Below are 57,671 nucleotides of genomic sequence, written 5' to 3' on the forward strand. Positions count from 1 at the left end.
ATTGATGAACAAAAAATTTATCGATTGTTTTATGAAGAGTGTAAACGTTTAGTACAAAAATAATAATCAGAGAAGAATTCCATATACAAAACATGAAAGAGTTATGATAAACTCAAAAGAGTAAGTAAAAAGTAACTATTATTTTTTATTCAGAAAAGCATAGTTGCAAAGATGAACAAAAGGAGTGGAACAGATGAGCGAAACAACGAAGTTACCAAATAGAGAAGATTTGCCTGACAAATTGACATGGGACCTAACACCAATCTTTTCAAGCGATCAAGAATTTGATAAAAAGTACGAAGAATTGACTGAAGAATTAAAAAATTCTGAGCATTATAAAGGAACATTAGGCAATGGAGCAACAGCATTTTTGGAGGCGCTTGAATTTGTCTTAACAATGTATCGTAAAGTTGAGCTTATTTATGTCTATTCCCATTTAAAAAATGATCAAGATACGACAAATACGACATATCAAGCATTGTATGCTCGTGCTGGAAGTTTACTTTCAAAAGTGAGTGAAGCAATTGCTTGGTATGAGCCAGAAGTATTGCAACTTTCTGATGAGCAAATTTGGCAATATTTTGAAGAAGAACCAAAATTAGAAGTTTATCGTCATTATGTCAAACAAATGGTTGATAACCGCGCACACATCTTGTCAGCAGATCAAGAAGCATTACTTGCTGGAGCCGGAGAAATCTTTGGTGCTTCAAGTGGTACCTTTGCAGTGTTGAATAATGCTGATTTAGAGTTCCCAACAATCACTGGTGAGAATGGTGAAAAGATCCAATTATCGCATGGTGTATATGGTCAATTATTAGAAAGTACAAATCGCGAAGTACGTGAAGCAGCGTTCAAAGGACTATACAGCGTATATGCACAATTTAGAAACACCTTTGCTTCCACACTTGGAACACATATCAAAGGACACAACTTCAAAGCCAAAGCACGTCGATACGCTTCTGCCAGAGAAGCTGCACTAAGCAATAACCATATTCCTGAAAGTGTTTATGATACTTTAGTTACTGTTGTGAACAAACATTTGCCGTTATTGCATCGATATATGGAACTACGTAAACGACTATTAAATTTAGATACGTTGCATATGTATGATCTGTATACGCCAGTATTAGGTGAAGCACCAATCAAATTTACGTATGAAGAAGCAGTAGAAAAAGCCATTGAATCACTTGCACCAATGGGAGAAGAATATCTAGCTGTCGTAAAAGAAGCATTTTCAAACCGTTGGATTGATGTAGTCGAGAATAAAGGGAAACGCAGTGGCGCTTATTCTTCTGGTAGTTATGATACCAACCCTTACATCCTGATGAACTGGCATGATACGTTGGATCAACTGTTCACCTTGGTCCATGAAATGGGACATAGTGTCCACAGCTATTTCACACGTTCGAATCAACCTTTCGTCTACGGCGACTATTCAATCTTTTTAGCCGAGATTGCGTCAACAACAAATGAAAATATTTTGACCGAACATTTATTAGCGACCGAAGAAGATCCTCGGGTTCGTGCTTATGTCTTGAATCATTATTTAGATGGTTTTAAAGGAACAATTTTCCGTCAAACACAATTTGCAGAGTTTGAACACTTCATGCATCAAGAAGATGCAAAAGGAACACCTTTGACGAGTGAGTACCTAAGTGAAAGCTATGGCGAATTAAATGCTAAGTATTATGGTCCGGCTGTTGAAAAAGATCCAGAAATCAAAGATGAATGGGCGCGTATCCCACATTTCTACTATAATTATTATGTCTATCAATACTCAACAGGATTTTCTGCTGCATCTGCTTTAGCGAAGAAAATCTGGGAGAAAGAACCAGGTGCATTAGATGCTTACCTAACGTATCTAAAAGCAGGAAACAGCGATTATCCAGTAGAAGTAATGAAGAAAGCTGGTGTGGACATGACCCAAGCAGCTTATATTGAAGATGCAATGGCCGTGTTTGAACAACGATTAAATGAATTAGAAGCATTAGTGGAAGAATTATAGAAATCATGTGTTGAGTGATCTATTGATTGGATCTTTCTAGGTCCGTTCTGATCCTGCCAAAAACCGGAAAAGTGTGTGAGTTTCTCACTCAACACTTTTCCGGTTCTTACTGTTAAAAATAACATGAGAATTCAAAAATTAAGGTTTGGATTTTCGGTTTATAGTATATTGACAGGGATAGTAAAGTTGATGCGGTGGCTAGCCTTAAGAAAAGAGGTGATACCTATGTTGATCTGTGGCTTTCTTCTAGAAAGGAATAAGCATGTCTGTGTTTGAGGCATGGATGTTTACATTATCGTTTGCAACATTGGTCTCGATCGTCAGCGACAAAGACAACAAAAAATAACCGCTCTTTAAACTTCGGAAGGTTTAACGGTTATTTTTTGTAACTGAATAAACTAGCCACTAGTCAAACAGTGCTATCTGAAGAGAGAGTTGTTGATGCAACGCTCTCTTTTCAAAGTTATGATACAATAGCGGGTATATAAACGCGAGTTCATTTTCTTCCGTCTTATTGGTAAAAAAATGGTTATAATTGTTTTTATTTGACTTGGAGTTGACTCAAGGGGATATACTAGAAGCAATTAATCTAAGGAGTGGAAGCTATGAAAGCAACAGTATTTTTAGAACCAGGGAAAATGATTATCAAAGAAATGCCTAAGCCAGAATTGAATCAAGAAAACGAAGCAATCATTCGTGTGGTACGTGCAAGTGTATGTGGTTCTGATTTATGGTGGTATCGTGGTATCTCTAAAAAAGAAGCAGGATCTGCTGCGGGACATGAAGCGATTGGTATTGTTGAAGAGGTAGCAGAAGATGTTACAAATGTTCAACCGGGTGATTTTGTTATTGTGCCTTTTACCCATGGTTGTGGGGAATGTGAGGCTTGTTTAGCTGGGTTTGATGGAGATTGTTTATCAGATACTTCAGGTTCAACAGGGTATCAGGCAGAGTATATTCGCTATCGCAATGCGAATTGGGGATTAGTAAAAATCCCTGGTAAACCAGAAGATTATTCTGATGATATGTTAAACTCTTTTGTTACGTTGGCGGATGTTATGGCAACGGGCTATCATGCAGCAGTGAGTGCTGAGGTGAAAGAAGGAGATACAGTTGTTGTGATCGGAGATGGAGCTGTAGGGTTATGCGGAGTCATTGGAGCAAAATTGTTAGGCGCATCAAAAATCATTGCGATGAGTCGACATGAAGACCGTCAACAGCTAGCTTTGACATTTGGAGCAACGGATATCATTGCGGCTCGTGGAGAAGAAGCAATCGCTGAGGTCATGAAATTAACAGGTGCCGGTGCGGATGCAGTGTTAGAATGCGTAGGAACACAACAAGCAGTTGAAACGGCTGTAAAAGTAGGTCGACCAGGTGCGGTTGTTGGACGTGTTGGCGTCCCTCACGTAGATGATTTGGATACGAACGCTTTGTTTTATCGTAATATTGGCTTACGTGGAGGGATTGCGGCTGTGACGACTCACGACCGAGCTTCACTATTAGAAGCAGTCTTATCAAATGAAATCGAACCAGGTAAAGTCTTTACGCAACAATTCGAGTTAGATCAAGTTCAAGCTGCTTATGAGGCAATGGATGAACGAAAAGCAATCAAATCACTGTTGGTCATCTCATAGTTCTTGAGTTTGAATAGATCAGAGGTCAAGAAGCAATGCTACCATCTAATTACTCAATGTAGTATCTTTTATTAACCTTGAAACCGTTCGTCAAACGGTTTCGCTCATGATAAAATAAATTTAATTAGAGAAAAGGAGCGATGGGCCATGTGGTTGTTTTATTTGGATCAAGTATTTTTAAACAATTAATTGAATCGTTTAAAAACAACTTGTAAATGACAGTTCACGGGAACTTTGCTTTTTTTCTATGCTTTTTTAGTATGGACAAAATTCCTGAAGAAGCAGTCTTTCGCAGGCTGCTTCTTTTTTGTGTTTCCGTTAGAAGGATGTTCATTTACACAAAAGGAGTGCAAATAATGGAAGCGTTAGTAATGCAATTAAAAGAGATCGAGATTACGTATGACGGAAAAGAAGTATTAACAATCAATGAGCAAGCGATTTATGAGAATGCGCAGATCGGTATCGTCGGAGATAATGGTAGCGGGAAATCGACGTTACTTAAATTATTAGCTGGAGAAATTCTACCAGAAAAAGGAAGAATAGATCGAAGGGTTGATTTTGAATATTTTGCACAGATCAATACCCTTGATCAGCATCCAGTCGAAGAAATCGATTTTGAGTTACTTAGCCGTTTCCGAGTCCCCAATCAAGTGGCTCACTTTAGTGGTGGTGAAGAAACGAAATATCGTTTGGCACAAGTATTATCTACGTACACACCAGGTTTGTTATTAGATGAACCAACCACCCATTTAGATCAACGAAGCGTGCAAATGTTGATTGAAGAACTTCGGTATTATTATGGAACCATAGTTTTTGTTAGCCATAATCGCTTATTTCTCAATGAATTAGCTGACAAGATATGGGAAGTATCGGAACATACGATAAATGAGTATCAAGGGAACTATGATGACTATCTAAAGCAAAAAGAGCAAGAAGTAATTGCTCAAGAAAGAGCGCATGATGACTATTTGAGAGAACGTAAAAAATTAGAAAATAGCATGATCAAAAAAGAGCAGCAAGCAAAAAAAATGGCGCAATCTTCCAATCAAAAAAGCAGAAGTAATAAAAATAGTCGGAAACCTGATCGTTTGTCAGGAACAAAACAAAAAGAAAGTGGTCAAAAAGGGATAATGAAAGCGGCGAAGTCAATGGAGAAACGTTTAGAAAAATTATCAGAAGTCGCAAGAGTACAAAAAAAGCATCCGATTGATTTCCCGCAGTCAGAAACAACTGTTTTACACAATAAGTTCCCAGTCGTAGGTGAATCAGTGACGATCCATTATAATGAAAAAGTCCTGCTTGGTGAAGTTAACTTTGCCTTCGCTCTAGGAAAAAATATCGCGATTATTGGATCGAATGGCAGTGGAAAATCTAGTTTATTACAACACATCTTACAGTAAAAAAATGGAGTGAAGCTTAGTCCCAAAGTTACTTTTGCTGTCTATGAGCAAATGGATTATCACTATGTTGAGGATATGACCGTCCTACAGTATTTGATGCGTCAGACCGAATATCCAGAAAGTTTGATCCGAAGTATACTTCACCATTTAAGCTTTTCACCGGAGATCATCCAACAATCAATTGGTTCGTTAAGTGGAGGTGAGGCTACACGGCTGTCACTAGCAACGTTGTTTGCTAAGCCTTCCAACGTATTACTTCTAGATGAACCGACTAATTTTATTGATCTGCGGACAATGGATGCGCTAGAGTATTTTTTGAAACAATATCATGGAACTGTTTTGTTTACCTCGCATGACCCTTATTTTGTTCAACAAGTGGCAGATCAAGTCTATGAAATAAAGGATCGAAAACTGATTCGACGAGATTGAATCAGCGTAAAACGAGCTTGCTATTGTTGCTAAGTGAGAGTCAAAGGGAGTGCCAAAAATAGGCAACTGAAATAAGCAGTGAAATCCGGAAATTGTTTTTCCTATTTTGGGATTTCGCTGTTTATTTTTGTAAGATTTATTTTTGGTGACTTCCTTTTTTATTTTAATTTTAATACACGGGTGCGTCGTCGACTCTGTTCGGTCCATCAAAATGGAAAAACACGAGTCAAATTGGGCCAAAGCGTGATAGCGTTTCCAACGGAAAGTCATTATAGTTGAAATGGGGGGACGGGAATGATCAATTACCGCTTGAGTTATCTGTTTGAGGAAACGAACAGACAAAAATTGATAAAACTGACGAACTTGGAGGAAGAGACTCTAAAAATAGAATTAACAAAAATCAATCATTTTTGTGAAAAAAAGCTAGGGCAAAAAATAAATATCTTTGGAGAGGAGGTACTGATTCCAGAGGTGATTCGACGACGATGGTCTGAAGTCCTCTTTGAAGTATCAAAACAGGAACTATATTTTTCTGAAGAGGAAAGACAAGCCATGATCTATCTTCTTGCCTTTTCGATGGTTGATGATCTATCTGTTTATTATTTTCAAGAATTATTCAATGTAAGTAAGAATACAGTTTTAAAAGATGTCAGAAATTTAAGAATGAAACTCCAAGAAGAAGACATTCGCCTGTTTTATTCGAGAAAAAAAGGCTTCTACCTAGATGGCGCTGAACTTGATGTTCGCCGCGTAGCTTATTCAACTGTGGGAGTACTAACAGACACCAAGAACGGCCACTGGTTACTTTTTGAGGGGATCTATGGCATTTCTAGAACGAATTATGTTGTGGTGAGAGACCGCCTGCTTCGTATTTTAGAGGAATTTGATTTAATTATCGTTCCTAGTCGTTTTGAGGAAATGTTGTATTTTATTAGTTTTTTATTGTCACGGATCACAAAAAAAGCAGTTTTTCTAACTGAAAAAGACAAAGAGATGCTGACCTCTTTGAATGTCTATCAAGCAAGCAAAAAATTTTTAACAGATTTTGGTCAAATCAAAAATCAAGTAGAAGAAGAATGCTATTTGACTGTGCTTTTAAAGACTGTCTTACAAGGTGATATTGAGGATCATTCTGTAGAATTTTTATTGGAATGTGCAAGAGAGGTCATCCATGAGATGGAACGTTTATCCGCTGTCCGGTTTGTTGACTACCGGAAATTATTGATGAATTTCTTTTATCATCTTGTTCCCGCTTATTTTCGTATCCGCTATCGATTCACATTGAATAATGTGTTGATCGATGAAATCAAAACCCAATATAGAGAATTATTTGAATTGACTCGTTTAGCGCTTTATCCGCTCAAACAATTAGTTGGCGAGATTCCGGATACAGAAATTGGTTATTTTACGATTTTATTTGGTGGAGAGATCAGAAAGCAAAAGGAACGACACCATTACCAACGATTAAAGGCGATGATCGTCTGTCCTAGTGGCATCAGCTCTGGCTTGATCATGGAATCGGAATTACAAGAGCTATTTCCACAAATCGAATTTTTGCCGGCACGATCAACAGAAGAATATCAGATGCTTCGTTTTTCGGAAGACATTGATATGGTGTTTTCCAGTGTCCCACTAAAAACACCGGTGACCAGTTATGTTGTGAAACCCATCATGACTCCTTTAGAAAAAAATGAATTAGTTAAAAAGGTCCAACAAGCATTTTATGTTTCAGAAAGAGGTGTGCATTCGATCGAAGAAATTTTGGAAGTGATTTTTCCATATATTGATTTAAAAGAAGGAATGACAAAGAGGAAACTGCGACAGATCGTCGAGAGAAAAATAAACAAAGAATTGAATAGAAGGGAAGATCAACGGCCGATGTTATCAGAATTATTAACAAAAGAAACCATATACTTTACGGACAAACAACTGACATGGCAAGAAGCCATCACCGAGGCAGCTCAGCCTTTGTTAACGACTAATAAAATCGAAGAAAAGTATGTGGGGGCGATGATTGAAAAGGTCATTGAACATGGGCCTTTTATCCATATTGGAAAAGGAATTGCTTTGCCTCATGCACGACCAGAAGATGGAGTAAAAGAAATTGGGATGTCATTACTGAAGGTAACTGATCCAGTCTTATTGAGCGATGATGAAAAACATCCAATCCAATTATTTATCTGTTTAGCAGCAGTGGACAACGAGATGCACTTGAAAGCTTTAGCTAGCTTGACGAAAATTTTGTCGAATAAAGAACGTTTAGCGTCATTACTCGAAGCGAAAGATGTAGAAGAAATCATCCATGTGATCAAAGAAGGGGAAGATGAAAAATGAAATTTGCAGCAGTATGTGGTTCAGGATTAGGATCCAGTTTTATGGTGGAGATGAATATCAATTCCGTATTAAGTGATCTAGGGATAAGTGGAGTGGAAGTTGCTCATTACGATCTGGGAAGTGCAGCACCAGAATTAGCAGATGTCTTTTTTATCGGTAGAGATTTAGCAGATAGCGCACAACATTTAGGCGAAATCGTTGTGTTGGAGAGTATCATCGATCTAGATGAATTGAAAGAAAAAGTAGCTGAGACATGTAGAAAAAAAGGATTACTATAAAAAAATTTTTTGGAGGGAGGAAAAATAAATGAATAGTATTTTAGATCTATTGATCGATATTGCGAGTACACCAGTAATCTTAGTGGCATTGATTGCTGTATTGGGTAATATGTTGCAGAAAAAAGATGTGGCAACGACTGTTAAAGGCGGAATCAAGACCTTTGTAGGATTTCTGGTTGTGACAGCTGGTGCAGGAGTCATAGAAAGTTCGTTGGCGCCATTTGGAGAAATGTTTCAAGTCGCATTCAATATGCAAGGAGTTGTTCCTAATAATGAAGCGATCGTAGCGTTAGCTCTAACTACCTATGGAACATATACAGCACTTATTATGTTAGCGGGGATGGCATTCAATATTTTGATTGCGAGAATCACTCGGTACAAATACATTTATTTAACAGGACATGCAACGTTATACATGGCATGTATGATTGCAGTCATTTTAAGTGTAACAGGAATGAGTACGTTTAGTCTGGTTTTATTCGGTGGGTTAGCGCTAGGCATTTGTAATACAATTTTTCCAGCAATCGCACAACCGTTTACACGTCAAATCACAAAAAATGACTCTGTAGCTTTAGGTCATACAGGGAACTTTGGCTACGCATTGAGTGGCTTAATCGGTAAGTATGTTGGAAATAAAGAAGAATCAACAGAAGACATCAATTTTCCTAAAGGGTTATCTTTTTTACGGGACTCAACAGTAAGTATCACGATTACGATGGCAATCGTCTATGTGATCGTAGCGTTGTTTGCCGGAAGTGACTATATTACTACCACATTGAGCGATGGCACGAATTATATTATTTATGCTTTACAACAAGCGGGGTCATTTGCCGCAGGTGTTTTTGTGATCTTAGCCGGTGTACGTTTGATTTTAGCTGAAATCGTTCCTGCATTTAAAGGAATCTCTGAAAAATTAGTACCGAATTCGATTCCAGCGTTGGATTGTCCAATCGTGTTCCCTTATGCACCAAATGCTGTATTGATTGGCTTTTTAACAAGTTTTGTTGGTGGATTAGTTAGTTTAGTGATCATGGTCTTTGCTGGGACAACAGTGATTATTCCTGGCGTAGTTCCTCATTTCTTCTGTGGCGCGACAGCCGGTGTTTATGGAAATGCCACTGGGGGCGTACGTGGTGCGGTCATCGGTTCCTTTATCCATGGGATCATCATTAGCTTCATGCCGATCTTGTTGATGCCAGTAATGGGCGATCTTGGATTCCAAGGTTCAACTTTCTCAGATACAGATTATGGTGTTTCAGGGATCTTTTTAGGAAACTTAGCAAATATGGGCGGACAAATTGCAGTTATTTCTGGTGTGGTCGCTGTACTTGCTGTTTTGATCGGTTTGACACTTTTAAAGAAAAGTAAAAAATCAGATACAGTCGCAGAGTAAGGGGGGATTATTTTGACCATCAAGGAAGAGCAGCTAAAAGAACTGGAATTATTAGCAACTAAAATACGATTAGATACATTGATCAGTATCAAACATATGGGGCAAGGACATTTAGGTGGTTCATTTTCGATCGTTGAGTTGTTAGCCGTCTTATACGGTAAGCAGATGAAGATCGATCCTAAAAATCCCCAATGGGAAGAACGTGATCGGTTGGTCTTATCTAAAGGACACGCAGGAGCTGGGTTATACAGTGCTTTAGCAAATGTTGGTTATTTTGACAAAGAATGGTTACTGACGATCAATGAAGGTGGAACAAGACTGCCTTCTCATCCGGATTGCAAAAAAACACCTGGTGTTGATGCAACTACAGGTTCTTTAGGACAAGGGACTTCAATAGCTGCGGGGATCGCTACAGGTTTTAAGCACGCTAACAAAGACAACTATGTGTACTTGATTGTGGGAGATGGAGAGTTGAATGAAGGCCAATGTTGGGAAGCATTCCAATATATCGCTCATTTTAAATTAAACCATTGCATCGTGATCATCGATGATAATAAGAAGCAATTAGATGGAGAAACAAAGGACATCCTTGACCCGTTCGATTTACAGAAAAAAATGGAAGCATTCGGTTTCTATACTTTAAAAGTAAAGGGTTCCGATATACAAGCGATTGATGCTGCAATCAACGAATGTAAAGAAGTGACTGATCAAGCAGTTTGTCTGGTACTTGATAGCGTTAAGGGGCAAGGGGTTCCGTATTTTGAAACTTTAGCTGCCAATCATTCCGTGAAATTCAATACGGAACAAGTCAACCAAGCAGCAGATCAAGCAATCCGAACATTAGAAGAAAAAATCGAGAGGATGCGATAAGGGATGTTCCATTTAACTAAATTGACAGTAATCGAAAAAGAATTACGAATTTGTGTCGTAGAAACCATCAATGAATTGATGGAAAAAGATGAGAAAGTCATTGCGTTAGATGCTGATCTAGGTTCTGCAAGTGGTTGGACAGCGATTGGAAAGGAACATCCTGACCGCTTTATCAATATGGGAATTGCCGAAGCAAATATGGTTGGCGTTGCAGCAGGATTAAGTTTGACAGGGTACACGCCATTTATCCATACTTTTGGTCCATTTGCGACACGCCGGGTATTTGATCAACTGTTTATTTCAGGTGGCTACGGCGGGAATACCATCAATATTTATGGTTCAGATCCGGGATTTGCTGCAGGGCACAATGGGGGAACTCATACGACTTGGGAGGACGTGGCTTTAATGAAAGCCATCCCTTATTCCGTAGTATGTGATGCGGCAGATGACGTACAAATGGCATGGATCATCAAAGAATTTCATCAAATGTCAGGAATCCATTATGTACGAGGAAATCGTAAAGGCGTCACGCCTGTTTATGAGAAAGGTTCAACATTTGTATTAGGCAAAGGAAATGTTTTGCGTAAAGGGACGGATTATCTGCTGATTGCAGCAGGGCAACTCGTTTCTGAAACATTACAAGTCGCTGAACAATTGATGGAACAAGGAATCAGCTGTGAAGTGATCGATATGTTTACCATCAAACCGATTGATCGAGAGTTGATCCTCAGTGAAGCAATTGGCAAGAAAAAAATCGTAACCATTGAGAATCACTCGATTACTGGCGGCTTGGGTAGTTCAGTCGCTGAAGTTCTTGCAGAAGAAGGGATTGGCGTTCCTCTGAAACGAATCGGTGTCAATGAACGTTTTGGTCAAGTTGGCACACCAGATTTCTTGCAACAAGAATTTGGGTTGGATGTTGCTGGGATAAAAAAGCAAATGATGGAATAAGTCAGCGTGTTGACTACGATCATTTGATAGCGAAAAGGAGTAATGAAGGGGCAACCCTTTTTTACTCCTTTTTTGAGTTGATGATCCATTAGTAATACAATGGATTTGTATAAGGTGAATATTATTGTCTTATGTTATAAATGTGAGGAGATGAAGAATGTTGATCAACGAATAAGGAGATGATCTATGAATGTCTACAGCTTTTCTAATTAGAACGAAACATGTACATATATTCTTTAGGATTTATTATTTAGAGGTAAAGAGGATTTCTGGCTAGAGCATAAAAAAATTTTATTGACCGATTATGGAAACAAAAAGAGAAACTCGATCAATAAACACTAGGTGGAGGAACAGAAATTGTCGAAATCAACAAAAAATATCCTTATCGTAGGAGTAGGTGTTGCTATGTATTTATTTACTGCGTATGTTTATAAGTATGTGAGCGTGTTTGCAGAGCCATTGGATCAATTGTATCAATCGGATTCTGCCATTGTTCAAGGGTTTGCCAATTTGATGATCTTGCTATTATTTACTCCCGCACTAAGAGTCATTAGTCTTCTTATATGCTTGCTTTTGTTAGTTGTTGTCAATAAAAAAAGAAAGACGAATCATTCTGCTGTTTAAAGAAGTTAGTGTGGCAGTGTGTATCATTTATAACTTAATAGAAGTAATTAGAGAATTGTAGGTGTTTCAAATAGCCGACGATTCTCTTTTTTATATAGTTGGCACACAATATATTTTTATGTTTAATAATAAAAATAAAAAACATGAAAAAATTCATAGTAAATTTACTAAATAAAAAAAATGGCATACTGTGTTCAACAAATCGATTTGTATCAAAATAAAAAAAGGGGAACAAGAAAACGAAAGTGATCACAAAATTAATGGTAGGAGCATTTGTAGCAACGGCATTAGGAGTAGTCGGAGGAAGTCAAACAGTCTCGGCAGATTTGGATCAAAACATACCAGGTTCTAATGTCGCGGACGCCTTTAAAAATAAAGTGGTGAGAATTGAAAGTGCAATGGGTTTGGGAAGGCCGTTGGATTTGGGTCAATCTAATCTTGACCAAGTAATCATGTACAATAATATTGGCTCATGGAATCAAAAATGGCATATGTTTTATAATTTTGCTACTGAGAGGTACACTTTCTCAACTGATCCTCATCAGTTCAACGGATTTATCAAATCAGCATCCTTCTCTGTATCAGAAAGATCTTTTGATAGCAAAGGAAATCCAAGAATTGCAACGTCAAGGTCTCAATTCAAATGGGTGATTGTATAAAGTAGGTGTAGGTAATCTTTTAGGTGATGGACTTTTTGTATTACAAAATATTGAAACAGGTAAAATACTGGATATTGAAAATGGCACTCCTTCACAAGGTCAGAAATTAATTGCTACCGAAGGAGAGGGGCGTGGTACGTCAAGTCAAAGATCCGTATTCATGGGGTAGGAAATGTTTAACCATATACAATATATCTGATTTAAAAATAGTAAAAAAGACATAAAACAGTTTACCTTGTTTTGTGTCTTTTAATTTTGTGTGATACACACATCTATTATTTAATTTGAAAGCAAAGATAAATGGCTATTTCCGGAATGAAGTTGTGGATTCGTTGCGTGCAATGGATGGCTTTCAAACAGCTGATAGCTGTCTTCTTTGCCTTGACAGATCGCCATGATTTGGCGAACACTGTTCATGCCTTCAACTAATACTCCAAAATTTTGTTCACGATTATAATTATAAACAACAGCAGATGGATGTTTCTTTATTCCCATTTCACGGGCCATTTTTTGGTCTGAGAAAAATGCTTCTTTGACAAATTCAGATTGGCGATCTTCTTTGAACATGTCTAGATCTCCAATTTCTGAAAAAATCGATTCAGAAAGCTGTTGAGAATATGGAATTTTTTTACAACTGACTGCTTCTTGTAATCGGCTAAGAAATTGTCTTCCTTTTTTCTTTCCTTGAAAATGCGCAGCTTTGCAATCTAATGCGGCTGAATAAGTAATGGAAAATAGTTTGTTGCGCTCTTCAAGATTAGTTTGAGAAATCCCGTTAGTCTGCATGACATCCCCGATTGTCTGCAAGTTAACTAGTGGTAGAAAACGAAATTGTACTTTGTCTTTTGGCTTCTTTCCATATTCCTCATCAATAAACTGAACGAGCTGTTGCTCTAAATGAAAGCAGTTTTTCCCCAATGGATTAACAAAAAAATAGATTTCGATCATACGAATCTCCCCCAAATTAGATTCTATGCAAATCATGAATAATATTCACAACGTATAACTTACCAGAAAATCCCGAAAAAATGAACTCATGAGCCTTGTGAAAATGATAGAGTTCTAATTTTTGGCCTCAAACATTCGTTGGATTTTATTTTTTGAAGGATGATAAGGAATTCCTTGACGTTGAAGGAAGTGCTCAAATGCTACTTTTCCACTGGCAGCATCAGTGACTTCTAATTCTAATTCATAGTCGTGAAGTTGTTCCCCCCAACTTTCGTCAATGGCTAACAAACCTTCATCAATAGGAAATTCAACACGCTTAGTCGTCAGTTCTCCGATTTTAAACAATTGATTGGAATCGATCGATAGCTCATGAAGTTTTTTTAAAACACCGCCCGTTTGTGGTAGTGTCTGTTCCTCGATCATTTTAGTGGCTTCTTGGAGTGTGTAGGTGTCTGTTGTTTCCAATTTTCCTTCTGTAGCTGGCGTTTTTAATGTGTACTCCGCATAAGTATCTAATAAGCGGATACGTAACCCACAACCACGCTGTTTTAATTGGAAATCAGGCGTGTCATAATAAATATTGGTTTGGATATGGAAGGATTCCTTTGTAAGTTGATAGTGCGAAAGCAAACGCGTGTAATCTTCCTTAGCTAGCAATGTTTTAAATTCGATCTCTAACATTTCAGTCATTGGCTTCGCCCCTTTTCTTTTATTTTGCCTAATTTTTTGTTTTTGGTCAACTTCAAAGACAGAAGGTGCAAAAAAACTATGTTTATATGTTAGAATATCTATGAATGTTAACAAAGTAGAGGTATAGATTATGGAACGAGACTGGGAAGAGTTTTTAGCACCTTACGAACAAACAGTATCAGAATTAAAAGTAAAACTAAGAGGAATACGTAAACAATTTAGAGAACAAAATCGCCATGTCCCAATCGAGTTTGTGACGGGGCGGGTCAAACCGGTAGAAAGCATCGTTACCAAGTCTCAATTGCGTCATATCCCAATGGCGCGTTTAGAGGAAGAAATGTCAGACATTGCTGGGCTAAGAATCATGTGCCAATTTGTAGAAGATATCCATCAGGTGGTTGAGATCATCCGTAACCGAAAAGACATGAAAGTATTACAAGAGCGAGATTATATCACCAATAAAAAAGCGAGTGGATATCGCTCGTATCATTTAGTGATCGAATATCCAGTCCAATTGATCAGTGGCGAAAAGAAAATCTTAGCAGAAATTCAAATTCGAACGTTAGCGATGAACTTTTGGGCAACGATCGAACATTCGTTGAATTATAAATATCAAGGTGTATTTCCGGAAGAGATGAGTGAACGATTACAACGTGCAGCTGAAGCCGCGTATCAACTCGACGAAGAAATGTCGAATATCCGTGAAGAAATCCAAGAAGCACAACGGTTATTCTCACATGGCAGAGGCAAATCTGAAGATGCCTATTATCGCTCATTGATCAATCAAGAGAATAAACATAAGGAGGCAAAAGATGAAGGTAGCGATCGTTCATAACAAGGAACCAAAAACATTAGCAGTCACCGAACGATTGAAAAATCTTTTGGCTCAAGCAAATATCAAAATTGACGATCAGCAACCAGAGTTAGTGATTTCAGTTGGTGGGGATGGGACGCTATTAGCAGCGTTCCATCAATTTAGCCATGCTTTGAATGATGTGCGTTTTTTAGGCGTCCATACAGGACATCTAGGCTTTTATACGGACTGGCGGGACTATGAATTAGAAGAACTAGTCGATAGCCTGAAAACTAATCGTGAACAAAGTGTCAGCTACCCGTTGCTGGACGTTCGAATCAGCTATTTAGATGATAAGCCTGATCAACATTTTTTTGCTTTGAACGAGTCGACAATCAAGCGTTCTAACCGAACGATGGTAGCAGATGTGTATATCAAGAACGAACTATTTGAAAGCTTCCGTGGTGATGGTTTGGCATTATCTACGCCTACCGGATCGACTGCTTATAATAAGAGTGTTGGTGGGGCTGTGATCCATCCAAGTATCAATGCATTTCAATTAGCAGAGATTGCTTCATTGAATAACCGCGTTTTTCGTACGCTAGGTGCGCCGATGGTCATTGCTCAAGATGAATGGGTGGAAATTCGTTTAGAGAATACCGCAGATTATTTGGTGACGATTGATCAATTGGACGTTTCAAAAAATAATATACGAGCCATTTATTATCGGATTGCAGAAGAAAGAATCCACTTTGCTTCTTATCGACATATGCATTTTTGGCACCGTGTGAAAGATGCCTTTATTGGTGAGGTTTAGCAATGGAATTTACATGGATCTATGAAAAAGAGCAAGCGCAACAAGTAAAATATTTTTTAAAAGAAAAAGGGATCTCCAAAGGGCTACTAGCGAAAATCAAGTTTCAAGGCGGTACGATCATGGTCAATGATCAGGTTGAGAACGTCTTGTTTTCTTTGGCTCAAAATGATAAGGTAACCATTGTGATTCCAGCAGAAGGCGAGCATGAAACGGTTCTTTTAGACGAAACACCGATCGAGATCGTTTATGAAGATAAACATCTCTTAGTCGTCAATAAACCAGCTGGAGTATCCTCGATACCGGCACAATACCATCCTAACGGTACGATGGCGAATCGAGTGAAAGCTTATTATAAACAACAAGGCTATGAAAATCAGGTGATCCACGTAGTGACTAGACTAGATCGAGATACTTCAGGATTGATGCTTTTTGCAAAGCATGGTTTTGCTCATGCAAAATTGGACGTACAGCTTCGCGAAAAGAAGTTCGTCAAAAAATATCAAGCCTTGGTCAGTGGCGATGTGGCTACGTTGAAAGCGCATGGGCAGATCGATTTACCAATTGCTCGTGATATGACATCATTATTAAAACGCAAAGTTTCTTCTACGGGGAAAAGCGCGCAAACGGAATACTGGTTAGAAAACAGATCAGCAGAGATTGCACTCGTTGATATTCAATTGCATACGGGGCGTACGCATCAGATCAGAGTGCATTTTTCTGCGATCGGGTGTCCTCTTTTAGGCGATGACATGTATGGGGGAAGGATGGATCAAGACATAGCTAGACAGGCGTTGCATTGTTATGACTTACAGTTCTATCATCCGTTCACAGAAAAATTATTAGCATTCAAACAGCCTTTAGCAAAAGATATGGCAACAATAGTGAAACGATTTGAAGATTAAGGTGAGGTGAGATTGGTTTGGACGAAAATCAAGAATTAGAGGAAAGATTTGCCCAGTTAGCTCAAGCTCTAAGAGAAAACAATATTCAGGATTTTAGAAATAACTTCTTGGAGATGCATATCTACGAACAGGGGCAATTCTATCAATCCCTTAAGGAAGCAGATCGTCAACAGATTTATACCTATCTTTCGCCAAAGGAATTGGCGGATATGTTCGATGTCATTGAAGAAGATAACGAATATATGAAGGAATATTTAGCAGAAATGCGTCCTAGTTATGCTGCGGAAATGCTCTCAGAGATGTATACCGATAACGCGGTCGATTTGTTGAATACATTGGATAAGAAACAAGTGGCGAAATATCTTAGCTTGATGACAGCAGAAGATGCGAGTGAGATCAAAGACCTCTTGCATTATGAAGATGAAACGGCTGGGGCGATCATGACGACCGAATTTATTTCGATCGTTGCGAACCAAACCGTTCGTTCGGCGATGTATGTCTTGAAAAATGAAGCAGATGTGGCAGAAACAATCTATTACATTTATGTAGTCAATCAAGACAATCAACTCGTTGGAGTTATCTCGTTGCGTGATTTGATTGTCAATGATGATGATGCGATGATCTCTGATTTGATGAGTGAACGGGTATTATCTGTTCACGTAGGCGATGACCAAGAAGATGTGGCACAAACTTTCCGTGACTACGACTTTCTTGCGTTGCCTGTCACGGATTATGATGATCATTTATTAGGGATCGTGACTGTCGATGATATCATCGACGTTATCGATGATGAAGCAGCGAGTGACTATTCTGGATTGGCGGGGGTCAACGTCGAAGAAATCAATGAGAATCCAGTGAAATCAGCTTCTCGTCGCTTACCTTGGTTGATCACTTTATTATTTTTAGGTATGTCAACTGCCTCTTTGATCAGTCATTATGAAGAATTGGTCAGTGAAGCAAGTATTTTAGCTGTCTTTATTTCTTTGATCACAGGGACGGCTGGAAACGCCGGTACACAATCGTTAGCGGTCGCTGTACGTCGCCTGGCGATTTCAGATGAAAAAGATCAGGGCTTTGTTCGGTTGATCGTGGCGGAAGTGTTGACGGGTTTAGTGACCGGTGCTGTGACTGGCCTAACGATCTTCTTGATCGTAGGATTTTGGAAACAGAACTTTATTCTAGGTTTTGTTATCGGTATTGCGATGCTGTTTGCAATCACAGTGGCAAATCTTGCGGGAAGTTTGATCCCAATGTTGATGGATCGTTTAGGTTTTGATCCTGCCGTTGCAAGTGGGCCATTTATTACCACTTTGAGTGACTTGACCAGTGTATTGATCTATTTCAATATTGCTTCGTTGTTTATGGGGTATTTTATGTAAGGGATAGATGAAAAAAGGCGAAGCTTCTCTTGTCTGGGACAAGGAAGTTTCGCTTTTTTTACTCAGACAAAGGAACGATTTTTGTGCCGTGGACTTCGTGGACTTCTAAAGTATCAGCAACTACTTGTGCATTTTCTGAAGTGATACCACCACCAGGTAAAATGATGATTCGTCCGTCTGCATGAGCGATCAACTGTTTTAAGTGTACAAAATTATTTTCGATGTTTGTACCGGCAACACCGCCATGTGTCAAGATACGATGAACGCCATGTTCAACCAACCAATCGATGGCTTCGTATTGACGTTCTTGAGGAATTGCGTCAAACGCCATGTGGAAAGTGATCTGTAAGCCTTCTGCGGAGTCGATCAAGACTTCCAGTGCTTCTTCATCTAACCAACCAGAAGGAGTCAAGCAACCGATCACTACACCATCAGTTCCTAGTTTTTTTGCTTCAATCAAGTCAGTGTGCATGATTTTCAATTCGATATCATTATAAACAAAATCACCACCACGTGGTCGGATGATCGTCATGACAGGTACATTTTTTTCATTAGCGTAGCTCAATACTTCTTCAATGACACCAGTACTTGGTGTAGTGCCACCTACTGCTAGGTTGTCACATAATTCGATCCGATTTGCTCCATTTGCGATGGCTAACGGGATCGATGTATAATTCTCCGCACAAAATTCTTTGATCATATTTTTGCTCCTTTATTATGTCTACTTTTGTTGAAATTATACCATAGTTTTTACAGTTGCTAAAGCGCTCTTCAAACGGTAAGATGAAGGGGATAGCATGATAGACAATATCAGATGACGAATGTTTTTAAAGAAAGTTTTTTATCTTTATATGACTATCTCACTACGTATTTTAAAGGAATGAATAATCACTATGTTAAAGAAAATAGACCAGAGTCGACTATTTTTATCAGAGAATGCCCAAATGTTCCGTTGCCCGTTATGTCAAGAATCCTTTTTATCGACCACGAATGGGCTTATTTGCCAAAAGAATCATCGTTTTGATTTATCTAAAAAGGGAACGTTGTATTTTTTATCTCACGCAATCAAGACCGAATATGATCAAGGGATGTTTGCTCCAAGAAGACGAATGATCCAATCAGGTATGTATCAACCATTGATCGAACAGTTAGCTAAGCATCTACCAAGTGATGCGACCGTCCTAGATGTCGGTTGTGGAGAAGGGAGCTTTTTGGCGGCCATCGATCAATTACAACCATTAAAACAAGCAATTGGCTTTGATATCGCGAAAGAAGGTGTCTATGCAGCCACTGAACAGCCGATGCAAGCATTTTGGTGTGTCGCGGATTTAACGAATTTGCCTTTTGCGGATCAACAATTTTCGACGATATTGAATATTTTCTCGCCTTCTCACTATCAAGAGTTTCAGCGAGTACTTGCAGATGACGGCATGGTATTAAAAGTCGTTCCACAATCAGGCTATTTAAAAGAATTACGCCAAGCTTTTTATCCAGATCAGCCAGAAAAACACCACTATTCTAACGAACGTGTTGTTGACAAATTCATGGAATCAATGGTGTCAGTGGAACGTCAACGTGTGACGTATGAATTTACGATTCCTGAACAAAATCGCCGTGATCTCTTGGCAATGTCGCCACTGGAATGGCAAGTAGCAAAAGAAATAAAAGAGGCGCTGATGGAAGAACCCCTTAGAAAAATTACAATTGACGTAGAATTGTTAAAAGGAAATAAGAGAAAACGATTCCAATAAGAATATTATAGAGTTAAGGTTGCAAAAATCGTTTAATGGTGATATAGTAGCAACAAGTTGTTTTTTCATTGGTTTTTATCAGGTTCCTGTTCTGATAAAAGATAGTGAAAAGAGCTTCACTAACGTAACGACTCGCAGTGACTGACACCGAGTTGATACGTTTTTTTTTATGCAAAAATCAAGATTTAGTCTAAAATGGATTTCACATATACATGAGAGGATGAATAGTATGAACCACATCGTTTTATTTGAACCTTTGATTCCAGCAAACACAGGAAACATTGCACGAACATGTGCAGCGACCAACACACCGTTACACTTGATCGAACCTCTAGGATTTTCAACAGATGATAAACAGCTGAAACGAGCGGGGCTTGATTATTGGCATGATGTGGATATCACGTATCATGCAGATCTACCAGCATTTATGGCTTATTTAGGCGATAGAAAGTTACATTTGATTTCCAAATTTGCGAATAAAGTATACAGTGATGAAGACTTTGCAGATGGTGAAGAGCATTTCTTTTTGTTTGGGAAAGAAACAACTGGATTACCGGAATCCTTTATGCGCGAGCATGAAGAAAAATGCTTACGTATCCCTATGAATGATACACACGTCCGTTCATTGAATCTATCGAATACAGCGGCAATGATCGTGTATGAGGCATTGCGTCAACAAGGTTTCCCAAATTTAGAGTTAACACATCATTACGAAAATGATAAGCTAGACTAAAGGTTGTAAAGAGAGGTTTCGCTCCTAATAAGAAGATGAAGTTGAGAAAATAGTTTCTCTTGTTGCTCAACCTTCGTTTTGCTAGAGTAGGAGCTTCCTTTTGCATCCCCTTGATCGAGGGTGTGGCTGAAGTATATTTCGTGAACATCGCTGATCGAAAACAAGACTACATAAAGGATAGCACAGTTTTTTTACAATCGATTTTTAGCGATATTCAATTGGCGAAAGCCTCTATTTTTTAGAAACAAGCTTTTCTACAAGGTCCAACGGGAAAATCCTATATGATAGTCTATATACAAGTACGGAGTGAGGAGTCTAACATCTATGGAACTATACTTTACAAGACATGGTAAAACGGAATGGAATCTTGAAAGACGTTTTCAAGGAAGCCAGGGAGACTCACCGTTGTTACCTCAAAGTTATGAGGAAATCAAAGCATTCGGCCAAATGGTCAAGTCTGTTCCTTTTGAAGCTATTTATTGCAGTACGGCAAAACGTGCAAGAGATACAGCAAAAGGGATCAATCAAGAATTGGACCATCCGACAGAAATCATTTATACAGATAAATTAAGAGAATTAGGTTTAGGAAAACTAGAAGGACAGTCGATCGAAGAGATGTACAAAAAATTTCCAGAGAACTTACCTAATTTACGAAATCATTTAGATAAATATGATCCAACACCTTTTGAAGGAGAACCAATCACCGAAGCAATCACGCGGATCGAAGCAGTTGTTGCGGATGCAGTATGTCAACATCAAGGGCCTATTCTATTTGTAGGACATGGTGCCTCTTTAACTGCTGCGATCCAGTGGATGACTGGTAAAGAATTAAGTCAGTTACGAGAAATGGGCGGTTTATTCAATAGTAGCTTGACGATTTTAGAAACAGGAGAACCAAACAATCTGTTACCATATGACCTTAAAGTATGTAATCAGGTGGATTTTTTAGGTAATGGACAGCCAGAGCCTTTACTATAAATAAAGGAGGCGGCCTCGATGGAGCCAGAAGAAATGCCTTATTTTGTCGGCACAGTTGCCGCTATCTTTTTTCAAAATCCTAGTAATTTTTATAAAGTATTGCTCATCCAAGTCAGTGAAACAAGTGTTGATTATCGGGAAAAAGAAATTGTCGCAACCGGTAGTTTCGGCGATATCCAAGAGAACGAAGTGTATCGTTTTTATGGTGAGCTAGTTGATCATCCCAAATATGGCAGACAGTTGAAGGTAGAGCGTTACGAACAGGAAAAGCCGACGACAGCCAATGGGATCGTCAACTACCTATCAAGTGACAAGTTTCCCGGTATCGGAAAAAAAACCGCAGAGAAAATCGTGGAACTGCTTGGTGAAGACGCGATTGAAAAAATCATCGAAGATCCTGCGCAATTACAACAGATTTCAGGTTTAACGAAGCCAAAAAGAGAAATGATTGCTGAAACGATCCGTTTGAATCATGGCATGGATCAAGTGATCATGGGGTTGAACCGTTACGGATTTGGGAGTCAATTAGCCTTTAGTATCTATCAAGCTTACAAAAATGAAGCGTTGGATATCATTCAAGAAAATCCTTACCAATTAGTCGAAGAGATTGAAGGAATCGGCTTTAAACGTGCAGATAATTTAGCTGAACAAATCGGCATTGCAGCTGACTCGCCACGACGTATCAGAGCAGCGATCTTGCACCAGATTTTCCAACAGGCGATCCAAACCGGTGATACCTATGTACCTGCTGAATCTTTATTGCAGCAGACGATCAAAATCTTGGAATCAAGTCGTCCAATCGAAATCGAACCGGATCAAGTAGCGACTGTCATTATTCAGTTAGTGGAAGAGGGAAAGATCCAACAAGAAGAAACGAATCTATATGAAAATAGTTTGTATTTTTCTGAATGGGGGATTGGCAATTCGATCCAACGCTTGTTGAGTCGAAAAAAGGAAATCAAGTACGAACCAAAAGAAATTAAAAAGAATATTCGGCGAATTGAGAAAATGTTTGGTATCCAGTATGGGGATTCACAAGAAGAAGCGATTTCTGAAGCGATTCGCTCACCACTATTTATCTTGACTGGTGGCCCAGGAACTGGAAAAACTACAGTGATCAATGGCATCGTTCATCTGTTTGCAGAGCTAAACGGCTTAGATCTTGATCCAACGAAATATACACAAGAGATTTTTCCAATCCTCTTAGCTGCACCTACAGGACGGGCAGCTAAACGGATGAATGAAACGACTGGCTTGCCAGCTAGTACGATACACCGGCTTTTAGGTTTGAATGGTCGTGAGAAAACCCCTTCAATCAGTACGAAAGAATTAGACGGTGGCTTATTGATCGTCGATGAAATGTCGATGGTTGATACGTGGTTGGCCAATACACTGTTCAAGGCGATCCCTACGAATATGCAAGTGATCTTAGTAGGGGATAAAGATCAGCTGCCATCAGTAGGTCCTGGGCAAGTCTTGCATGATCTATTAGAAATCGATCAAATCCCTAAAATCGAATTGAATCAGATCTATCGTCAAGGCGATGGTTCAAGTATCATTCCTTTGGCTCATGAGATCAAAGAAGGAAGATTGCCTGAAGATTTTACGAAAAATCAAAAGGATCGCTCTTTCTTTGCAAGTGATGCGTATCAAATCGAACCATTGATTTCTAAAATCGTGGAAAAGGCGAAAAACAAAGGATTTACTGCACAAGATATTCAGGTGTTGGCACCGATGTATCGCGGTGCCGCTGGTATCGATGCTTTGAATAAAATGATGCAAAATATTTTCAATCCAGGCGGTGGGAATCGGAAAGAAGTTCACTGGAATGATACAGTTTATCGAATCGGAGATAAAGTACTCCATTTGGTCAATACGCCAGAATTAAATGTGTTCAATGGTGACATGGGGGTAATCACGGGAATTGTTTTAGCAAAAGATTCGGAAGATAAGGTGGACGAACTCGTCATCCAATTTGATGCCAATGAAGTGAGTTACAAACGAAATGAATGGAATAAGATCACCCTGTCTTATTGTTGTTCGATCCATAAATCCCAAGGTAGCGAGTTTAAGATGGTGATTTTGCCAATGGTCCATCAATACCAACGAATGCTCCAACGGAATCTGTTGTATACAGCGGTTACTCGTAGTAAGGAATTGTTGATTTTGTTAGGGGAAGAGCAAGCATATTTGACATGTGCAAAAAACGAATCCGCAGTGCGATTGACGACACTGAAGAAGCGGATTGAAGACAATGAAATGACTCTTAATCTGCGTACGAAATTAGCCGCCTATGAAGATTCCTTGACAGGTGACGATCCATTTGAAGAAGGAACGTATTCGGCAGCCATTGAACAGGTGTCTGAGCCAACAAAACAAATAGAGGGCCGTAAAGAGGCGACCGACAAAGCGCAGGAGGTTTCGCTTTTTGCCATCGAAGAAGAAAAAAATGAAGTGAAAGAAGCTGAAACACCAAAATCACCTGATAATTACATTCTCACAACCGAAGCTGTGGAACAGCAATGGATTGATCCAATGATTGGTATGGAGAACATCCGACCATAAACAGCCAACATCAGTTGGAGGGGTGAAGTATCAGCAAAGAAAAGACACCCGAAACGCTAACGTTTCGGGTGTCTTTTCTTTGGAAAGGTAGCTGCTCCATCTGAAGGAGCTCCACAGATCAAGAGGTTGACTGTTCCTCCCTCATTACTATTTTTTCACACCACAATAACTGTGTTTTATTTGTTAGTTGTAAATCAAACGATTGTTTTTCTAAATCTTCCCCATCTTCTTGACCATATTGGGGAATAGTAGAAACAATTCTAAGTTTGCTTGTTGTATAGTGATGGAAATACTTCGAGTGCATTTGCTTCTTCTGTAATAATAAAAGAAGCAACCAAGCAATTTTAAATAGATTTACTCGTTCGACAACCACGAAGTCGATAGTTGGCTTGGTTACATCTGCAGTAGGAACAATCGATACTCCGCCACCGAAATAAGGATGATTGGTTGCCGTACATAGAAAGGCTTTTTTAAAATTCACACGTTTCCCACCAATATCTACAAGAATCGGAAAGCCTTTTTGTGAGAAAAGAACATATAATAAAGAAAAAATATAAGAAAGCGAGCCTAGATTATACTTATTCAATCGTTTTTTTGCATTGGAATGATTCGTAGTATGAACGATTGCTGCATCTAAACCAATCCCAAAATTATTGAGTGCCAGCCCTTCGCGATCGTTTACTTTTTCTTTATAATGCAATACATTTATTTTTTGTGGTTCTTTGGTTGCTAAAATCGTTTCTAAAGCTTTTTCTGGATCTCTGCTTAACCCAATTCCACGAGCAAAGTCGTTGCCTGAGCCGGCTGGTATGAAGCCGACAGGAAAAGATACACATAAATGATGAAACGTATTCAGGACTTGATGAAGCGTACCATCTCCTCCAATGACGATGAGAAGTGGGTACCATCCAATCGTATTAGCATCGATATCCTTTTCCCATTCAATGAGGGTATCTTCGGCTAAATGTTCCGCTATAAGAGCATCATGCCCTTTGTATTCACTATAGTGAACTGTATAGGAAAGTTTCTTTTGATCCAAAATTGGTAAAATCTTATCCGCTGTTTTCTTTCCGTTTCCGCTACCAGCAGCTTGGTTGATTAATAGGTGATAATGAAAATTCATTTTTTCCTCCTGGAATGCACCAAAGTATCGCATATTTGAGTTGAGAAAACAAGTCTTGTCGGGCTCCTTCCTGAGTTCTCATTAACATACGATAGCAAGGCGACATAGTCAAAAGGGGAGCAAGCAGTGTCAGATTTAATCAACAACTGTGAATACTTGTGGTTTTAGTCATGTAAATAGATCAACGATGCTTCACTAGATCGTCTCACCATAAGTAAGCAGTGGTTGAATAATAGAGTCAACCAGTGAAGGTTCAACAAAGCATCTCGTCATTATTGTCAAAAGAATGACAATCTTGGTTATTATAGCAGAGGTTTGGGGAAATGAAAAAGAAGTTAAGCTAGAAAATACAATAAAGAACAAACGAAAAAACGTAGGTAAAAGATAGAAACAAAGAATGGTCTAGGGAGTATTAGTCAACAACGACCCTCATTTTTTTGATAAGAAGAGTGCGATTCCTTTATCTATCAAGCCTCAATCTCTCAACGATGCTGTTCAATAAGGTCTTGTGCTAACTACTTGAGGTGTCTTGCTGGTTTTTATTTCTTTTATTTTTTATAACAATCTTTTCAGGTTAAGGTAAAAATGCTGAAATGGTGGGGGTGGAGGGAAGGTTGTAATCTAGAATTGTTATGTTATAATACGCCTTGCGGTTCATCAACCATCCCGCATTAACAAAACTAGGAGAAATGAGGAATAGAATATGGAGAGAACAAAGAGTAGGCAACGACTGATGGTAGTCGTTATTAATGGACTGATCATGGCCTTATATCTAGCGTTAACGATTTTGGTAGCACCTGTGTCTTCGGGTCCAATCCAATTTCGTATTTCAGAAAGTTTGAATCATTTAGTTGTATTCAATCGAAAATTATTATGGGGTGTCTTAGGTGGCGTGATCGTTTATAATGCCATTTATGGTTTTGGTGTCATGGATGTGATTTTCGGTGGTGGTCAAACACTACTTGCATTAGGACTAACTGCACTTATCCAAAATAAAGTGAAAAATGTCAAAGTGCGCTTAGCATTAAATACAGCGTTCTTTACAATCAGTATGTTCATGATTGCGTATATGTTAGTACCAACTGGCGGTCAAGCGTTTTGGACAACGTATGGTACACTTGCGTTAAGTGAATTTATCGTCATGGCTGTTTCTGCGCCATTGATGTATTATCTAGACCAAGCAGTGAAATTCAACGATCGTGTATGATTGTTTGTAATAGAGTAAAAAAGCCAGAAATTCCAAAAGTCTTAAATGATTTTGGGATTTCTGGCTTTTTTGAAATATGATTTTTCGAAAAATAGTTAGTAAATATCAACCATTAAACAGGTTTTTATTTATCAGCATCTTGTAAATTTTCAATTTCGATCACTTTGTAATTTTTCTTTTCTAAGTGATTGACGATCGAATCACAGACACTTTTTTCTGTATGGGCGGGTAGAGTGATCAAGGTACGACGGATGTATTCATCTTTTTCGATGTCCAAAGTGATACAACTAGCAATGCTACTATATTTTGCGATAATCTTTGAAATCGCCGCTAAATCGCCTTGTTTACCTGTTGAAGCAATTGTCAAGACGTAGCTTCCTTGTTCTACACTCCAAGATTGAGACAACATACTCAATAACGTGCTGTGTGTCAAAATGCCATAGAAGTGGTTTTGATTGTCAAGTACAGCGATGTATGGAAGCTCCTTGATCGTAAAGAATACTTTAAAGAAAGAGGTATCCAAATAGATAAATTTCGTTGCGTTTTTCAATAGGTGAGTGACCGGTAAAGTCATATCGCCGCCGTTTGCTTTGTGGCGATAGATGTGCATTTTATAAATGTTCCCACGGAAAATATTTCCGGAAGTATCAAGGATTGGTACACAACGGTAACCGGATGTTTCTAAAATTTCTAGTGCTTCTTCTAAGTTGCTCGTCTCAGAGACAGTCGTCAAATCTTTTTTTTTGTAAACAAGTGTTTTTAATAGCATAGTCATACCTCCAGATTGTTCATTTTTAAAATCCTTTAAGTAATCATATCACAACTAAAATAAAAACAGTAGAGCGTACGACCACTAATTGACATAAAATAATTTACGTGATAATGTAGTATGGTATAAATTTGGTTTTCAGTGAGGAGGGGAAACGGATGGCAAAGAAAAAAGCGGCATTAGCATGTTCCGTTTGTGGTTCTCGAAACTATACGAAGTCGATTAGTGAAGGAAAAAGCGGCGAGCGTTTGGAAATCAACAAATTTTGTAAATATTGTAATCAATACACATTACATAAAGAGACAAAATAACAAGGAGGAGGCTTACGATGAAATTTCTTAAAAGTGTAAAAGATGAAATGAAACAAGTGACTTGGCCAAGTAAAAAACAATTACGTAAAGATACACTAGTCGTTATCGAGACATCGATCATCTTCGGACTAATGTTTTTCGTGATGGATACAGCGATCCAAAGTTTGTTTGCATGGATCTTGCAATAATTAATACTAATCAAATAAAAGGTGAGCTATCCATGGTTATTTATCGATTGGAAGCTCTATTTTTTTTGATAGTAACCGTGAAAATTCAACAAGTTTTTTGTGAATCATTGATCATTATTTTACTTTGCTAGTTGATAAGTAAGGAGGAACATATGGAAGTTCATGAATTATTAAAAAAAATGCGTATTGACAGAGGCATCTCTCAAAAAAAGCTAGCCGATGGAATTGTTTCGCGCGAATCGTTAGCCAGATATGAAAATGGCCAAAGTAATTTACCATTACTAGTGTTTTTAGAACTATTGGAACGACTCAATATGAATATTGATGAATTCATCTTTTATCTTGATGGTGACAGGGTCTCTAATAAAAATATGAGTTTAAAAAAAATGTTTCGTAATTTAGAACAACGTAACGGTGCAATTAGTTATCAATTAAAAAAACTAGCACAAGAATTAGAACACTCAGATGATTTAGTCGTCATGAGAAATTATCTTGTTGTTAAAACTTACAAGTGGTATGAGCAGATCAATGGGATAAAAAAATTAAATAAAAAAGATACGAGTTATCTCGAAAGATTATCCGATTATCTGGAAAAAATCGATGAGTGGGGAAGATTTGAAATGACTACCTTTGCCTCTCTCCTCTATTTATTTGAAACAAGTTACATCAAGCAGCGGTTGAAAGAAGTAGAAAAAAATGTAATGAAAAAAGGAGATTTTGAGGTTTTCCATTCTATATTATCAGGTATTTATAATAATGTGTTTTTACTGATGGTGGAAAGAGAAGAACTAAAATTAGCGAAGTATTATTTGGAAAAACTATTCGAGACTCGGCGCAGAATTATTTTTCAGCGAGAAACTGAAATATATCATCGATTTTATCAACTTTTACTTGCCCGTATTGAAGGAGAGGCTGTCAGTAAAAATTTAAAGGATTTTTTCAAAGGGTTAAAATTGATTGGTGCGACCAAGCTGAGGAATGAATTTTTAGCTGATTTACATAAATTTGAATCACAATACAAGATCGAACATACCCTTAACATAGAAGACTAAAAAAGATATTTCTTGGAAGTAAACAAAAAACCGAAAAGATAGCAAACTTTTCGGTTATTGTATGTTTATTTTGAATGTTTTTGAAAAACATCCTTTAATTCCTTGATTTCTTTTTCCAAAGATGAGACCTTTAAACTTAAAAAGAAAACAGTGATACAGCAAAGAATCAATGCGAAAGAATCTAACCAACCAAAAATCGATGCAATGAGTTGTCTTATTGTTTCCATGAGATTACCTATTATACATATAGTCATCAAATCCCATAGCAGCTGGAATCCCGAAAGCAGCGATGATTCCAGCCATGATCCAACCACCGTTGGGCTTATACTCTTTTTTTGTTAATATGCCTCTAGTATCTAATTGTCTGGCAGCATAATGGCCAGCATTGTATAATCCAGTAACGATTGTCATTGCAGCAGTAATGGTACCTAATATCACATTGATACCAACACGAGCTGTAGAGAGATAGTCAATATATTCTTGGATGATTTCTTCTTTTTCACTACTATTCAACTGCTTTGCTTCTTCAATTGTCAAACCTTTATTTGCTAAAAAAATTTTGAAATTCTCAAGAGTTGCATTAATTTTTTTGGGAGAAAACAAGTTTTCGTTTGTTGAAATTGATGATACTTCGGCAGCTTTTACAGATACGGTCGAAGGAATTAAAACATTTCCTATTGTCACCATTGCCATAAGGGAAACTATCGCTTTTTTCATATCCTATTCCTCGCTTTCTAATTTAGGGTTTCTTTACTTTAGCGATGTTTATCAATCAACGAAAATCATACTGCCAAGACAACTCAAGCCAACGAATAAATAGATACATCAGTCATCTCCTTTCATATAAATTATCTTTACAAATATGATTATAATTTTTAAGAATAAATAATCTGTTTTTTGGTCTATATTTTCACATATCTTTCTATTTAATAACGCGTAAAAATATGTATCCATTATTTCTCTTTATAAATTGAGGGTATATTAGAGAAAAAAATATTTTTAATAACGAATAAAAAACAGATATTTTTTTAAAAAAAGAATAAATAACATCTTTGTTAAATAGTAATGTATAAAAAATAAGTCACTAGTAAAAACCAGCAAACGGTGCTATAATCAAAGAGAGGAAAAGCTTCGGGTAACTGAGGTTTTTTTATTTTACAAATGAAATGAGGAGCCTTCAATGGAATCTTTTGAAAAAAATTGGTATGTATTGCATACATACTCTGGATACGAAAACAAAGTAAAAGCAAATATCGAGTCACGTGCGCAAAGTATGAAAATGGCTGATTTTATTTTCCGTGTCGTTGTTCCTGAAGAAACAGAAACTGAAGTGAAAAATGGGAAAGAAAAAGAAATCGTTCATAAAACATTCCCTGGGTATGTCTTAGTAGAAATGATCATGTCAGATGCTTCATGGTATGTTGTCCGTAATACACCGGGCGTTACTGGATTTGTTGGTTCTCACGGTGCAGGAAGCAAGCCAGCACCTTTACTACCAGAAGAAGTAAATCATATCTTACGTTCGATCGGTATGAGTTTACGCCAAAACGAACTGGAAGTAGAAGTTGGTGAAGTCGTAAAAATCATCGAAGGTGCTTTTGCTGGTTTAGAAGGACAAGTGACAGAAGTCGATGAAGAAAAAGAAAAACTTAAAGTAAACATTGACATGTTCGGTCGTGAAACAAGTACAGAACTTGATTTTGATCAAGTAGATAAGATTGACTAAACAGTGATCAAGATAATGGAGGAGTTGGGATGACTAGTCATTCCAGCTCTTTTTTTGTCGTAAACGAAAGGAATGATCAAAATGTTACAACGAAATAAAATGAACTCTAACCGGCTATTAAGTGGCTTGGTGCTGCTTGTATTGCTGTTTTTAGCGGGATGTCAAACGCAAGAAAACAAATCCTCAAAAGAAACTACATCTACTGAAACTACAATGACAAGTCAAGTAGTTTCAGTAGAAAAGGGTACTGTGCCAACGTTGTTTGTTCATGGTTATAAAGGAACAGTCAATTCATTTAAAGGAATGATCACCCGTTTAGAGAAAGAGAACAAAGGGAAACAAGAATTGACTTTAACTGTTGATGTCAATGGAAATATACAATCGCAAGGTATATTATCTCAACAAGCAACGAATCCAATGATCCAAGTGCTTTTTGCCGATAATGAAAATAACGAGTGGAATCAAGCCGAATGGATACGTGCTTGCTTAGTTTATTTACAGACTACTTATCAAATCAATAAAGTAAATATTGTCGGGCATTCCATGGGTGGGGTCAGCGGACTCCGTTACCTAGTCACGTATGGCCAAGAAACGACTTTACCGCAAGTTGAAAAGTTTGTAGCGCTAGGCGCACCTTTCAATGATTTTGTGGATGATAGCGGTCAGAATTTAGCTGATTTACTCGAAAATGGGCCAACAGTGGTGTCTTCAAAGTATCAAGATTATCAAACCATGATAGGAAATCTCTCTACCGACACACAATTTTTATTGGTTGCAGGGCAGTTGAGTGAAGTAGAGCTAAGTGATGGAACTGTTCCGCTGAATAGTGCATTGGCAGTTTATGCCTTATTGAAACAGCATGGTAATCCTGTAATGGAAAAGGTCGAAGAAGGTGAAGGTGCTTCACATAGTATGCTTCATGAAAATGAAGAAGTGGATCGAGAAGTTAGTCAGTTTTTCTGGAATAGTTGAATCTAATAAAAAGAGTAATTAACGAACGTTTTTGGGCGAATGTTCGGTAATTGCTCTTTTTGGTTTTCCCAAAAAATGATTTTATCTTTCATTTGAGATGTATTCCTCAACACTTTTGATAATTAAATCGCATTAATTGCAAATAATCGATTGGCGGATAAATATAGATAACTAAAAAAATAAAATGAATACGAGTATTTTTTTTATAAAACGGATAAACGCAGGTTTTTTACGATGTTTTTCATATAACTCATGTTTTTTCTGAATATATGACAAAGTTTTCTTGAAAATGTTCGTATTTTTTCTTATAATGAGACAGAACACGAATGAGGGGGAGAATAATGAGGAAGAATGTTCCGTATTTGATCATTGCACCAGGAACGATCTTATTACTATTTTTTATGATTTTGCCATTGGTCAATATTATATGGCCAACTATTTTTACTGAAACAGGTGCTAGTCTAAGTGCTTACACCAGTTTTTTAACAGATGATTTCAATTTGAAGATTTTTCTTCGAACAATTCGCGTTTCTGTCATTGTGACATTGATTTCTGCCGTTTTAGGTATTCCAACTGCTTATTTTATTGCAGGTGTGGATAAAAAGTGGAAAAGTTTATTGATGGCAATGACGATGTTTCCATTATTGACCAATTCAGTCATCCGTAGTTTTGCCTGGATCAACATTTTAGGAAGGACAGGAGTAATCAATAATTTCTTGATTCGCATAGGACTGATCGAACAACCCATCGCCTTACTATATACGGAGTTTGCAATTATTATCGGGTCTGTCTATTTGTTCTTACCTACCATGGTCATGACACTTGTCGGCGTGATGGAAAATATTGAGAAAGAAACACTGGAAGCTGCCGAAACGTTAGGTGCGAGTCCGTTCAAAACGTTCTATAAAATTGTCATGCCACTTTGTATACCTGGAGTGATCGTTGGCAGTATTTTAGTATTTACAGGCACGTTGACGGCTTATACGACACCACAACTTTTAGGTGGGAACCAAAATATGATGATGGCGACTTTCTTATACCAGAAAGCATCGACTTTAGGTGATTGGACTTCAGCAAGTGTCATTGCATTGATCATGATCGTCACGACTCTGATCGTGAATAAAGGATTGAATATGATTGCTGCACGTTTAGATCGGAGGGAAATGAATCATGCGTAAGCAAAAAGGGATGACGATCATCGCAGTATTAGTTTTTGCGTTTTTGTTTTTACCATTAGTGATTATTGTTGTAACGTCTTTTGGACAATCATCGACGATACAATTTCCGATTGATGGATTCTCATTAGAGTGGTACACGAAAGCGCTAAGTTCTGAAACATTTATGAATAGCTTTAAATTGAGTTTAAGTATTGGTGTAGGGGCTACTCTGTTAGCTTTATTAGTGGGCGTGCCGACTTCTTACGCACTTTCTCGTTACCACATGAAGAGTAAACAGCTTTTTAAAAATTTCTTTTTGTCACCAACGATGATTCCGGGTATCGTTGTCGGCTATTCCTTGTTCCAATACATTGTGATCAAGTTTAACTTGCCGGTGATCCAAGCTTTATTGATTGGTCATTTTTTGATCAGCCTACCGTATATCATTCGCGTCGTAGGTTCAAGCATGGAGCAATTAGATTTTTCGATTGAAGAAGTTGCCTGGACGTTGGGTTGTACCAAAACCCGTGCTTTTATGCAAGTCATCTTACCAAATGTTTCTTCTGGTATATTTGCGGCGTTTATGTTGGCTTTTGTCAACTCATTCAATAATGTGCCAGTTTCAATGTTTTTATCTGGACCAGGAGTAACGATGTTGCCCACTTCATTGTTGAGCTACATTGAATATACGTATGACCCGACTGTGTCGGCGATTTCAGTAATGATCATGGTATTAACAGTTTTCTTGATGTTTATTATTGAGAAAACGTTAGGATTGGCTTCGATTGCTTAACTGTTGAGTGAAGAAATCGAACCGTACTTGAGAATGACTGGAAACTATGAGGGGGAGAACCGTGAGTTTTGTAAATTTGAACAATATCCGTGTGAGTTATGACGGAAAACAAAATATATTAGAAGATTTGTCTATTTCAATGGAAAAAGGAGAGCTAGTTTCTTTATTAGGACCCAGTGGTTGCGGTAAAACAACGACGCTACGTGTGATTGCTGGATTGATTTCGCCGAATGAGGGCTCTTTTGTTCTGGAAGATCAAGAATTAGTGAAAGTTCCTGTGCATAAACGTAATTTTGGTATGGTATTTCAGAGCTATGCGTTGTTTCCTCATTTAACGATTGCTGAGAATGTCGCTTTCGGTTTGAAATTGCGTAAAGAAAATAAAGCGGATATCACCAAAAAAGTAGCAGATATGTTAGCGATCTGTGGATTGGAACAATTGGGTAATCGTTACCCGAAACAACTGTCAGGGGGGCAACGTCAACGAGTGGCTTTGGCTCGAGCATTGGTTATTGAACCTAAGTTACTACTCCTAGACGAACCATTAAGTAATTTAGATGCGAAACTACGTGTCCAAATGCGGATCGAGATCAAACGTATCCAACAACAACTTGGTATCACAACAGTTTTTGTGACTCACGATCAAGAAGAATGCTTTTCGATCTCGGATAAAGTCGCGGTCATGAATAATGGTGTTATCGAGCAATATGATACACCGGAAACAATCTATCGACATCCTAAAACTCGTTTTGTTGCACATTTTATCGGTTTTGAAAATTTCTTTCCAGTTGAACAAATCGAAGGCATCCGCTATCAAGCTGCAGGGAATGTCATTGAGACACCTTATGAGCAACCGATAGCAGAGCGATTAGTAGCGACGATCCGTCCCGAAGATATCGAGATTGCCTCTGATGTGACACATAACGTTATAAAAGGTGAAGTAAAAGTCAGAACATTTTTAGGGAAAAGTTACCAGTATGAAGTGACAACGGCTTTAAGTAAGTTCTTAGTAAACGGTACGGATAAACAAATTTACCAAGCAGGGGATCAAATCAACCTGCATTTCCCAAAAGATAAAATCGTTCTTTTGGAAGATAAATAAGCAAAGAAAAGGGGAAAAATCAGTGAAAAAAGGCTTTCTAGTAAGTTCAGTAGTTTTAGCGAGTATGTTTGTATTGACAGCTTGCGGTGGAGGATCTGAATCTAATTCTTCCGAAGCGAAAGAGTCAAAAGATCTAGTTGTATCAACATTTGGTTTAAGCGAAGATATCGTGAAAAGCGATGTAATGGATCCTTTTGAAAAAGAATTCGATGCGAAGATCACAATGGATCTAGGGAACAGTGGCGATCGCTTCAACAAATTAATCAGTAATCCTAGAGGAATCGACGTTATTGAGTTAGCTCAAGCGAACTCAGCGGATGGCGCTTCTCAAGAATTATTTGAAAAACTAGATGAATCAAAAATCCCGAATTTAGCGGACTTAACTGAAGGAGCGAAGGAAGTCTTTGATAATGGTGCAGGTGTTCCAATTGCTGTAAACAGTGTAGGTATTGTTTACGACAGAGAAAAAGTTGGAAAAGAAATTACTAGCTGGTCAGATCTTTGGGATTCAGCGTTAGAAGGAAAAATCTCGATCCCGGAAATTACGACGACTGCCGGTCCTTTGATGATGTATATTGCAAGTGATCATGCGGGTGTAGCAATTGAAGATGACAATGGCGAGGCAGCATTTGAAGCCTTAGAAGAATTGAAACCAAATATCGTTAAGACCTATGCAAGATCTTCTGACCTAGCAAACATGTTCCAAGCAGGAGAAATCGAAGCAGCGATCGTGATGGATTTTGCTTATGATATCGTCAAAGGGGATTCTGACACGATCGAATACGTGGTCCCTGAGAGTGGCACATATGCGAACTACAATACGATCAATATTCCAAAAGAAGCAGCGAATAAAGAATTGGCTTACTCATTCATCAACTATAGAATTAGCGAAGAATCACAAAAAACAAAGGCACTTTCATTAAATGAAGCACCGACGAATGATAAAGTGGAGTTGAGTGAAGAAGAAGCTGGTAATATGACGTATGGGGCAATTGCTGACCGAGCAAAAAATATCGACTTTAATTTCGTTAATCGTCAAATGACTGACTGGATCGATCGTTGGAATCGTTTGATCAACCAATAAACATTTTCCTATAACGGGAAATCATTTAAAAAATAAACATTGGGGTGGTTGTGTCGGAAGTGCACAGCCCCCCTATTCGTGTCTAAGGATAATAAAAGTGAGGGAAAAATGTGAAGATTGACTTATTGATTAGAGATGCTCAAGTGTATAACACAGCCAAACAATGTTTTGAGAAGAAACATGTCACAGTCAGCGGTGAAAAATTTTATTACATCACAACAAAGGATTTGAGTCATTTGGAGATCCTTCAAGAAATTGATGGCCGAGGGAAATACATGATTCCTGGCTTGATTGACAGCCACATGCACATTGAGAGTTCAATGACCACGCCAAGTATTTTTTCAAAGGCCGTTTTACCATTTGGTGTGACTACAGTGATTGCGGATGCGCACGAGATGGCAAATGTTTTTGGGCTTAAAGGGTTGACTGAATTTATGGATGCAGAAACGGAGTTAGATATTTTCCATGCAATCCCATCGTCCGTTCCTTCCACTACACCTGAACTAGAAACTACCGGTGGCATCATCGGATTAGCTGAAACGGAAAAACTGTTAGACAATCCAAAAGTGCTTTGTTTAGGCGAAGCAATGAATTTTCACGGTATTGCCCATGAACCAACTTCGCTAGTTCGCCAAATTATTGACCTATGTAAAGAAAAACGTCCGACGATGCCGTTAGAAGGACATTGTCCTAAAATTTACGAAGAAGAATTGGCATCATTTATGTATAGCGGGATTTCTTCTGATCATACACATCAGTTTCCGGAATCCTTAGCAGAAAAAATTGAGAACGGTATGTTCATCCAATTCCAAAATAAGTCGATCACACCGGAAAATATGGCGGTGATTACAGAAAATGAATATTATGACTATGCTTGTCTCATCACTGATGATGTGATGGCAGATGATTTACTCACTGGGCATTTAAATGAAAATTTGAAGAAGGCAGTAGAGGTGGGGTTGCCGGTCGAACAAGCGATCTATATGACGACTTATACGCCTGCACGTAGAATGGGTTTGAATGATCGTGGATTGATTGGACCTGGACGAGTGGCTGATTTTATTTTGTTAGATGATTTATCCACATTCGCTATTTCTGCGGTCTTTAAATCAGGCAAAGAAGTCTACAGGCAAGGTGAGGCGATCACTTATCCAGAAAAAATCGAACAATTTCCTGATTCATACAGTCAAACGGTCCATTGTAAAAAGCTTTCTTTAGACGATCTAAGGTTGCCAGTCAAAACGGATTTGGCAAGTGTTCGTTGTAATGTTATTCGTAAACATGAGGTTGGTACGTTTACAGAACGGATCACGAAGGAAATTCCGGTGAAAGATGGGTACCTCGATTGGGAAAATTCAAATTGCGCCTTATTGCTCGTGATGGAACGTTATGGAAAGAATGGCAATGTGGCGTATGCTTTGATGGAAGAACCCATTTCAAAACCAGGAAGTATTGCGACGACTTGGGCGCATGATCATCATAACGTGATGGTGATGGGGAATAACTACCAAGACATTCTGCTGGCTCAGCAAAAATTGCTGAAATTACAAGGTGGCTATGTGGTAGTTAACGAGGGCAAATTAACAGCAACTTGCCCGCTACCGATTGGCGGGATCGTTTCACAAGCGCCAATTGAAGAGTTAGGCCAAGACTTAAAAAATGTGCGTAGAGAAATGCAAAATCTAGGCTACAAAAATATGAATGAGATCATGTCTTTTTCTACTTTATCATTACCAGTTTCACCTGCAATCAAAATGACAGATAAAGGAATGATGAATACGAAAACGCAGGAATTTTATCCGCTGGTTTTTCCAAGTGATGGTGTTTTATTATGAGTACATTGATAAAAAATGTCCACGTTCTAACAATGGATGATCAATTGACTGAATACAAAAACGGGTATGTACGGATTGAAGAAAATCGCATCATTGAGATAGGAGAATGGCAGGAAGGCATGGCTTCTGCGGAGGAAGTCATCGATGGAGCAGACGGCATCTTGTTGCCAGGTTTTGTGAATACACATACCCATGCTGGGATGATTCCTTTTCGATCTTTAGGAGATGATGTACCGGATCGGTTGCGCCGGTTCTTATTTCCATTAGAAGCGTTCATGACTCCAGAGTTAGTGGCAGCGAGTACAGCATATGCAATTAGTGAAATGTTGCTTAGTGGTGTGACAGGTTTTTGTGACATGTATTATTTCGAAGATCAAGTCGCGCAAGTATGTGATCAGTTTAAGATTCGTGCGATCCTTGGTGAAACGATCATTGATATGCCTGTGTGTGATAATGTAGAGCCTTCTGGCGGCTTGACTTATTGTGAGACATTCCTGCCAAAGTGGAAAGATCATCCATTGATTACACCTGCGTTGGCTCCTCATGCGCCAAATACCAATACCTATGAAGGGTTGAAGCGGACAGTTGAATTGAGTGAACGATTCGATGCGCCGATCACCTTGCATGTGGCAGAAATGGACTATGAAATGCAGGAATTAGCGAAGCAGTATCAACAAACCCCATTCGAGTTGTTGAAAGATTTAGGTTTTATGAACAGACCGTTGATCATGGCCCATTGTATCCATATGACGGAAGCAGATATTGCTTTAGTCGCTACAGAAGGAGAGCAAGTTGGAATAGCGCACTGTATCGGTGCCAACACAAAATCAGCGAAAGGTGTCGCGCCAGTTAAAGCTATGCTTTCTGCGGGTTTAACTGTCGGTTTAGGTACAGACGGTCCAAGTAGTGGCAACACTTTAGACCTTTTTGCACAAATGAAGCTATTTGCCAATTTTCATAAAACCTTTGAAAAAGATCGTGCGCTTTTCCCAGCGAAGGAAATTGTCCGTTTAGCCACTAGAGGTGGGGCGGAATTGTTAGATTTTAAAGAGACGGGTCAGCTTGTTGTAGGGAACAAGGCAGATTTTATTGTCGTTGAGACGCAGTCTGTGAATATGTTTCCGATTTTTGATCCATATTCTGCCTTAGTTTATTCAGCGAATGCTTCCAATGTGGCCCATGTATGGGTGGATGGCAGACAACTCGTACGTGATCACCAGTTAGTCCATCATGATTTTAAACAAATCAAAGCTGATCTCTATGAACAAATGGGGCAATTTGTGTTTGAAGCAAGGCGGAGGATGTAAGAAAAAACCGAAGAACCATGGTAGCAAATTTGCTGCCTTGGTTCTTCGGCATATCTTTGGCGATAACGAATTTTTGTGCATTGTCTGATTCAGCTTTTGATATAAGAAGTAACTATGTTTGTTTTTCTAAGATTTCTTTCGTTAATCGTTTCGCGGTAGGTGTCACTGCAAGACCGCCTTCTGCGGTTTCTTTGAAAATCGAAGGCATTTGTCTGCCCACTTGGTACATGGCAGCGACTACTTCATCAGGTGGGATCACGCTTTCGATGCCAGCTAAAGCCATATCAGCTGAGATGAATGCTTGTGACGAACCTAAAGCATTTCTTTTAACGCAAGGGACTTCGACGAGACCAGCTACAGGATCGCAGATCAAACCCATCATATTTTTAAGCGTGATTGCCACAGCTTGGGCGGCTTGGTGAGCTGTGCCGTTTTTTGCACAAACCAAGGCAGCCGAAGCCATCGCACTCGCTGATCCGACTTCTGCTTGACAACCACCTTCAGCCCCGCTGATCGATGCGTTGTTTGCAATGACCAAGCCAAAAGCGCCAGCTGTAAATAAGAAGTCGAGTTGTTGTTCATGGGTTAATTGCAAACGATCACGTACGGCCATCAAGACACCAGGGACAACTCCTGCGCTGCCCGCAGTAGGTGTTGCGCAGATCAATCCCATTTTGGCATTGACTTCGTTCACAGCAATCGCATTACGTACCGCGGTTAAGATTGTTTCGCCACTAAGGAAATCAGCGTGAGAAAGATAGTTGTCCATCTTTTTGGCATCGCCGCCAGTAATTCCTGTGACAGAAGTTACGCCGGCTTTTCCTTCTGCGATAGATTGTTCCATCACGATTAGATTCTTTTCCATGATCTTGATGATCTGCTCACGAGAACGACCGTTCATCTCCATCTCAACTGCGATCATTAATTCGGCAACGCTAGGGTAGTCTTGTGCTTGTTGGACTAATTCTTCAATTGATAAAAACATACCTCGTCTGCTCCTTTACTCGAAATAATTGACACTGTCAATATTTGGTAACTGTTTTAGTTTTTTTACGGTATCTTCTACTTGAGGATCGTCCACTTCCATGATCATAATAGCATTTTCACCTTTTGACTCACGAGTCACTGTCATTGTACCGATATTGGTATTAGTTTCTGAAAGAATATTGGTGACTTTAGCAATCATGCCAGGAACGTCTTGGTGGACGATGATCAAGGTCGGTGTTCCCATGCTTAATGAGATCTTGAAGCCGTTCAATTCAGAAATCTGGATGTTGCCCCCACCAATTGAGATGCCTGTAACCGAAAGCTTTCGACTGCCTTTTTTCAACAACATTTTGACGGAATTAGGATGGTCGGCTTTTTCACTTTTAGGTACGAATAATACTTCCATACCTGCTTCATGAGCCAACCTTAACGAATCTGCTAAACGAGAATCATCAGGTTCCATGCCTAATAATCCTCCAACTAAGGCAATATCAGTACCGTGTCCACGATAGGTTTTGGCAAAAGACTCATATAGGTAGATGTCAACAGAATCTGGTTGATCGCCAAAAATACTACGGACGATCTTTCCGATTCTTGCTGCTCCAGCGGTATGCGAACTGCTCGGTCCGATCATGACAGGACCAATAATATCAAATACACTTCTGTATTTTAGATCTTTCATTATTTCACCTCATTAGAATAGAAGAATTTATTTACTATATATATTATGTATTAGGTTCATACAGGCGTAAGTTTAGCATAAATAAGCGATCTATAAAGAGATTTCTTCACGTTTTAACCAGATATTTAGCTTTTTTTGGATAAAGGTGAAAATAATCAGAAAAAATTGTTGAAAAAAAAGAAAAATTTGCTATACTGTATCAGTGTGCATTCGTTATGTACATGATATGTCAATTGATTTTAAGATCAACTGACAATACGTGGGAGGAGAAATATGCATCTCCAATTAACCACATCACGGACTTAAGGAGGTATGTCTCGTGGCAAAGAAAGTAGAAAAAATCGTTAAATTGCAAATTCCTGCAGGTAAAGCAACTCCAGCTCCCCCAGTAGGTCCTGCACTAGGTCAAGCGGGTATCAATATCATGGGATTCACAAAAGAATTCAATGCTCGTACAGCTGATCAAGCAGGTTTGATCATTCCAGTTGTGATTTCTGTATACGAAGACCGTTCATTCACATTCGTAACAAAAACACCACCAGCTGCAGTCTTATTGAAAAAAGCAGCGAAAATCGAAAAAGGTTCAGGCGAACCAAACAAAAATAAAGTTGCTAAAGTTTCTAGCGATCAAGTAAAAGAAATCGCTGAATTAAAAATGGAAGACCTAAACGCAGCAAACGTTGAAGCAGCAATGCGCATGGTTGAAGGAACTGCACGAAGCATGGGGATCACTGTAGAATAATCTGCACCCTAAGAAAGTAGCTTCTCAGTTGGCCCTGTATTGAAAGGTATAGGACACGTGGGAGGTACAACCGTTATAACCACAATCAAGGAGGAACCAAAATGGCTAAAAAGAGCAAAAAAATGCAAGAAGCATTGAAAAAAGTGGATTCAAGTAAAGTTTATTCTGTCGCTGAAGCAGTAGCATTAGCGAAAGAAACAAACATTGCAAAATTTGATGCAACAGTTGAAGTTGCATACCGTCTAAACGTAGACCCTAAAAAAGCAGACCAACAAATTCGTGGAGCTGTTGTATTACCAAACGGAACTGGTAAAACACAAACTGTTTTAGTATTTGCTAAAGGAGACAAAGCAAAAGAAGCTGAAGCAGCTGGTGCAGACTTCGTTGGTGACGACGATATGGTTCAAAAAATCCAAAACGGATGGTTTGACTTTGACGTAGTTGTTGCAACACCTGACATGATGGCTACTGTTGGACGTCTAGGACGTGTATTAGGACCTAAAGGCTTAATGCCAAACCCTAAAACTGGTACTGTAACAATGGACGTTACAAAAGCAATCAACGAAGTAAAAGCTGGTAAAGTAACTTACCGCGTTGACAAAGCTGGAAACATCCACGTACCAATCGGTAAAGTTTCTTTCGACAACGAAAAATTAGTTGAAAACTTTGCTGCGATCCATGATGTATTAGTGAAAGCTAAACCATCTGCAGCTAAAGGTCAATACATGAAAAACATTACTGTAACAACAACATTTGGACCTGGTATCCATGTAGACCAAGCTTCTTTCTAATCCAACGATTAGGACGTTGATTGATCCAACTGAAAAATAATTCTTGACTCAACTAGTTTAGCGTGCTAAGCTAGTTGAGGTTAATAATTAACTTGTACCGAAGACAGTAGGTGGCTTAGCCTTAATTTCCTACCGAGGACGTTTATTGAATATATTCAATAGTCCCTCTATGTCTACGGTGGCATAGAGTTTTTTGTTGTGAATCACTAAGAACGCAGTGATTAGATGATGAACAAACGATTCAGTCGTAAAAACTCTTCCATCAAAATTCAGGAGGTGAAACTCAAAAATGAGTGAAGCAATTATCGCAAAAAAAGCAGCAATCGTTGACGAAGTAAGTGCAAAATTTACTGAAGCAGCTTCTGTAGTCGTAGTTGACTACCGTGGATTAACTGTTGATGAAGTAACTCGCTTACGTAAACAACTTCGTGAAGCTAACGTTGAAATGAAAGTTATCAAAAACTCAATCCTTTCACGTGCAGCGAAAAAAGCCGGTCTAGAAGGCATGGACGAAGTTTTCACTGGCCCTACAGCCGTTGCATTCAGTAACGAAGATGTAGTAGCACCAGCGAAAATCATGGACGAATTTGCTAAAGATGCAAAAGCATTAGAAATCAAAGGCGGTATCATCGAAGGTAAAGTATCTACATTGGAAGAAATCACAGCATTGGCAAAATTGCCAAACCGCGAAGGACTTCTATCTATGTTGCTATCTGTACTACAAGCGCCAGTCCGCAACGTGGCTTACGCTGTCAAAGCAGTCGCAGACAAAGAAGATGGAGATGCAGCTTAATCGCCGCATAGCATAACAATAAATAAAAAAAGAACATTTAAAATGGAGGAAACAAAAATGGCATTGAACATTGAAAACATCGTTGCTGAGTTAAAAGAAGCAACTATCCTAGAACTTAACGACCTAGTTAAAGCTATTGAAGAAGAATTTGGCGTATCTGCTGCTGCTCCTGTAGCTGCAGTTGCTGCTGGTGGCGGTGCTGCTGCTGAAGAACAAACTGAATTCACTGTAGAATTAACTGCAGCTGGAGACCAAAAAGTTAAAGTTATCAAAGCAGTTCGTGAAGCAACTGGCTTAGGCTTGAAAGAAGCTAAAGCTGTAGTTGATGGCGCTCCTGCACCAGTTAAAGAAGGCGTTTCTAAAGAAGAAGCTGAAGAATTAAAAGCTAAACTTGAAGAAGTTGGCGCTTCTGTAACAGTTAAATAATTTTATTGATTTTCGATCGGCTAAAAACCTTATTTATTAAGGTTTTTAGCTTTTTTTGTTTATTGAAATACACTGTGTTTCTAGTTTAACTCGTGGTAATACAAGTAAAAATATAAACATCATTTAAACATGAGGAGTAGGAGAGAAGAAAGGTGTTTATCAAGTCAATTGCTAAAACTTATTCGTTATTAGATATAGTTGACGATAGATAACAGTAGCTAAAAGTAATTTAGGTACGTGTACAATCTTCTTGTAAGTCAACTATTATCCAGACGCATTCTGGTGTGTTTTTGTATAAAAAAAACGACTCAAAATGAGTCGTTTGAACAGATTATTGTAATAGATCATTAATTTCTTTAAATTCTTTATCAAGTTCTTTTTCATCATATTTTTCGTATTTATCAGCTTCATGAAGAATTTTTTTGATTTCATGAATCGCCTTACGTTCAACTAACCATTTTTTTAGATTGTGTTTTTTTTCTGGATTTTCAGATAACGTATCAAGTTCATTTAATTCTTTATCCAGTTTATTGACTGCAGCAACAATTTTGTCTAAAGCTTTTTCTTCTTTGTGTTCTAAATCTGACATTTATCTTCACGTCCTTTTTATTTGATAATTTAAGTATAGGACGTTGCCATTAATTTTTCAAAAATAAAACACTTATATATGTTTATTTGCATAAAGGACAAGAAGAACTCAACAATTGATAGTTCCTGCCCTCCATAGGATTATTTGATTGAAAAAGTGGTGGGTTTCTGAGCTATACTTTGGTGGAGTAACTAAAAATGATAGTAATTTTCATTAAAGCACAGAAACTATTAGTAATTTTTTTAATTATTAAAAGCTTGATATTAAAGTAGTTGAAGTGAATAGAAGCCATCAATAATTATAAAATTAAAATACAGGTAAAAGCTTATGCGCTATCCATCTTCGGATGGTATTTTTTATGGCAGATATAAATAAAACGAATAAAAATCCTTGTTTTTATAGATTATAATTATGTTGTGGTACATGATCGTCTATCCAACTTGTAGGACAAAAGGCTTGTCGTTGTAACCCCCAATTAATCTCGCCAGATCTTCTGTGTTTTCTGCCACTTTTTTCTAAGCTGCTTGAAAGAGTAGCCTTTACATAAATAATTTAACAAAGAAGGTATAGTTATGTATTATGTAGAAGTCCAAACGCGAGGAGTAAAAAATAAACAGTATGTTAAAACAGTACGCCATAATTATCCATTATTAGGATCATGGGAAGAAGCTGAACCATTTTCAAAAGAATGTGCATTGCAAATAAAGACAATATTAGAACAAGAATTAACTTGTGGAAAAGCAAATGTCACTATCATAGAAAAGTGAAAATGATTGAAACTTTAACCAGACAAAGCAATAGAAGGACAACACGTGCTTAATTTCATAAAGCTTATCAGTGAGAAAATGTGGATAGATAAACTTTAAAAATATATGTAAGAAGGGATAGGCATGACATATGAGGTTAAAGTCAGTAAAGAAATTCTGAATATATTTTCTGAGAATCAATCAAAAAGGTATCAAGAAATAATCTTATATAAATTGAAAGAGTATTTGATGCACAACTTTTATCGAATCAAACGTGTTGATGCACCTGTAAAACAATCAATTTATGAAATGAAAATCCGCTTAGGAAAAGAAAATTTTCGAATTGCATTTATAATAGAGGATAAGAGGGTACAAGTTTTTTATATTAGTCGAACGTTAAAGAAAGAATTATTTGATAAAGAAGTAAATAGAGTTGTTCATCGATTCAATAAAAATCACAGAGTTACTAAGTCTATGAAGAAAGTAGAGGCATAGTAAAATGAACATGATTTGTAAAAAGCAATTAAAGCAATTTTTGAAAAGAAAATTTAAATCGAAGGATTGTTTTAAGTTAAAAATTCTTACGTTCAAAAAAGATCGCTATTTACTTATCAGTTATGATCAAGAACGATATACAATAGTTGAAGATGGATTCGAAAAGAGTAAGTATGAGTTCGACTCTTCAGATGAAGCAATAAAAGCAGTGATGAAAATGGCAAATATTGAATTTAAACGTAGCTATAGACTTTATGTACAATAAATCCTCTGATAGTACAGTCTGATGAATCGAAAAAATCCTCTTACGATGTAGAAAGAAATAGGAAATATTAATTAATGAAAAATTAAAAAGCCAGATATTAAAGCAACCAAAGTAAACTAAAAGCAGTGAATTATTGCAAAGTAAAAGTAATTAAATCTTTTCTATTCATTCTTATGCACCGAAGTCTTCGATATGAGTGGTTTCAGTATTTTTTGAGCAAATTGTTTTGCCTTCAGCATGTTTAGCATAATAGTGATAGAAAGTCTGGTATTTTAAGTTTCACGTTTGTTCTGTTTCCTCATCTAATGATACACTAACAGTGAGTAAGTCTGAGGAGGAGAAGAAGTCGCTATGAAAAAGCAATATATACGTAATACATTGATTGGTTTAGGATTACTGCTGATTTTGTTTGTTGGCTATCAACTTTATTTAGAGTATCGACCAGATATCCACTTATTACTAGATCCACAGGCAAGCCGCAAAGAATGGATGCGAGAAATTCGTTCACACGGAGTATCTGCTGCGTTTATTTTGACGCTGTTGATCAGTTTGATGTGTGCGGTGCCAGGTATTCCTACTTCTGTAATCGGTGTGGTCGTCGGCCTAAGTTATGGTCCATTTCTAGGAACAGTTATCAATGTAACAGGCAATGCAATTGGAAATATCTTATCAATTGTTTTGATGCAACATTTATCCTTTATGGATCATAGTAAAAAAGAGAATCGTTGGGTCAAAGCAATACGTCGGATGAAGCATCCAAAAATAGGAGTCATGATTGGCTATATGGTACCGGTGATTCCGTCTTCTGTCGTGAACTTTGCCGCAACCTCCTTAAATCTTTCGGTTCGTGAGTTATTATTATCGATCCTTATCGGTGTAGTGCCATCTTCCCTTTTATATGCGTGTGGTGGAGAAGCATTGTTTCATGGGGAACATATAAAAGCACTTGTTTTGGTTGCTAGTGTGTTAGTTTTAACAGTATTGGTGTTTATTATCTATCATGATCGAAGAAAACATTTAGTTAAATAACCTTATTTATTTTATTTGAGCCTCCCTGTTTTCAATTATTCTAAGAAGTTGTAAACTAAGAAAGGAAATGGGGGAATCCGATGGAAATGAATAAGCAAACACCGCTTTCGAAATCATTGATTTTATTATTAGCGATCACCTGTGGGGTAGTCGTCGCAAATATGTATTATATCCAACCAATTGGCACAAAAGTAGCAGCAAATTTATCAGTCAATACGAGTGCTGTAGGTTTGTTGACGATGCTGACTCAATTAGGCTATGCATTAGGATTGTTATTTTTAGTTCCGTTAGGGGATGTCGTCGATCGACCTAAATTGATCATTCGCATGGCGGGATTATCTGCACTATCGTTATTAGCAGCCTTTTTTGCACCAAACTTTGCTTTATTTGCAGTTGCTTCTTTCTTGATTGGTCTACTATCGATCGTTCCGCAAATCATTATTCCCTACGGCGCCGTACTTGCAGGACCAGCAGCGCGAGGAAAAACCATGGGGATCTTATTGAGTGGTTTACTAATGGGAATCTTGCTCTCTCGAACTGTTTCGGGACTTCTTGCTAGTTGGTTTTCTTGGCGCAGTGTTTATTTATTTGCCCTTTGTCTGGTGGGGGCGCTCACTGTGCTACTCTATTTAAAATTACCAAGAACACAAGGAACGTTGGAAAAAGAATCTACAGTCTCTTATCTTGCTTCATTACAAAGTTTACCAAAACTCGTCAAAGAACAACGATTGTTACGTGAAGCTGCAATCAATGGCTTTTTTATGTTTGGAACTTTTTCGCTTTTTTGGTCAACGCTGATCTTTTATATCAGTAGCCCAGCTTATGGATGGGGTACTTTTGAAGCAGGAATCCTGGCGATCTTTGGTTTGTCGGGAGCAGTAGCTGCACCGATCGTTGGTCGCTTGGCCGATACTTATTCGGAAAGACGGATTGTTGGTATGGGTTTAGGGATGCAGACAATTAGTTTTCTCGCTTTGTTTGTTGCGGGTGACTATGTTGCTGTCCTATTAGTTGCAATCATTTTATTAGATGTTGGAAACCAGTTCGGGCAAGTAGCGAATCAAAGCAGAGTACAAGGTCTTGGCGAAGCAACAAGTAATCGCAACAACACGATTTTTATGTTTATGTACTTTATCGGTGGAGCAACAGGCTCTTTATTAGGCTCAGTGATGTGGCAGCATTATGGTTGGGTAGGTGTGACTGTTACGGGACTGATTTTCCAATTGTGCGCTTTTTTCTTTCAATATTATTTCTCTACTCGTAGAAATAATTTGGAACAATCGCTATAACCCCAAATGCTATTAAGACAGAAACTATGGCATTATAAAAACGATCAAAGTCATCAGAAATATATGACTTTGATCGTTTTTTTGATTCTGGAACTTTTAGTTACGTTTTGATGAAATCAATAATATTTTGATAATTATCGTATATTTGGTCTATACAGATATTGTCATTTTGAAATAAAGGTGCTATAATTGGGCTATACCAAAATAAAAGGGAGTAATCGTTATGGAAATCATTCGTGTGAAAAATGCTGAAGAAGGCGGAAAAAAAGCTTTTGAGATAATTAAAAATGGAATGGAAAATGGTGCGAAAGTTCTAGGTTTAGCAACAGGAAGTACGCCAATCACTTTATATAAAGAAATGACTTCAAGCGACATGGATTTCAGTAACATGACTTCTGTTAACTTGGATGAGTATGTTGGACTAGGTGGCTCAGATGATCAAAGCTACCGCCATTTTATGAATGTTGAATTATTCGACAAGAAACCATTTAAAGAAACATTCGTACCTGATGGAAAAGCAGCTGATTTAGAACAAGCTTGTCAATCCTACGACCAAATCATTGAAGAACATCCAATCGATATCCAAATTTTAGGGATCGGTCAAAACGGTCACATCGGTTTTAATGAACCTGGTGCTCCATTTGATGGAAAAACAAGTGTTGTTGATTTAACTGAATCAACAATCAATGCCAATAAACGATTCTTTGATAAAGTGGAAGACGTCCCAACGAAAGCAGTTTCTATGGGAATCGGCTCAATTCTAAACGGTAAAAAAATCGTCTTGATGGCTTATGGCGAAAGTAAAGCAGAAGCAATCAAAGGAATGATCAATGGACCGGTTACCACAGATATGCCAGCAAGTGCTTTGCAAAAGCATGATGACGTGATAGTCATTGTTGATGAAGCAGCAGCAAGCAAATTATAATAGAAAAGATTTCAGTCACTGGAGATCATCTGGTTTTTATCAGATGATCTGGCACAGTGGCTTTTTTAGGTCATAAAAAATAGTTATATTTTGTTTGTTTTTTTTAGTCATGCTATATTTGATAAGAGGGGGGATATTCATGGAGGATATGGTTTTATCCATACCAGAAATTATTATACGATTGAGTATCGCATTGCTTTTTGGCGGAGCAATTGGTTTTGAGCGACAATATAAAAACCGTCCAGCAGGGATGCGTACACATATTTTGGTTTGTATGGGGGCTTGTATTATTGCCTTGATCCAAGTGGAAATTGCCAGTGGTGCGTTGAGAAATGCATTAGAGTATCCTGAATTAGTTGGGACCCTCCGTTCAGATGAAGCTCGTTTGATTGCACAAGTTGTCAGTGGCGTCGGTTTTTTAGGAGCAGGTACGATCATTGTTACGAAACAATCAGTGACTGGATTAACGACCGCAGCCTCACTTTGGGCAATCGCAGGATTGGGTATTGCAATCGGAATGGGTTTTTATGCCATTGCACTAACTAGTTTCGTCGGTATTGTGTTTGCATTGACTGTGGTGAAGCGCATCATCCATGTACCAACAACAAAAAAATTAGTGATCCAATTTATTCATCGAAAAGAAACCAAGGATTTCTTGAATGATTATTTTGAAAAAAGAAACATTACGATCGAGGATGTCAATTTTGATGTAAAATTTGTGGATGATTACCGTATTTATAAAAATGTTTATACGATCGATTTACCAAAAGGATTGACGTATGCAGAAGTGATCGAAGAATTATCCACGTATAAAAATATTACTAACTTACATCTGGTTAGTTTATCTACCTGAGTGACCATTTTTTTAAATAACAAGAAATAAAAGAAAAAATAGCGCTTTATCGATGAATAAATGATAAAATAAGAGTATCTGTAAGCATGAAATTTGGAGGATATCTATGTATTCAAGGTTCAAAGAGTCAAAATTATTGTTTTGGACAGTGGAATTAGTCTTAACGATTATTGGCGTTTTCTTTATTTTACGTATGCCAAATGTGTTTCACCCGATTTTGAGAATGGCATCTGCAATCATTATGCCATTGATCATTGCTGGATTTTTCTATTATATGTTTAATCCAGTTGTCTTGTTTTTAGAAAAACATCGAGTACCACGCGTGTTGGGCTATCTATTGACATTGATCGTTTTATTAGTGATCGTCTTTTTGACCATCATGAACATCTTGCCTCAATTGGTTGATCAAGCAGTGCAATTAACCAGCAGTATCCCTGCATATGCAGACGAAACAAGTCGTTGGTTGACTGAGATCATGCAAAGAGAAGAGTTTCGTTCATTGAATCTAGAAGAACAGTTTGTGTCTGCCAACTTGTCGTTGAGCAACTTATTCAATATCTTGTTGGTTAGTCTGACAGGGAGCGTTTCAAGAATTCTTTCTTTTATGATGCAATTCTTTATTTTATTGTTTACTGTCCCATTCATCTTATTATTCATGTTCAAAGATGGACATAAATTTATTGATGCGTTATCGCCTTTCTTTCCTCAAGCAATCCGAGGAGAATTACGACAAACGGTCAGAGAGTTGAATGAAACGTTATCTGCTTACATCAGTAGCACGATTGTGGATGCAGTGATCATTGGCGTGATGAGCTTTATTGCAATGACGATTTTCAAGCAGCCTTATAGTTTGTTGCTGGCAGTCGTTTGCGGAGTGACGAATATCATACCGTACGTGGGCCCTTTTATTGGTGCAGTACCAGCTATTATTGTCGGACTGTTTATTTCGCCATTTCAAGCACTATACATGGCATTATCCATTCTTGTTATCCAACAATTGGATGGCAATGTGATCAAGCCATTACTCTTCGGAAAAACAATGAACATTCATCCGCTAACGATCATTTTAGTATTGATCGGTGCAGGAAGTGTTGCTGGGATCATGGGAATGTTGATTTGTATCCCTGTGTATGCGGTGATCAAAACATTAGTATTGAATATTCGTAAGATTTATTTATTGCGGAAGTTTGAACAAGTTCCAGCAGAAGAACAACCCAAGAAAATTGAATTAGAACATGAATAACTGTCAACGAAAAGAGACGAGGATCATCAAATGATGATCCTCGTCTTTGTTTAGATATAATTATCAAACACTTTGCTCAAGTTTCGGTTCTGCAAGAAAATCTAAGGAGCGGATCTCGACACCTTCTGTTTCGAAGATCACCACTTCATTTGTCCCTTGGTTAAGGAAATCTTTTGGACAATAAAGTGAATAGATCGGTCCACGATTCCAATAGCGGCCAAGGTTGATCCCATTGACAAAAATCACTCCTTTACCATAGTTGGAACAATCGATATACGTATCTATCGGCTCGGCTACATCAAATGATACGTGATAAAACGAAGGATGAGCTGGATTTTTGCCAGCTTGATAGTCGATCAGCTGAAGTTGCTCGGCTGATAGTGACAAAGGATAATGTAAATAGCCTTGATGGAAATGGATATCTTGCATGATTCCGCCACGAATCCCTTTTGTTTGGGTCGGGTTATTCAATTTTGAGCCATAATTGACTCTTCCATGATTTTCTACTAGTACATCTAATTGGATTTCTTCATTTTCTGTCTTTCCTTGGATCATGAACTCTTCACCTATCGTTGTTTGTTCTTGCGTCAATTGATAGGTTTCGTCCACATAAACGGAAACTCGATCACTTGCTTCGATGATCCGAACTTTGTTTTCATGGTGATAGTTTCTCAGAGCTAAGGAATATAAGACATAGCCATATCCATTGCTGACTTGTTCCATCGTCATAGGATAAGCGGTAGGTACTGCTTTTGCTAGTGTTTCTTTTGTGTTTAGTAAAGAAACGCTAGTATCAATTGGGTAACTACCAAGAGACTCTAAATGTTTTGTACGTGGTTCTGCTTGCCATACATCGGGGCAAACTTCTTTGATTGCTTGTTGGACAGCATAATATTTTTCTGTAGGTTCACCAGCTTCAGTGAGTAACGCATCGTAGTCATAGCTTGTCAATTGTGGTAAATCGGTGTTTCCACGAGCGGAACAGCCATTATAAAAACCAAAATTGGTGCCTCCATGGAACATGTACAGATTCAAAGAACCAACTTCTAACATATCTTTGACTTCATTCGCTAGGTCTTGAGCATCTCGTTTGATGATCGGTTCGCCCCAGCGATTGAACCAACCATCCCAATATTCCATACACATCAAGGGCCATTTTTTCCCATGTTTCTCAAAAAAAGCTTGCAAGACCGCACTATTCTCTTTAGAATGACTACCAAAATTACCAGTGACGAATACATCATCTTCAATCAGGGTCCCAGCATCCAATACTTCATTCCAAGCACCATCGGAAGTAAATAGAGGAACAGTGATGCCGGCATTCTCTAGTAGTTGTTTCGTTTTACGTAGATACGCTTTTTCCATCCCATAAGAACCATATTCATTCTCGATTTGGATCATGATAACAGGGCCACCGTTTGAAATTTGTAAAGGGAGGATCTTGGGCAGTAAGACATCATAGTATTTTTTGACTTTTGTCATAAATCGTTCATCCGTCGAACGCAAACGAATACCTGGTTCTTTTAACAACCAAGCGGGTAGACCGCCAAACTCCCATTCTGCACAAATATATACAGAAGGGCGTAAAATGACCATCAAGCCAAGTTGTTGAGCAAGTGCAACAAAAGCAGTGAAATCATTCATTCCTTCGAAGTTGAATTGTCCTTCTTTGGGTTCATGGATATTCCAAGGAATATAGGTTTCGACAGTATTTGCGCCTAATGCTTTCAAGTTATATAAGCTATCTTCCCATTGCGATTGAGGAAGACGGAAATAGTGGATGGCGCCACTGATCAATTTAATTGGCTGCCCATCTAAAAGAAAGTCTTCTTTTATTTCAAAAGTTTGCATGTTGGTTTCTCCTTACCAATATTTTTTCCACGAGGGTTTTGCTAAACGCATCAGAGCTTCTAGATAGAAATAATCGCCCCAAAGATTAGGTTCATCGATTCCTTTACCTTCTGCATGGGCATATACGCCATGTAGTAATAGACCTTCATTATCAGGTTCGGATAAAGATGTGTAATGTTCGCTTAATTGGTAGAGCATTCCTTTCGCTAATTCTTCAGACTGAGGATACGCTTCCATATTTGCGGCTTCTAATAATCCACAGGCGGTGATCGCTAAGGCTGAACTATCTTTGTCAGAAGGATGTTCATCTGTGAAATCAAAATCCCAATAAGGAACAAGGTCTTCTGGTAAATGTGCCAAAAAGACATCCACGATTGCTTCATAATTTGTAGGTAAAGACGAAGTTTTTAAATAACTTTCATTTAAAGGAATCCCAAGAACAGCCCAACTTTGGCCACGTGCCCAAATCGACGCATCGCTATTTCCCTGATGTGTGGCACCGTGAGTTGGTGTACCGGTTGAAGGATCAAAATAATACGTATGGAAAGTTGTTGCGTTTTCTCTAACAACGGTACGTAACACTGTTTCGTAATGTTTCTTTGCTACTTCTCGATAATGATCATTACCTGAAATCTCAGAAGCTTGGAACAATAAAGGTAAGTTGATCAATGAATCGATGATCAAGCGATATTCTTTTGGATCGCCATACGCGCCCCAGGCTTGGATAAATTGTCCTTTTTCTTGAAAACGTGCAAGTAAGACATCTGCGGCTTGAAGCAATTCTTCTTTGCATAATAAGCTGTTGGTTAACCGATAGCCTGCACCAGCAGATAAACTATATAAGAAACCAATATCATGATGATCTAGCACGTGATGTGTGGTTAAACGCTCTTTGAAACTATGGATATTTTCCATGGCACGTACGAGAAATTTCTCTTTGCCAGTCCATTCATAAGCCAACCATAACATGCCAGTCCAAAAGCCATTCGTCCAGTCATCATTAGGTTTGATCCGATAGATCCCATTTGTTGCGCAAGCCGACGGGAAGTCTAGACCGTAGCGTGTCATATTATGTTCGATTTTTTGGCAACACCAATCAATTTGCTTCGCTAGCCAGGCGCTATCGACAGACTTACTTATGGAAATAAGGGAAACTTTTGTTTGTTGTAATCCCATCATACCACTCCTCTTAATTTGTTAACATATTAACTTTAAGCTAGTATAACCTAAATAATCAGAAAAAGCGAATGGCAAAATTAAAAAAACAGAAAAATCAAAAAATAAATAACCTTATTTTATTTTTTTGAAGTAGGTAACTCTGATCTTGGACAGAGGCATATAGTAAGAAGAGGCCGGGACAGAAGTGTTCAGCCTCGAGAAATAAGGCGCCATCCACAAAAGTTTGAAGAACAATTTTCGTGGATAGCGCCTTATTTCCGAAGAGGTTACTTCTGTTCCCGCCGTTTATTCGGTTTTAGGTGGTGGGAGAGAACGAATGTCCCAATTCCTTCTGGTTTTTCTTATTTTATTCAAGGGGTACGAAATTACGGCTATTACCGTTCTACTTATTCTGCTTCTACTTCGATTTTTGTTTTGAAATATTTCCAGTGCTTATAACTAATGATATATTCGGCTACGCTTCGATCGGCAAGAAAAGAATGCTTGACTTGTTTGACGACTGGTTCGCGAAAGCTTAACTTTAACAAGTTCAATAATTCTGGATCATCGGGAAAGACGATTTCATTCGTCTCAACAGATGAAAGAGAGAAGAGGTCGATCCCAAAATCTTTTCTCACTCTCTCGTAGATACTGGAGTATTGAGATAAGTCTTTACTAATAGGTTCCTTGACCAGGCGTTTTGGCAAATGAGTGATATGCACAAGGAAAGGGATATCCTCAAAATACCGCACTCGTTTGATGCGATAATAAGAACCATTTTTTGGTAGTCCAAGTTCTTCTAAAATATCAGGTTCTTGCTCTTCTTCTATTGAAACGACCTTGACCTTCTCTTTATCTAATGAATGTAATTCGATATCTGAGAATTTGACTGATTGAGAGACTTTTGATTTAGAAACAAAGGTTCCTTTACCTTGGACGCGATAGAGATAGCCAGCAGTTGTAAGTTCATTCAATGCTTTAACGGCTGTGATCGAGCTGACAGAATATTTTTTCTTGATATCTGCTTCTGAGTAAAACTTATCTCCAGGAACAAATAAATGATTTTTGATTTCAGCTAATAATTCTTGCTTAATTTGTTCATATTTGGGAATCACCACATGAGACCTCCTTTTTTTGCGGTATTCAATTAATTTTACCATAACATGTTAACTTGTTTGTGGCAATGGATTAATTTTGGAACTAAATTTTTCAAGAAAAAAATATAATATGTTAAGATGTTAGGTTTACGTTTGAGTTGATATGTGATATAGTGTACGTAATCAATAGCTAACATGTTAAGTAGCTTAGATGTTTATTTAAGGGGGAAGAGAGATGAGAAATATCTTATTGGTCAGTCATGGTAGCATGGCCGATGGAGTCAAAGCCAGTTTAGAAATGATCGTTGGCGCGCAAGAACATGTCCACACACTTTCTTTAAGATCAGATGGTGATAATTTACAATTTGAACACGAATTAACTGAGAAAATGAAAGCCCTTAACGGTTCGACCTTGATTATTGCAGATCTGCTAGGTGGGACACCATGTAACACAGCACTAAAAAATTACCTAGAAGATGAAGAAGTTACAATTATTGCTGGGATGTCTTTACCTTTAGTCATGGAAGCGACCCTTAATCCACAAGCAACGATCGAGGCGTTGATCGATTTAGCATGCGGGGGTATCGTAGATATCAAAAACAAGATGATCGCAACGGAAGCGGAAGAAACGCAAGCCGCAGAGGGAGATCTAGCACAATATAAGGAATTTAAAGGCAAAGCGAATATTGTCAATGTAAGGATTGATGAACGCTTGATTCATGGTCAAGTTGCAGGAATTTGGTCCACAAGTTTGAATACACAACGGATCATTGTGATCAATGATGAGGCAGCAATGGATTCTTTACAAAAATCTTCATTAAGAATCGCAGCGCCTACATCTATGCGGCTATCCGTTTTAACTGTTGCTGCGGCGGCAAAAAATGTTCAATCTGGAAAATACGGCAAACAACGTATTTTTTTACTTTTTAAAAATCCAACAGATGTCTTGCGGTATTTAGAAGCGGGCGGTGAGCTGGCTGCAATCAATGTAGGAAACATGAGTCATAAAGAAGGTGCGAGAGAAATCACGAAAAGCATCAAGGTCATGAAAGAAGAAGAAGCAGTGTTTGAAGCAATCGCAGCCAAAGACATAACGGTGACCGCTCAACTGGTACCAAATGATCCAGTCATCGATTTTATGGAAAAACTAAGAAAGTGATTTAGGAGGAAATAATCATGCAACATCTAGCCATGTATCAAATTATTCTTATTACAGTTTATGCTTTTATCGCAATCAATGATTCACTTATTTCAAATACGTTGACACAACCAGCCATTGCGGGAATGATCTCCGGGATGATCATGGGAGATTTAGAAACTGGCTTGATGGTAGGAGGAACCCTGCAATTGATGCGTTTAGGGATCGCAGCTTTTGGAGGTGCATCTGTACCCGACTTCTTTACTGGTGCTGTATTAGGAACGGCGTTTGCTGTCATTTCTGGTAAAGGGGCGGAATATGGGATCGGTCTAGCTGTACCAGTATCATTACTGATGCTACAGCTTGATGTCGTTGCTCGCTTCTGTAATGTCTTTTTGCTTCACCGTGTCGATCGTGCGATTGAAGATATGCGTATCAACAGTATCCCACGGTTAGTATTATCTGGTTCATTCCTATGGGGGCTTTCTCGAGCAATCCCGATCTTATTGATGTTACTAGTCGGTGATGCGGCAGTTTCAACAATCACAGAAAATACACCTGAATGGTTGATGAATGGATTGCGTACAGCAGGTGGTGTACTACCAGTTGTCGGTGTGGCTATCCTTTTACATTATTTACCAGCAAAACAGTATATTCCTTACTTACTTTTAGGGTTTTTCTTATCAGCATATCTACAAGTACCAATGCTTGGTATTTCAATCGTTGGTGTTATTGCTGCATTGTTAGTATTCAAACGAGATAACGAAAAAGAAGCAACTGCTCAAATAGTGACAACCACTGGAACACTTGAAGGAGGTTTTGATGGCGATGAGTAATCAAAAGTTAACGAAAAAAGAATTGAATGTCATCAGTTGGCGCTATATCCTGGGTAGCCAATTGAATTGGAACTACGAGCGTATGATGAGTACCGGTTATCTCTATGGTATTTTACCTGTACTGAAAAAATTCTATGGGGAAGACAAATCACAATTACAAGATATGATGAATACCCATAATCAATTTTTCAACACGAATGCGATTTTTGGGAACTTGATCATGGGGATCGATGTGGCAATTGAAGAAGAAGATGGTTACAAAGCAAAAGATACGATCGTCGCGTTGAAAACAGCGTTGATGGGTTCATTAGCAGGGGTAGGTGATTCATTATTCCATGTCATCTGGGGAACGATTTTTGGTTCAATTGCGGGTACATTGGCACAAAGCGGATCAGTCGTGGGCTGTGTGATCTGGATCATTGCCAATATCGCTTTACTTTTTGGACGAGCAGCATTATTACCACTTGGCTACAAGCAAGGAGTTAAATTAGTTACGACTCTGAAAAATAAACTAACTGCATTCACCAACGCAGCAACTGTTTTAGGGATCACAGTTATTGGTGCCTTGATTCCTTCTGTTATCAAAGCAACGGTTCCTTTCATTTATAAACAAAATGGGGTGGAGTTAGTTGTTCAAGACACATTAGATGCGATCTTACCTTCATTAGTACCGGTTTTATTAGTCTTATTGACATACTGGATGTTAGGGCAGAAGAAATTGAATTCAACTCGCGTGATCTGGATTATTTTGATTCTTTCAATTGCATTAAGTGCTGCTGGGATTTTAGCTTAACTGATTCATAAAAAATGAATGAAGTGATCGTAAGGTCGTGATCTGATCTGCAAGAAAGAATCGTTCGAAATAAGAATGCGCCTTTCTTGCAGATTTTTTTAGTTCAAAAAATATCTATAATCATAAAGGAGAACAAAATGAAGCGTTGGTCAACAAAATTAGTGGTGACATTAGGGTGTAG

At 38.2% G+C, this 57,671-nt stretch carries 59 protein-coding genes and 1 other annotated feature (2 of these 60 cut by a window edge); of the genes, 47 read left to right on the forward strand and 12 right to left on the reverse strand.

What is annotated here, in order from left to right; genetic code table 11:
* From P3R27_RS00270 to P3R27_RS00320, 12 genes are all read left to right on the forward strand, one after another.
* On the forward strand, positions 1 to 63 hold the 3' portion of the coding sequence (locus P3R27_RS00270) for a competence protein CoiA (protein WP_126134356.1). Its footprint begins 933 nt before the window's first position; 63 of the gene's 996 nt are visible here — the last part of the coding sequence; the start codon falls outside the window, past its left edge; it ends in the stop codon at positions 61 to 63.
* A gap of 130 nt (positions 64 to 193) precedes the next feature.
* Positions 194 to 2,005, forward strand: coding sequence for an oligoendopeptidase F (pepF, locus tag P3R27_RS00275; RefSeq protein ID WP_034687152.1), 1,812 nt, complete (start codon positions 194 to 196; stop codon positions 2,003 to 2,005).
* 605 nt (positions 2,006 to 2,610) lie between these two features.
* On the forward strand, positions 2,611 to 3,642 hold the full coding sequence (locus P3R27_RS00280; RefSeq protein WP_034687149.1) for a zinc-binding dehydrogenase: 1,032 nt from the start codon (positions 2,611 to 2,613) through the stop codon (positions 3,640 to 3,642).
* A 356-nt stretch (positions 3,643 to 3,998) separates the two neighbouring features.
* Entirely contained in the window at positions 3,999 to 5,042 is a 1,044-nt protein-coding gene (locus tag P3R27_RS00285) for an ATP-binding cassette domain-containing protein (RefSeq protein ID WP_241234778.1), read from the forward strand.
* A 9-nt stretch (positions 5,043 to 5,051) separates the two neighbouring features.
* A complete protein-coding gene (locus P3R27_RS15175; RefSeq protein WP_369075739.1) occupies positions 5,052 to 5,471 on the forward strand; it encodes an ATP-binding cassette domain-containing protein in 420 nt (139 codons plus the stop codon).
* A 294-nt stretch (positions 5,472 to 5,765) separates the two neighbouring features.
* Complete coding sequence (locus P3R27_RS00290) at positions 5,766 to 7,805, forward strand: BglG family transcription antiterminator (protein ID WP_301356931.1); 2,040 nt, start codon at positions 5,766 to 5,768, stop codon at positions 7,803 to 7,805.
* Positions 7,802 to 8,083, forward strand: a complete 282-nt coding sequence (locus P3R27_RS00295; RefSeq protein WP_034687147.1) for a PTS sugar transporter subunit IIB — start codon at positions 7,802 to 7,804, stop codon at positions 8,081 to 8,083. Before P3R27_RS00290 ends, P3R27_RS00295 begins: the two co-directional genes overlap by 4 nt.
* Positions 8,084 to 8,111: 28 nt before the next feature.
* Positions 8,112 to 9,476, forward strand: a complete 1,365-nt coding sequence (gene ulaA / locus P3R27_RS00300) for a PTS ascorbate transporter subunit IIC (protein WP_301356932.1) — start codon at positions 8,112 to 8,114, stop codon at positions 9,474 to 9,476.
* A 12-nt stretch (positions 9,477 to 9,488) separates the two neighbouring features.
* Entirely contained in the window at positions 9,489 to 10,346 is an 858-nt protein-coding gene (locus P3R27_RS00305; RefSeq protein ID WP_034687143.1) for a transketolase, read from the forward strand.
* A gap of 3 nt (positions 10,347 to 10,349) precedes the next feature.
* Positions 10,350 to 11,297 carry a transketolase family protein gene (locus tag P3R27_RS00310; RefSeq protein ID WP_034687140.1) on the forward strand — a complete coding sequence of 316 codons (948 nt, stop codon included), beginning with the start codon at positions 10,350 to 10,352 and terminating at the stop codon, positions 11,295 to 11,297.
* Between the two features lie 357 nt (positions 11,298 to 11,654).
* Positions 11,655 to 11,921 carry a hypothetical protein gene (locus tag P3R27_RS00315; RefSeq protein ID WP_034687136.1) on the forward strand — a complete coding sequence of 89 codons (267 nt, stop codon included), beginning with the start codon at positions 11,655 to 11,657 and terminating at the stop codon, positions 11,919 to 11,921.
* Positions 11,922 to 12,166: 245 nt separating this feature from the next.
* Entirely contained in the window at positions 12,167 to 12,580 is a 414-nt protein-coding gene (locus P3R27_RS00320; protein WP_235186260.1) for a hypothetical protein, read from the forward strand.
* Between the two features lie 279 nt (positions 12,581 to 12,859).
* On the opposite strand, the gene P3R27_RS00325 is transcribed toward P3R27_RS00320, so the two are convergent.
* Both P3R27_RS00325 and P3R27_RS00330 read right to left on the reverse strand, forming a co-directional pair.
* Complete coding sequence (locus P3R27_RS00325; RefSeq protein ID WP_034687135.1) at positions 12,860 to 13,528, reverse strand: DsbA family protein; 669 nt, start codon at positions 13,526 to 13,528, stop codon at positions 12,860 to 12,862.
* A gap of 114 nt (positions 13,529 to 13,642) precedes the next feature.
* Positions 13,643 to 14,218, reverse strand: coding sequence for a CYTH domain-containing protein (locus tag P3R27_RS00330; RefSeq protein WP_034687134.1), 576 nt, complete (start codon positions 14,216 to 14,218; stop codon positions 13,643 to 13,645).
* Positions 14,219 to 14,348: 130 nt separating this feature from the next.
* Here P3R27_RS00330 and yjbM point away from each other — a divergent pair, with 130 nt between their 5' ends.
* From yjbM to mgtE, 4 genes are read left to right on the forward strand one after another with little or no spacing between them, the layout of a single operon-like run.
* Entirely contained in the window at positions 14,349 to 15,053 is a 705-nt protein-coding gene (gene yjbM, locus P3R27_RS00335; protein WP_034687131.1) for a GTP diphosphokinase, read from the forward strand.
* Positions 15,031 to 15,828 carry an NAD kinase gene (locus tag P3R27_RS00340; protein ID WP_010734258.1) on the forward strand — a complete coding sequence of 266 codons (798 nt, stop codon included), beginning with the start codon at positions 15,031 to 15,033 and terminating at the stop codon, positions 15,826 to 15,828. Before yjbM ends, P3R27_RS00340 begins: the two co-directional genes overlap by 23 nt.
* Before the next feature lie 2 nt (positions 15,829 to 15,830).
* Positions 15,831 to 16,730 (forward strand): RluA family pseudouridine synthase, encoded by a 900-nt coding sequence (locus P3R27_RS00345; protein ID WP_034687129.1) that lies wholly within the window; start codon positions 15,831 to 15,833, stop codon positions 16,728 to 16,730.
* Positions 16,731 to 16,747: 17 nt separating this feature from the next.
* Positions 16,748 to 18,109, forward strand: a complete 1,362-nt coding sequence (gene mgtE, locus P3R27_RS00350; protein WP_034687127.1) for a magnesium transporter — start codon at positions 16,748 to 16,750, stop codon at positions 18,107 to 18,109.
* 58 nt (positions 18,110 to 18,167) lie between these two features.
* Here the strand turns inward: mgtE and P3R27_RS00355 are convergent, their stop codons facing one another.
* Positions 18,168 to 18,809, reverse strand: coding sequence for a copper homeostasis protein CutC (locus tag P3R27_RS00355; protein ID WP_034687125.1), 642 nt, complete (start codon positions 18,807 to 18,809; stop codon positions 18,168 to 18,170).
* A 193-nt stretch (positions 18,810 to 19,002) separates the two neighbouring features.
* Here P3R27_RS00355 and P3R27_RS00360 point away from each other — a divergent pair, with 193 nt between their 5' ends.
* The 4 genes from P3R27_RS00360 (at position 19,003) to recD2 (ending at position 24,136) form a co-directional block, all read left to right on the forward strand.
* Positions 19,003 to 19,860, forward strand: coding sequence for a methyltransferase domain-containing protein (locus tag P3R27_RS00360; protein ID WP_034687123.1), 858 nt, complete (start codon positions 19,003 to 19,005; stop codon positions 19,858 to 19,860).
* Between the two features lie 229 nt (positions 19,861 to 20,089).
* The gene (gene trmL, locus P3R27_RS00365) at positions 20,090 to 20,593 is read left to right on the forward strand and encodes a tRNA (uridine(34)/cytosine(34)/5-carboxymethylaminomethyluridine(34)-2'-O)-methyltransferase TrmL (protein ID WP_034687121.1); all 504 of its coding nucleotides are present in this window, start codon (positions 20,090 to 20,092) and stop codon (positions 20,591 to 20,593) included.
* 324 nt (positions 20,594 to 20,917) lie between these two features.
* Positions 20,918 to 21,571, forward strand: coding sequence for a histidine phosphatase family protein (locus P3R27_RS00370; RefSeq protein ID WP_301356935.1), 654 nt, complete (start codon positions 20,918 to 20,920; stop codon positions 21,569 to 21,571).
* Between the two features lie 18 nt (positions 21,572 to 21,589).
* A complete protein-coding gene (gene recD2, locus P3R27_RS00375) occupies positions 21,590 to 24,136 on the forward strand; it encodes an SF1B family DNA helicase RecD2 (RefSeq protein WP_034687117.1) in 2,547 nt (848 codons plus the stop codon).
* 118 nt (positions 24,137 to 24,254) lie between these two features.
* Here recD2 and P3R27_RS00380 read toward each other — a convergent pair whose 3' ends face one another.
* Positions 24,255 to 25,259: a diacylglycerol/lipid kinase family protein gene (locus P3R27_RS00380; RefSeq protein ID WP_126134354.1), complete on the reverse strand. Its 1,005-nt coding sequence runs from the start codon at positions 25,257 to 25,259 to the stop codon at positions 24,255 to 24,257.
* Between the two features lie 703 nt (positions 25,260 to 25,962).
* Between P3R27_RS00380 and P3R27_RS00385 the strand changes: the two genes are divergently transcribed.
* The gene (locus P3R27_RS00385) at positions 25,963 to 26,466 is read left to right on the forward strand and encodes a QueT transporter family protein (protein ID WP_019722317.1); all 504 of its coding nucleotides are present in this window, start codon (positions 25,963 to 25,965) and stop codon (positions 26,464 to 26,466) included.
* A 124-nt stretch (positions 26,467 to 26,590) separates the two neighbouring features.
* Here the strand turns inward: P3R27_RS00385 and cbpA are convergent, their stop codons facing one another.
* Positions 26,591 to 27,235 (reverse strand): cyclic di-AMP binding protein CbpA, encoded by a 645-nt coding sequence (cbpA, locus tag P3R27_RS00390; RefSeq protein WP_034687113.1) that lies wholly within the window; start codon positions 27,233 to 27,235, stop codon positions 26,591 to 26,593.
* A gap of 158 nt (positions 27,236 to 27,393) precedes the next feature.
* Here cbpA and rpmG point away from each other — a divergent pair, with 158 nt between their 5' ends.
* The 3 genes from rpmG to P3R27_RS00405 all read left to right on the forward strand — a co-directional run bounded on the left by rpmG (position 27,394) and on the right by P3R27_RS00405 (position 28,786).
* On the forward strand, positions 27,394 to 27,546 hold the full coding sequence (gene rpmG, locus P3R27_RS00395; RefSeq protein ID WP_005878997.1) for a 50S ribosomal protein L33: 153 nt from the start codon (positions 27,394 to 27,396) through the stop codon (positions 27,544 to 27,546).
* 17 nt (positions 27,547 to 27,563) lie between these two features.
* Positions 27,564 to 27,734 (forward strand): preprotein translocase subunit SecE, encoded by a 171-nt coding sequence (gene secE, locus P3R27_RS00400; RefSeq protein WP_034687112.1) that lies wholly within the window; start codon positions 27,564 to 27,566, stop codon positions 27,732 to 27,734.
* A gap of 152 nt (positions 27,735 to 27,886) precedes the next feature.
* Positions 27,887 to 28,786, forward strand: a complete 900-nt coding sequence (locus P3R27_RS00405) for a helix-turn-helix domain-containing protein (RefSeq protein WP_034687111.1) — start codon at positions 27,887 to 27,889, stop codon at positions 28,784 to 28,786.
* A 231-nt stretch (positions 28,787 to 29,017) separates the two neighbouring features.
* Here P3R27_RS00405 and P3R27_RS00410 read toward each other — a convergent pair whose 3' ends face one another.
* Positions 29,018 to 29,503, reverse strand: coding sequence for a hypothetical protein (locus P3R27_RS00410; protein WP_034687109.1), 486 nt, complete (start codon positions 29,501 to 29,503; stop codon positions 29,018 to 29,020).
* 463 nt (positions 29,504 to 29,966) lie between these two features.
* Between P3R27_RS00410 and nusG the strand changes: the two genes are divergently transcribed.
* The 8 genes from nusG (at position 29,967) to P3R27_RS00450 (ending at position 38,762) form a co-directional block, all read left to right on the forward strand.
* A complete protein-coding gene (nusG, locus tag P3R27_RS00415) occupies positions 29,967 to 30,512 on the forward strand; it encodes a transcription termination/antitermination protein NusG (protein ID WP_034687107.1) in 546 nt (181 codons plus the stop codon).
* 81 nt (positions 30,513 to 30,593) lie between these two features.
* Entirely contained in the window at positions 30,594 to 31,484 is an 891-nt protein-coding gene (locus P3R27_RS00420) for an alpha/beta fold hydrolase (protein WP_034687104.1), read from the forward strand.
* Between the two features lie 341 nt (positions 31,485 to 31,825).
* The gene (locus P3R27_RS00425; protein WP_126134353.1) at positions 31,826 to 32,662 is read left to right on the forward strand and encodes an ABC transporter permease; all 837 of its coding nucleotides are present in this window, start codon (positions 31,826 to 31,828) and stop codon (positions 32,660 to 32,662) included.
* Positions 32,655 to 33,434 carry an ABC transporter permease gene (locus P3R27_RS00430; protein WP_034687101.1) on the forward strand — a complete coding sequence of 260 codons (780 nt, stop codon included), beginning with the start codon at positions 32,655 to 32,657 and terminating at the stop codon, positions 33,432 to 33,434. The genes P3R27_RS00425 and P3R27_RS00430 overlap by 8 nt, the downstream gene beginning before the upstream one ends.
* Before the next feature lie 61 nt (positions 33,435 to 33,495).
* The gene (locus P3R27_RS00435; RefSeq protein ID WP_034687099.1) at positions 33,496 to 34,536 is read left to right on the forward strand and encodes an ABC transporter ATP-binding protein; all 1,041 of its coding nucleotides are present in this window, start codon (positions 33,496 to 33,498) and stop codon (positions 34,534 to 34,536) included.
* A 22-nt stretch (positions 34,537 to 34,558) separates the two neighbouring features.
* A complete protein-coding gene (locus P3R27_RS00440; RefSeq protein WP_034687097.1) occupies positions 34,559 to 35,620 on the forward strand; it encodes an ABC transporter substrate-binding protein in 1,062 nt (353 codons plus the stop codon).
* 110 nt (positions 35,621 to 35,730) lie between these two features.
* A complete protein-coding gene (locus P3R27_RS00445) occupies positions 35,731 to 37,455 on the forward strand; it encodes an adenine deaminase (RefSeq protein WP_301357331.1) in 1,725 nt (574 codons plus the stop codon).
* Positions 37,452 to 38,762, forward strand: coding sequence for an amidohydrolase (locus P3R27_RS00450; RefSeq protein WP_284592102.1), 1,311 nt, complete (start codon positions 37,452 to 37,454; stop codon positions 38,760 to 38,762). Before P3R27_RS00445 ends, P3R27_RS00450 begins: the two co-directional genes overlap by 4 nt.
* Before the next feature lie 112 nt (positions 38,763 to 38,874).
* On the opposite strand, the gene sdaAA is transcribed toward P3R27_RS00450, so the two are convergent.
* The gene (gene sdaAA, locus P3R27_RS00455; protein ID WP_284592103.1) at positions 38,875 to 39,747 is read right to left on the reverse strand and encodes an L-serine ammonia-lyase, iron-sulfur-dependent, subunit alpha; all 873 of its coding nucleotides are present in this window, start codon (positions 39,745 to 39,747) and stop codon (positions 38,875 to 38,877) included.
* Between the two features lie 15 nt (positions 39,748 to 39,762).
* On the reverse strand, positions 39,763 to 40,431 hold the full coding sequence (gene sdaAB, locus P3R27_RS00460) for an L-serine ammonia-lyase, iron-sulfur-dependent subunit beta (protein WP_010734281.1): 669 nt from the start codon (positions 40,429 to 40,431) through the stop codon (positions 39,763 to 39,765).
* 319 nt (positions 40,432 to 40,750) lie between these two features.
* Between sdaAB and rplK the strand changes: the two genes are divergently transcribed.
* The 4 genes from rplK to rplL all read left to right on the forward strand — a co-directional run bounded on the left by rplK (position 40,751) and on the right by rplL (position 43,183).
* Complete coding sequence (gene rplK, locus P3R27_RS00465; RefSeq protein WP_010734282.1) at positions 40,751 to 41,173, forward strand: 50S ribosomal protein L11; 423 nt, start codon at positions 40,751 to 40,753, stop codon at positions 41,171 to 41,173.
* Between the two features lie 101 nt (positions 41,174 to 41,274).
* Positions 41,275 to 41,964 (forward strand): 50S ribosomal protein L1, encoded by a 690-nt coding sequence (gene rplA, locus P3R27_RS00470; RefSeq protein ID WP_010734283.1) that lies wholly within the window; start codon positions 41,275 to 41,277, stop codon positions 41,962 to 41,964.
* A gap of 79 nt (positions 41,965 to 42,043) precedes the next feature.
* Positions 42,044 to 42,169 (forward strand) — a sequence feature (ribosomal protein L10 leader region).
* A gap of 84 nt (positions 42,170 to 42,253) precedes the next feature.
* A complete protein-coding gene (rplJ, locus tag P3R27_RS00475) occupies positions 42,254 to 42,757 on the forward strand; it encodes a 50S ribosomal protein L10 (protein WP_034687089.1) in 504 nt (167 codons plus the stop codon).
* 57 nt (positions 42,758 to 42,814) lie between these two features.
* The gene (rplL, locus tag P3R27_RS00480) at positions 42,815 to 43,183 is read left to right on the forward strand and encodes a 50S ribosomal protein L7/L12 (protein WP_010734285.1); all 369 of its coding nucleotides are present in this window, start codon (positions 42,815 to 42,817) and stop codon (positions 43,181 to 43,183) included.
* Positions 43,184 to 43,514: 331 nt separating this feature from the next.
* On the opposite strand, the gene P3R27_RS00485 is transcribed toward rplL, so the two are convergent.
* Positions 43,515 to 43,772 (reverse strand): hypothetical protein, encoded by a 258-nt coding sequence (locus tag P3R27_RS00485; protein WP_126134352.1) that lies wholly within the window; start codon positions 43,770 to 43,772, stop codon positions 43,515 to 43,517.
* Between the two features lie 572 nt (positions 43,773 to 44,344).
* On the opposite strand from P3R27_RS00485, the gene P3R27_RS00490 reads away from it, so the two are divergent.
* The 7 genes from P3R27_RS00490 (at position 44,345) to P3R27_RS00520 (ending at position 50,617) form a co-directional block, all read left to right on the forward strand.
* Complete coding sequence (locus tag P3R27_RS00490; RefSeq protein ID WP_034687084.1) at positions 44,345 to 44,539, forward strand: hypothetical protein; 195 nt, start codon at positions 44,345 to 44,347, stop codon at positions 44,537 to 44,539.
* Positions 44,540 to 44,662: 123 nt separating this feature from the next.
* Positions 44,663 to 45,013, forward strand: coding sequence for a hypothetical protein (locus P3R27_RS00495; protein WP_034687083.1), 351 nt, complete (start codon positions 44,663 to 44,665; stop codon positions 45,011 to 45,013).
* A 616-nt stretch (positions 45,014 to 45,629) separates the two neighbouring features.
* On the forward strand, positions 45,630 to 46,307 hold the full coding sequence (locus P3R27_RS00500; protein WP_034687077.1) for a TVP38/TMEM64 family protein: 678 nt from the start codon (positions 45,630 to 45,632) through the stop codon (positions 46,305 to 46,307).
* A gap of 80 nt (positions 46,308 to 46,387) precedes the next feature.
* Positions 46,388 to 47,596, forward strand: coding sequence for an MFS transporter (locus P3R27_RS00505; protein ID WP_034687075.1), 1,209 nt, complete (start codon positions 46,388 to 46,390; stop codon positions 47,594 to 47,596).
* Positions 47,597 to 47,819: 223 nt separating this feature from the next.
* The gene (nagB, locus tag P3R27_RS00510) at positions 47,820 to 48,521 is read left to right on the forward strand and encodes a glucosamine-6-phosphate deaminase (RefSeq protein ID WP_034687073.1); all 702 of its coding nucleotides are present in this window, start codon (positions 47,820 to 47,822) and stop codon (positions 48,519 to 48,521) included.
* Between the two features lie 139 nt (positions 48,522 to 48,660).
* Complete coding sequence (locus P3R27_RS00515; RefSeq protein ID WP_010734293.1) at positions 48,661 to 49,374, forward strand: MgtC/SapB family protein; 714 nt, start codon at positions 48,661 to 48,663, stop codon at positions 49,372 to 49,374.
* Positions 49,375 to 49,480: 106 nt separating this feature from the next.
* Positions 49,481 to 50,617 carry an AI-2E family transporter gene (locus tag P3R27_RS00520; protein ID WP_034687070.1) on the forward strand — a complete coding sequence of 379 codons (1,137 nt, stop codon included), beginning with the start codon at positions 49,481 to 49,483 and terminating at the stop codon, positions 50,615 to 50,617.
* 63 nt (positions 50,618 to 50,680) lie between these two features.
* On the opposite strand, the gene P3R27_RS00525 is transcribed toward P3R27_RS00520, so the two are convergent.
* From P3R27_RS00525 to P3R27_RS00535, 3 genes are all read right to left on the reverse strand, one after another.
* Positions 50,681 to 52,468 (reverse strand): glycoside hydrolase family 35 protein, encoded by a 1,788-nt coding sequence (locus P3R27_RS00525; protein WP_126134351.1) that lies wholly within the window; start codon positions 52,466 to 52,468, stop codon positions 50,681 to 50,683.
* A gap of 12 nt (positions 52,469 to 52,480) precedes the next feature.
* Positions 52,481 to 53,644 carry a glycoside hydrolase family 88 protein gene (locus P3R27_RS00530; protein ID WP_034687065.1) on the reverse strand — a complete coding sequence of 388 codons (1,164 nt, stop codon included), beginning with the start codon at positions 53,642 to 53,644 and terminating at the stop codon, positions 52,481 to 52,483.
* Between the two features lie 389 nt (positions 53,645 to 54,033).
* A complete protein-coding gene (locus tag P3R27_RS00535) occupies positions 54,034 to 54,741 on the reverse strand; it encodes a GntR family transcriptional regulator (protein ID WP_010734297.1) in 708 nt (235 codons plus the stop codon).
* A gap of 217 nt (positions 54,742 to 54,958) precedes the next feature.
* Here P3R27_RS00535 and P3R27_RS00540 point away from each other — a divergent pair, with 217 nt between their 5' ends.
* The 4 genes from P3R27_RS00540 to hylB all read left to right on the forward strand — a co-directional run.
* A complete protein-coding gene (locus tag P3R27_RS00540) occupies positions 54,959 to 55,882 on the forward strand; it encodes a PTS sugar transporter subunit IIAB (RefSeq protein ID WP_301356637.1) in 924 nt (307 codons plus the stop codon).
* Positions 55,883 to 55,899: 17 nt separating this feature from the next.
* Positions 55,900 to 56,697 carry a PTS mannose/fructose/sorbose/N-acetylgalactosamine transporter subunit IIC gene (locus tag P3R27_RS00545; RefSeq protein WP_034687063.1) on the forward strand — a complete coding sequence of 266 codons (798 nt, stop codon included), beginning with the start codon at positions 55,900 to 55,902 and terminating at the stop codon, positions 56,695 to 56,697.
* Positions 56,690 to 57,490: a PTS system mannose/fructose/sorbose family transporter subunit IID gene (locus tag P3R27_RS00550; protein ID WP_200868941.1), complete on the forward strand. Its 801-nt coding sequence runs from the start codon at positions 56,690 to 56,692 to the stop codon at positions 57,488 to 57,490. Before P3R27_RS00545 ends, P3R27_RS00550 begins: the two co-directional genes overlap by 8 nt.
* A gap of 137 nt (positions 57,491 to 57,627) precedes the next feature.
* Positions 57,628 to 57,671: the 5' portion of a hyaluronate lyase HylB gene (gene hylB / locus P3R27_RS00555; protein ID WP_301356635.1), read on the forward strand. Its footprint extends 2,974 nt past the window's final position; the window shows 44 of its 3,018 coding nt (coding positions 1-44); the start codon lies at positions 57,628 to 57,630; the stop codon falls past the right edge of the window.

The organism is Enterococcus spodopteracolus, from assembly GCF_030441955.1.
GTDB lineage: Bacteria > Bacillota > Bacilli > Lactobacillales > Enterococcaceae > Enterococcus_B > Enterococcus_B spodopteracolus.

What these genes read in the sequence shown, in the direction of transcription:
- pepF (WP_034687152.1), top strand. Translation starts at nt 194, where the DNA reads ATGAGCGAAACAACGAAGTTACCAAATAGAGAAGATTTGCCTGACAAA.
- P3R27_RS00280 (WP_034687149.1), top strand. Translation starts at nt 2,611, where the DNA reads ATGAAAGCAACAGTATTTTTAGAACCAGGGAAAATGATTATCAAAGAA.
- P3R27_RS00285 (WP_241234778.1), top strand. Translation starts at nt 3,999, where the DNA reads ATGGAAGCGTTAGTAATGCAATTAAAAGAGATCGAGATTACGTATGAC.
- P3R27_RS00290 (WP_301356931.1), top strand. Translation starts at nt 5,766, where the DNA reads ATGATCAATTACCGCTTGAGTTATCTGTTTGAGGAAACGAACAGACAA.
- P3R27_RS00295 (WP_034687147.1), top strand. Translation starts at nt 7,802, where the DNA reads ATGAAATTTGCAGCAGTATGTGGTTCAGGATTAGGATCCAGTTTTATG.
- ulaA (WP_301356932.1), top strand. Translation starts at nt 8,112, where the DNA reads ATGAATAGTATTTTAGATCTATTGATCGATATTGCGAGTACACCAGTA.
- P3R27_RS00310 (WP_034687140.1), top strand. Translation starts at nt 10,350, where the DNA reads ATGTTCCATTTAACTAAATTGACAGTAATCGAAAAAGAATTACGAATT.
- P3R27_RS00325 (WP_034687135.1), bottom strand. Translation starts at nt 13,528, where the DNA reads ATGATCGAAATCTATTTTTTTGTTAATCCATTGGGGAAAAACTGCTTT.
- P3R27_RS00330 (WP_034687134.1), bottom strand. Translation starts at nt 14,218, where the DNA reads ATGACTGAAATGTTAGAGATCGAATTTAAAACATTGCTAGCTAAGGAA.
- yjbM (WP_034687131.1), top strand. Translation starts at nt 14,349, where the DNA reads ATGGAACGAGACTGGGAAGAGTTTTTAGCACCTTACGAACAAACAGTA.
- P3R27_RS00340 (WP_010734258.1), top strand. Translation starts at nt 15,031, where the DNA reads ATGAAGGTAGCGATCGTTCATAACAAGGAACCAAAAACATTAGCAGTC.
- P3R27_RS00345 (WP_034687129.1), top strand. Translation starts at nt 15,831, where the DNA reads ATGGAATTTACATGGATCTATGAAAAAGAGCAAGCGCAACAAGTAAAA.
- P3R27_RS00355 (WP_034687125.1), bottom strand. Translation starts at nt 18,809, where the DNA reads ATGATCAAAGAATTTTGTGCGGAGAATTATACATCGATCCCGTTAGCC.
- P3R27_RS00360 (WP_034687123.1), top strand. Translation starts at nt 19,003, where the DNA reads ATGTTAAAGAAAATAGACCAGAGTCGACTATTTTTATCAGAGAATGCC.
- trmL (WP_034687121.1), top strand. Translation starts at nt 20,090, where the DNA reads ATGAACCACATCGTTTTATTTGAACCTTTGATTCCAGCAAACACAGGA.
- P3R27_RS00370 (WP_301356935.1), top strand. Translation starts at nt 20,918, where the DNA reads ATGGAACTATACTTTACAAGACATGGTAAAACGGAATGGAATCTTGAA.
- recD2 (WP_034687117.1), top strand. Translation starts at nt 21,590, where the DNA reads ATGGAGCCAGAAGAAATGCCTTATTTTGTCGGCACAGTTGCCGCTATC.
- P3R27_RS00380 (WP_126134354.1), bottom strand. Translation starts at nt 25,259, where the DNA reads ATGAATTTTCATTATCACCTATTAATCAACCAAGCTGCTGGTAGCGGA.
- P3R27_RS00385 (WP_019722317.1), top strand. Translation starts at nt 25,963, where the DNA reads ATGGAGAGAACAAAGAGTAGGCAACGACTGATGGTAGTCGTTATTAAT.
- cbpA (WP_034687113.1), bottom strand. Translation starts at nt 27,235, where the DNA reads ATGCTATTAAAAACACTTGTTTACAAAAAAAAAGATTTGACGACTGTC.
- rpmG (WP_005878997.1), top strand. Translation starts at nt 27,394, where the DNA reads ATGGCAAAGAAAAAAGCGGCATTAGCATGTTCCGTTTGTGGTTCTCGA.
- secE (WP_034687112.1), top strand. Translation starts at nt 27,564, where the DNA reads ATGAAATTTCTTAAAAGTGTAAAAGATGAAATGAAACAAGTGACTTGG.
- P3R27_RS00405 (WP_034687111.1), top strand. Translation starts at nt 27,887, where the DNA reads ATGGAAGTTCATGAATTATTAAAAAAAATGCGTATTGACAGAGGCATC.
- P3R27_RS00410 (WP_034687109.1), bottom strand. Translation starts at nt 29,503, where the DNA reads ATGAAAAAAGCGATAGTTTCCCTTATGGCAATGGTGACAATAGGAAAT.
- nusG (WP_034687107.1), top strand. Translation starts at nt 29,967, where the DNA reads ATGGAATCTTTTGAAAAAAATTGGTATGTATTGCATACATACTCTGGA.
- P3R27_RS00420 (WP_034687104.1), top strand. Translation starts at nt 30,594, where the DNA reads ATGTTACAACGAAATAAAATGAACTCTAACCGGCTATTAAGTGGCTTG.
- P3R27_RS00425 (WP_126134353.1), top strand. Translation starts at nt 31,826, where the DNA reads ATGAGGAAGAATGTTCCGTATTTGATCATTGCACCAGGAACGATCTTA.
- P3R27_RS00430 (WP_034687101.1), top strand. Translation starts at nt 32,655, where the DNA reads ATGCGTAAGCAAAAAGGGATGACGATCATCGCAGTATTAGTTTTTGCG.
- P3R27_RS00450 (WP_284592102.1), top strand. Translation starts at nt 37,452, where the DNA reads ATGAGTACATTGATAAAAAATGTCCACGTTCTAACAATGGATGATCAA.
- sdaAA (WP_284592103.1), bottom strand. Translation starts at nt 39,747, where the DNA reads ATGTTTTTATCAATTGAAGAATTAGTCCAACAAGCACAAGACTACCCT.
- sdaAB (WP_010734281.1), bottom strand. Translation starts at nt 40,431, where the DNA reads ATGAAAGATCTAAAATACAGAAGTGTATTTGATATTATTGGTCCTGTC.
- rplA (WP_010734283.1), top strand. Translation starts at nt 41,275, where the DNA reads ATGGCTAAAAAGAGCAAAAAAATGCAAGAAGCATTGAAAAAAGTGGAT.
- rplJ (WP_034687089.1), top strand. Translation starts at nt 42,254, where the DNA reads ATGAGTGAAGCAATTATCGCAAAAAAAGCAGCAATCGTTGACGAAGTA.
- rplL (WP_010734285.1), top strand. Translation starts at nt 42,815, where the DNA reads ATGGCATTGAACATTGAAAACATCGTTGCTGAGTTAAAAGAAGCAACT.
- P3R27_RS00485 (WP_126134352.1), bottom strand. Translation starts at nt 43,772, where the DNA reads ATGTCAGATTTAGAACACAAAGAAGAAAAAGCTTTAGACAAAATTGTT.
- P3R27_RS00490 (WP_034687084.1), top strand. Translation starts at nt 44,345, where the DNA reads ATGTATTATGTAGAAGTCCAAACGCGAGGAGTAAAAAATAAACAGTAT.
- P3R27_RS00495 (WP_034687083.1), top strand. Translation starts at nt 44,663, where the DNA reads ATGACATATGAGGTTAAAGTCAGTAAAGAAATTCTGAATATATTTTCT.
- P3R27_RS00500 (WP_034687077.1), top strand. Translation starts at nt 45,630, where the DNA reads ATGAAAAAGCAATATATACGTAATACATTGATTGGTTTAGGATTACTG.
- P3R27_RS00505 (WP_034687075.1), top strand. Translation starts at nt 46,388, where the DNA reads ATGGAAATGAATAAGCAAACACCGCTTTCGAAATCATTGATTTTATTA.
- nagB (WP_034687073.1), top strand. Translation starts at nt 47,820, where the DNA reads ATGGAAATCATTCGTGTGAAAAATGCTGAAGAAGGCGGAAAAAAAGCT.
- P3R27_RS00515 (WP_010734293.1), top strand. Translation starts at nt 48,661, where the DNA reads ATGGAGGATATGGTTTTATCCATACCAGAAATTATTATACGATTGAGT.
- P3R27_RS00520 (WP_034687070.1), top strand. Translation starts at nt 49,481, where the DNA reads ATGTATTCAAGGTTCAAAGAGTCAAAATTATTGTTTTGGACAGTGGAA.
- P3R27_RS00525 (WP_126134351.1), bottom strand. Translation starts at nt 52,468, where the DNA reads ATGCAAACTTTTGAAATAAAAGAAGACTTTCTTTTAGATGGGCAGCCA.
- P3R27_RS00530 (WP_034687065.1), bottom strand. Translation starts at nt 53,644, where the DNA reads ATGGGATTACAACAAACAAAAGTTTCCCTTATTTCCATAAGTAAGTCT.
- P3R27_RS00540 (WP_301356637.1), top strand. Translation starts at nt 54,959, where the DNA reads ATGAGAAATATCTTATTGGTCAGTCATGGTAGCATGGCCGATGGAGTC.
- P3R27_RS00545 (WP_034687063.1), top strand. Translation starts at nt 55,900, where the DNA reads ATGCAACATCTAGCCATGTATCAAATTATTCTTATTACAGTTTATGCT.
- P3R27_RS00550 (WP_200868941.1), top strand. Translation starts at nt 56,690, where the DNA reads ATGAGTAATCAAAAGTTAACGAAAAAAGAATTGAATGTCATCAGTTGG.